The sequence below is a fragment of the Acinetobacter rathckeae genome (genome assembly GCF_015627125.1).
In the GTDB taxonomy this organism is placed as follows: Bacteria; Pseudomonadota; Gammaproteobacteria; order Pseudomonadales; family Moraxellaceae; genus Acinetobacter; species Acinetobacter rathckeae.
On sequence record NZ_VTDO01000004.1, the window covers coordinates 1 to 57,671 of the forward strand.

Consider the following 57,671-nt stretch of genomic DNA (forward strand, 5'->3'; position numbering starts at 1 on the left):
TTAGGTGCAGATGGTAGTCTGAAAGCAGGGAATACCAGCTTAAATAACGATGGTATAAAAACCACAGATGCCAATGGTAATGTAGCGACCTTAACAGGTTCAGGTACAAATATTAAGGGTACAGATGGTGCTACTGCAAACTACGGTTTAGGTGGTACAAGCCTAAAAGATGCAGCAGGGAATACCACAGTAACCACAGCTGCAGGTAACTTGTTAACAGATGCCAAAGGCAATACCAGCAACCTCACTGCGGCAGGGACAGAAGTTACAGCAACAGATGGCAATGGTAAGGTAACCGCTCAAGCAGTGTATGGAGCAGATGGCTTCAAGATTGTGGGTGGCCCAAGCGTAACCAAAGATGGTATTAATGCGGCCAACACTGTGATTAGCAATGTTGCAGATGGTACTGCGGCAACAGATGCGGCGACCAAAGGTCAGCTTGATGCGGTTAGCAGTAGTTTAACCAATGCAGGGCTTAACTTTGCTGCCAACAGTGGTAACACGATCGCTAAGAAACTGGGTGAAACCTTAACCATTAAAGGCACAGGTGAAAAAGCGGATAGCGAATACAGTACTGCGAATGTAAAAACTACTACAGACAGTGATGGCAACCTACTGGTGGGGCTAGATAAAAACTCAAGCTTTGATAGCTTAACAGTAGGTAATACTTCGATTAGTAATACAGGGTTAACGATTTTGAATGGCCCGAGTATTACAACATCTGGTATTAATGCTGCTGGTACAAAAGTGAGTAATGTTGCAGATGCAACTGAAGACAAAGATGCTATAAATTTAAGTCAGTTGACTGCAGCAATCAAAAATAATATTACTGGTGTGACAGATGCATCTGGTCAAGCCGTCAATATTAGCAATCAAGTGGTCAACACAAATCTGAATAATAGCAATACAGATTCACTATTTTTGACTTATGACAATAGTGGCCAAGAAACCACAGATCGATTGACTATTTCACAAACTGTGCAGAAGATGAATACTGAAGGGGTGAAATACGCACATACTAATGGTGAACATACTAAAGGATCCATTGGTACTACAGATGATTCAAGTGCAGGTGGAACAGCCTCTACAGCAGTTGGTGTGAATGCAATTGTGGCAGATGGTGCAAATAGCAGTATTGCACTTGGTCATAATACTTTGGCAAATAGTGCAGCGACGAATTCGGTTGCAATTGGTCAAGGTTCAACGGTTTCAGGTGCATCATCTGTTGCGATTGGTGATAGTTCTACTGCTTCGGGTACACAGTCGATCAGTATTGGTACAGGAAACACTGTATCTGGTAATAACTCAGGTGCTTTTGGTGACCCAAGTACAGTGACTGGCAATGAAAGCTACGTATTAGGTAACAATAATACGGTATCAACAGATAACACTTTTGTTGTGGGTAATAATGTGACGCAAACTACAGCAGGATCTGTGGTGTTGGGTACAGGTTCGGGTACATCGAATGCAGGTCAAGTTCAAGGTTATGATGTTCTCACAAAACAAGCATCATCTGAAACAAGCCCAACTTGGCAGTCTACAACGGGCTCTGTTGCGGTTGGTGATGGTTCTACAGTAACACGCCAAATTACAGGTTTAGCTGCAGGTTATGAAGACACCGATGCAGTGAATGTGGCACAGCTTAAATCTGTAAATACGAAGGTTGATGCAGGTACAGCTTCAGTTGCCAATATTCTAGGTGGTGGTGCTGTTGTAAATGGCAATGGTTCAATTACCAACCCAACTTACACAGTTGCTGGCGGTAGTCAAAATACCATTGCAGATGCCTTAAATGCACTTGATAATGCGGTACAAAATGCAGATGGTTCAGCTGTGAAAGCGAAGACTACAGTATCTGCTGGACAAAATGTTACAGTTGCATCATCAACAAACACAGATGGTAGTACCAACTATGAAGTAGCTACAGCCAAAGATTTGGTTGCAGACAGTCTAACTACAGGTAATACCACGGTGAGCAATAGCGGTGTGCAGGTCGGTTCAAATGTGTCATTAAGCTCAAATGGTTTAACCATTGTGAATGGCCCAAGTGTAACCACCAGCGGTATTGATGCTGCAGGTACGAAAGTGACCAATGTTGCAGCGGGTACAGTAGATACAGATGCTGTGAATAAAGGCCAACTCGACTCTGCAATTAGTAATGTTTCAAGTGGCGTGAATAACTTAGCAAACAATGCAGTGCAATATGATAAAAATGCCGATGGTACAGTCAATAAAGACAAAATCACTTTAGGTAGTGGTAGTAACGGTACAACCATTACCAATGTGGCTAATGGTACAGTTGCTGCAGGTTCTAAAGATGCAGTGAATGGTGGTCAGCTTGCTGGTGTATCAAACAGTGTTGCGAATGTGATTGGTGGTAATGCAACAGTGAATGCTGATGGTACAGTCAGCACAAGTAACATTGGTGGTACAGGTCAAAGCACCATTAGTGATGCGATCGCGAGCGTCAATACTGCAGCAACTCAAGCAAAATCTACCGTTAGTTCAGGCAATAACGTTGTAGTGACCAGCAGTAAAAACACAGATGGCAGTACTAACTATCAAGTAGCAACAGCAGACAACCTGAATGTAAGCAGTGTGAAAACAGGTCAGCTAAGTGTAGGTAGTGTCTCTGTAGATAGCACAGGCATTAATGCAGGTAGTCAAAAAGTGACTAATGTTGCATCAGGCACAGTGGCTGCAAGTTCTAAAGATGCTGTGAATGCAGGTCAGCTTTATACTGCAAACAGTAACCTTGCAACCTATCTCGGTGGTGGATCGACGGTAGATAGTAGTACTGGTCAAGTTACAGCACCTAGCTATAGTGTAGCAGGTAGTGCCTACAACAACTTAGGTGATGCACTGACTGCTGTAGACAACCGTGTAGGTAATGTCGAAAACAACTTAAATCAAGCCTTTGCATATACAAATAATCGTATAAACAAGCTTGAGGATAAATTGTCTGCAGGTATTGCCGCAACTGCTGCATTAGAAAATGCACCATATGTTCCAGGTAAATGGACCTATGCTGCAGGTGCATCGTATTACAATAATCAAGGTGCTGTCGGTGCAACCCTTAGACGTACAGCAGATAATGGTCGTTGGTCAATGACAGGTGGTGTGGCCGGTGGTAACACAGGTTCACCATTATTCCGTGTTGGTATTAGTGGTGTGATTGATTAATTTCAAAACCAATATGTTCGAGGAAGGTGTAAGTTGCATCTTCCTCTTAATTCAACATTTTGAGAGTAATATAAATGAAAATGACATCAAAAAAACAATGTGGTTTGACGCTCTTACTTGGCTGTATACTTACAACGGCTCATGTCTATGCAGAAACTTCAGAGGTTAGTTTTCCAGACATAAGCAAAAGCTATTTAAAGCAAGTACAACGCTATACTTATGCAACAGTTGCTAACTTAGATACAGGTTTGACCAAAGACCAATACCGTCATATTTTGGGTAATCCACAATTTAATGAAGGTATATTCTTTGTAAAAACATGGAACTATGTTTTAGATATACATAAGCCAAATAGTAATGACTATAAGCGTTGTCAGCTTCGTATTGACTTTGATAAGCATAATATCGGTGAACGCTTGTCATGGAAAGGTGAAGAATGTCAGGGGTTAATGGATTGGGGCGTAAATAATACGGTTGTACCTGTTCCTGTACCCGTGATTGTTCCTGAAGTAAAAGCACCTCAACAGGCTTATGTGTTGTTTGCATATGACAAATCAGATGCGAAAGCCATAGAGCAAACATCTTTACCCTTACAAGAGATTGCAACGGCCATTACAAAATCATCTGCAAAAGATGTAACAATTACAGGTTACACCGACCCAATCGGTAGCTATAGTTATAACCAAAAACTTTCTAAAGAGCGTGCCTATACTGTGGCACAACAGCTTGTGAGTTTAGGTGTAAGTCAAAATGTGATTAATGTTGCAGCCGAAAGTAAAACGTCTCGTTTTGAACAGTGTAAAGGTGAGCAAAGACAACACTTAAATATAAGTTGTAATGCACCTAACCGCCGCGTGGTGATTGACTGGAAATAAGTTAATTGTATTAAAAAGCACCCAAATATAGGGTGCTTTTTTTTCATATAAAAAAGATTCATAGTACTAACAATAAATATTCATATAAGTTTTGTGCAGTATTGGGGCAGTATGCTCTTTTTTAGCTTTTAGAAAATACAACTGTTCTATAGAATGGAACACAAGACATTAAATTGAATAAATGAGAATATCGGCGCTTTATCCGAGACCACCGCAGCTCATTAACTCTTAGATTTTGAGAATACGCCTTTAAGTTTAACCCACTTAAAGTTGGCTTTAATGATGAAAGCTCACCCGACCTATCTTTTTAGGTATTGCTTCTTCCAATATGCGTGATTTTCAATATCGACCATGACACGCCAATGCACGCAGTACCCTCATTTTGCTGAATTGTAGTTCAGTACAGGTATTGTAAATGCATTGAGCATGACCAGATATTTATTCTGATTCAGACTCACTTCATAGTATGATGGTGCATTATTTGACTATATTTCATACTTACAGAAGTATTATTTAGCCAGAGATTGTGACCATCTCAAGCATACATTTGGAAAAAACACATGCCAGATTATCGTTCAAAAACATCAACACATGGAAGAAATATGGCTGGAGCACGTGGCTTATGGCGTGCAACAGGTATGAAAGACGACGACTTTGGTAAACCAATTATTGCCGTTGTTAACTCATTTACTCAGTTTGTACCGGGCCATGTGCACCTCAAAGACCTAGGTCAACTGGTTGCTAGACAAATTGAAGCATCTGGCGGTGTTGCAAAAGAATTTAACACCATTGCAGTAGATGATGGTATTGCGATGGGGCATGATGGCATGCTGTACTCATTGCCATCACGTGATTTGATTGCAGACTCAGTAGAATATATGGTGAGTGCCCATTGTGCCGATGCCATGGTATGTATTTCTAACTGTGACAAAATCACCCCAGGTATGCTCATGGCTTCTATGCGTCTGAACATTCCTGTAGTTTTTGTATCTGGCGGCCCAATGGAAGCGGGTAAAGTCAAATTCCGTGGAAATGAAAAAGCGATTGATCTTGTCGATGCCATGATTGTGGCAGCAGATGAAAGTTATACAGACGAAGAAGTCAAAGAATTTGAACGTTCTGCATGTCCAACCTGTGGTTCATGTTCAGGTATGTTTACAGCCAACTCAATGAACTGTTTAACAGAAGCGCTTGGTTTATCTTTACCGGGCAATGGTTCAATTGTGGCAACCCACGCCAACCGTGAAAAACTCTTTTTACGTGCAGGTGAGTTGATTGTTGAATTAGCAAAACGCCACTATGAGCAAGATGATTATAGCATCTTACCGCGCTCAATTGCGACTAAAGCTGCTTTTGAAAATGCCATGACACTTGATGTGTCTATGGGTGGTTCAACCAATACAGTATTACACTTATTGGCAGCGGCAAGTGAAGCAGGCGTAGATTTTACTATGGCTGATATTGACCGTATCTCTCGTCATGTACCTGTCTTGTGTAAAGTTGCTCCTGCAAAACAAGACGTTCACATGGAAGACGTACACCGTGCAGGTGGCATCATGGCCATTTTAGGTGAGCTTGCACGTGCTAATTTATTAAACACCGATGTGAGTACGGTACACGAAAAAACTTTAGCCGATGCCATTAACAAGTGGGATATTATTTCTACTGAAAATGCAGACATCTACGAGTTCTATCGTTCATCACCAGGTGGTATACCTACGCAAACTGCTTTTTCACAAAACCGCTATTATTCAACACTCGATGGCAACCGTGAAACAGGTGTGATTCGTAACGCAGCCAATGCATTTTCACAAGATGGTGGCCTTGCTGTACTGTTCGGTAATATTGCTCTCGATGGCTGTATTGTAAAAACAGCAGGGGTTGATGATTCAATCTTGAAATTTACAGGGCAAGCGCGTGTATTTGAAAGCCAAGATGCTGCTGTTGATGCCATTTTAAACTTGCGTATTAAAGCCGGCGATATTGTGGTGATTCGCTACGAAGGCCCACGTGGTGGACCAGGCATGCAAGAAATGTTGTACCCAACCAGTTACTTAAAATCGAAAGGTTTAGGTAAAGAATGTGCGCTTATTACAGATGGCCGTTTCTCGGGTGGTTCATCAGGCTTATCGATTGGTCACATTTCACCAGAAGCGGCAGAAGGCGGTGCGATTGGCTTAGTCGAAGATGGCGATATCATTGATATTGATATTCCAAACCGTACGATGAATGTACGTGTTGATGATGAAACATTGGCAGCACGCCGTGTGGTTCAAGAGCAACACGGTTGGCAGCCTAAAGAAGAGCGTCCTCGTAAAGTATCGAAAGCACTTAAAATTTATGCACAACATACCACCAGTGCAGCAAAAGGTGCGGTACGTACTTTGTAAAATTGAAGATATTGCCATGACGTTGCACAGCCTGCGTCATGGCAACTTAAATCTTGTTACCATGATAACCAATAAAAACAATCTTAATAAAAAATGATAATTTAGCGTGAAATCCCGCAAAGCCCCGCTTATTTTTTGTTAAACTGATGCATCATCAGTTGTTAACCATTTTTGTGTATAACAACGCAACACAGATTTCTCAATAGAGGCTTAAGTAATGTCTTTTTTCCGCCGATGGTTTGACCCTGTTCGATCAAGGCTCTTTTATCAACAGCCCAAACGCCAAGATGTGCTATCGATAGAACAAGGACTGAGCATACACTTACGCCTAGATGACGTGTATAGTTACCTGATTGTGCAGCAACTCACGCAGCTCAATGAAATTTTAAGTGATCAAATTAAGCCGTTAAAGATTATTATTTCGAGCCAAGTGGGCGAGCCACCTAATGGCATGAGCCAAGAAAAATGGCAAAAATATGCTTTAAATGATGCAAAAATTTTGGCCAAGCAGCATGGCTTTGGTTATGATGACCAACCTGAATTACCCAATGCAGATGCATTAAAACAAGCACAGACCATTTTAAAAAATACTCCATTACGTGATGAGCATTTTTTATATTTACTTGAAGATGTCTTCCACATGTTGTGGCAACAACAATATGGCAAGTTACGTACCTTGTACGTTATGGCAAGCAGACAGCACCAAGAACAGCAATTCCCAGAGCGTATTTTTAATGATGAACCACTGTTGTTTAGCTACTTTGAATTTGGTGATCGCCAATACAATGCTGTAGATAACTTATTGCGTTTAACCCGCCGTTTAAAACAACAAAAATTACTCACAGATAACCCAATCTTTTTGATTAATCACATTGAGTGGCGAGAACATTTGATGGGCGATGCAGAAGACCTTGCCAATATACAGGCCATGCACCCTAAATTAGATTTATATTTGGCCTTAGAAGATCCAATCAGTTGGTTATTATTGGCTTATATTAAAGAAGATTTAGCAGACTACTATAATATTCAACTTAATGTGCATCCACTGAGTTATCACGGGCGTGATCAATTTGATTGGGCTTTAGCCACCCGTTTGTCTAAACGTGCTGAAGTAGAGTTTACGCCGTTTTGTCGTCCGACAGAAAAGTCGGTGTTGGACATGGCCAAGCTGTATTATAGCGTTCCAGAAGAGCAGCGTGTAGATGCCATGTATCGCATATTAAAATCTGTTTGGGCAAGAGGAAAAGACCTATCTTACAGCCCGCACTTTATGCGTATAAAAGAAAAACTCGCCATAGACCAACTGACAGATTTAGATATTGCACAACAGTTAAAAGACAATGATGCTATTTGTGCTTCAAAAGATCAGCCCGATTTTCCAGTATTGGTGTTGTCTCTAGATGGTCGAACCTATACTTTTAATAGCTTGTATCGTGTATGGATGATTGAAAGTATTTTTAATAATATTTTAGAGCAAAAATATCGAGCCAAACCAACAAAATATTAAGATGAAAGGGGGGAGTGTCTTATTTGAACTCACCCTGACTGAGGTTAGAGACACGATTACCACGATGGTCTTCTAATTGTGTGTTTGCACCACTTTGAATTAAATCATTTAAAATCTCTTTGCGCTGAAATAAAGCAGCATACATACTGGCTGTTTGACCTGCATTATTTTGTTGATTCGGTGAACAGCCCGCATGCATTAAGCGTTTTGCAATTTTAAACTCACCTTTAAAAATTGCCCCCATCAATGCGGTATTACCACTAATGTCTTGCTGACATGGGTTTGCACCAGCTTCAAGTAAACGCTCTACCATGGCTTTATGACCATGATAGGCCGATAAAATCAGTGCAGTATGGCCTTTGGCATCGGCAGTATTTAAATTAAAGCCTGCGTGGATAAACTCATTGAGCATTGCCATGTTGCCATCACGTGCGGCATCAAAATAGTATTGTTGTAAAGTTTCTTGGGTATTTGCAGCAATCTTTGGCGTAGATGCGATGGTCTCTTGAGAGAAGGTGAGGGTAAGGCCCAATAATAGTCCAGAAATATATTTCATATATGACTCACAAGAATAAGAAAAAATGATATGCCCAGAGGTGGGCATATCACGAAATCAAGCAAGTTAAAGCCTTAATCTTCTAGCTGTGCTGCCATCGCTTTCACACGGTTAACATCTGCTTTAGCAACTTTTGCAACACCAGTACCATACTCAGGGTCTGCTTTATACAAGAATGATGCGATTTTATACTTCGCTTGTTCATCTGCACCTGCTAAAGCACCACCAAAGTTTTGAATAAGGTCTTTACGGTCTGCTACTGAGAATGAGCGGTATAACTCACCTGCTTGTTTAAAGTTTTGCTCTTTTTGAATTTTCGCTTGTTGTGTTGTACCCGATAATGGCAACTGACTGTAACGTGCGTAAGCCGCTTGTGGGCGAGGCTGACGTGCGCTTGGCTCGTAGTTGACATCTGATGTGGTTTGGTTGATGTTCATCGCACCATCTTGGTTACCATTGTTGGTTTTAACCACAGGGCGGTTGATGGGTAGGCTCAGGCCATTTGCGCCAATACGGTACATTTGTGTGTCTGCATAAGAGAACAAACGACCTTGTAGTAAACGGTCTTCCGAAGGCTCAATCCCCGGCACAATATTAGACGGTGCCATTGCCACTTGTTCGGTTTCTTGGAAGAAGTTTTCTACATTTTTATTGAGTACCATTTGACCAATTTTATGTTCGGGAATATTTGGCCAAATTTTGGTGGCATCTAATGGGTTAAAGTCAAACTTAGCCAAGTCTTCGGGGTTCAACACTTGAATGTATAAATCCCATTTCGGGTATTCACCACGGTTAATGCTGTTCACTAAGTCTGTGGTCATGTGGCTAAAGTCTTGCCCTTGAACCACAGGTACTTCTTTAGGTGTGAGGTTTTTTGTGCCTTGTAGACTTTTCCAATGGAATTTCACATAGTGGACTTGGCCTTGTGCATTGACAAATTTATAGGCATGTACGCCGTTACCATCCATAAAACGGTAACTTACAGGTGTACCGTTGTTTGAAAGTAATTCCGTTAACGTGCGTGTTGCTTCTGGAATGTGTTGGAAAAAGTCAAAAGTACGTGACATATCACCAAGGTTAGTTTTCGGGCTTGGTTTAAATGCATGAACCATGTCTGGGAATTTAATCGCATCACGAATAAAGAACGTTGGGAAATTATTACCCACTAAGTCCCAGTTGCCTTCTTGTGTATAAAACTTAGTGGCAAAACCACGAGGGTCACGTAACGTTTCTGGAGAATGATTACCATGTACTACAGATGAAAAACGAACAAATACAGGTGTTTGCGTGCCTGGTTTAAATACTTGGGCCATGGTTAAGTTGGAAATATCTGCTGATGGGGTAAATACACCATGTGCACCTGTACCACGGGCATGTACGACACGCTCAGGAATACGCTCACGGTCAAAGCGTTGTAGTTTCTGAATAAGTTGAACATCTTGTAGCAACGTTGGCCCATTTGCACCCGCCGTTTGTGAGTTTTGGTTATCACCGACAGGTGCACCATTATCACGGGTAAGTACATTTGCTGCCATAATCTGTGATGAAAATAGGCTAGGGGCAATAAGTATTGCACAGGCAATCGCATTCTTTAAATACATGTTTTTCCTGACATATCTGCTGGGTTGTTTCGTGATTCTAGTGATTTTTTTATAATTTTAAAATTAGATTATATTTGTTTTATTGATTGTTATAAACGATTGATAAAATATGGTTTTTTTTAAATGTGCTAAGCCCAGTTGTTTTAAAAGATTTTTATTTTACAAGAATAAAGAGAAGGTCTCTATTTGGGTATTGAGTCCATTTTTTAATATTTTTTTTAATGATGGTCGCGGTTTGATTTAAGGAAAGCCAAATGGCTTTACCTTAAATTGATCTCGATACTGCTATGTACAATTGGGGTGTACCTTGTAATGAGTGACTTGATTTGTTGTGGTGTGAGTGTCGCTTGGTGCGTGTCTAGTGCAATAATACATGCATATTTTTTTGCACCGACTTGCCACAGATGTAAGTCTGTCACTTGTAAATAATCATATTTTTCTAGCTCTTGTAAAATTTGTGTGGTTAAGGGGTTATCCATTTCTGCATCTAGTAGTATTTTAGATGTTTGTTGCATGAGTCCCCATGACCATTTAGCGACAACAACTGCACCAACAATTCCAAGTATTGCATCTAGAAAATCCCATCCTAAATACTTACCAGAAAAAAGCGCAATAATTGCAAAAACAGAGGTCGCCGCATCAGCAATGACGTGCAAAAAGGCTGCTTTTTGGTTTAAATCTTCGTGACCGTGACCGTGACCGTGACCGTGACCGTGACCGTGACCGTGACCGTCGTGGTGTTGTTCTTTCAATAACCAAGCACAAATCAGATTCACAATTAAGCCAATACAGGCCACCATAATGGCGTCGTTGTATTCGATAGCGACAGGATTAAACAAACGTTCTATAGAGCTAAATGCCATAATGATGGCAACAATCATTAAAATAATTGCACTGCTATACGCTGCTAAAATTTCAATTTTCCAAGAACCAAAACAGAACCGTGAGTCTTTGGCGTAATGTTTTGCGGCATGGTAAGCAAAATAGGCGAGTCCGAGTGCCACCATATGAGAACTCATATGCCATCCATCGGCTAAGAGAGCCATTGAATTAAATAAAATACCCGTCATAATTTCAATGACCATCATGATTGCCGTAAATAACGTTGCAATCAGTATTTTTCTTTGGGCCAGTGGATTACCGTGATCAAAGACATGCTCATGCTGAGATTGCACAAGTGTTGTTGATGAAGCCTTTTTCATTGTTGAAAACACTAATATACTATACCCCATATAGTATATATTTTTCTGGAGGGTGTCTACTTTATGAGTCACTTACATAATGATCGGAAAATTATTAACCGTATTAATCGATTGCAAGGTCAAGTCAATGCAGTGCATAAAACTGTGCATGACAAAGACAAAGAGTGTTTAGAAGTATTACAACAAGTTGCTGCTGTGAAAGGGGCAGTGAATGGTTTAATGAATGAATTGATAGAAGCACATTTAAGAAATCATGTACTTCAGGCAGATACCTATGATGCGACTGAAGTTGAAGAATTCTTTAAACTACTCAAAAAATATCGGGAATAAAAATATTCCCGATATGTGAAAAAGTGACTTTACACAGTGTTAACCTGTATTACGCAAGCCTGCGGCAATACCTGTAATACTGACCATGAGGGCATGGTCTACAGGACTATGTTCAGCCTGATGATGGTTTAGGTAGTCTCTACGACGACGCATGAGTTCCGCTTGTAACAGGTGCAATGGCATGAGGTAGGTTTTACGTACACGCATGGCTTGATCTAACACTTCGTTTTGACTCAAGAGTTCAGACTCACCAATTAAGCGTAATAACGTGTCGATTGCATCTTGTAAGCGTTGGCGAAGCTCTTGGCCGAGTATATGCAGATTTGGGTTATCTGTTAAACGCATTTCATAGTACTGTGCAACTTCTGCATCAGATTTAGATAAGACCATTTCGAGCATATCAATGAGGGTCTTAAAGTACGGCCATTGCTCTAGCATTTCATCTAGCTGTGCTTTTTTATTTTCATCAAGCACTTCATCTAATGCTGCACCTGTACCTAACCAAGCAGGAAGCATTAAACGGATTTGTGTCCATGCAAATACCCAAGGAATAGCACGTAAGGATTCAATACCACCGCTGACTTTACGTTTTGCAGGGCGTGAACCTAGCGGAAGCATTTGCAGTTCAAGCTCAGGAGTAACTGTACGTAAATACTCTACAAAATATGGATTTTCTCGCACCGTTTGGCGATACAACTTGACTGATGTTTCAGTCATTTGATCCATTAAATCACGCCACTGTTGTTTAGGCACAGGTGGTGGAAGTAGGGTCGCTTCGAGTGTTGCAGCGGTATAAATTTCTAAGTTTTGTAGTGCAATGTCTTCTACACCAAACTTAAAGCGAATCATTTCACCTTGTTCAGTGACTCGAATTGCACCAGAAATAGAACCTGGTGGTTGCGAGTACAGTGCTTGTTGCGTTGGTGCACCACCACGGCTGATTGAACCGCCACGGCCATGGAACAGCGTTAAGCGAACATCGTGGGATTTCGCGACATCGGTCAGCTCTTCTTGTGCACGGTATTGTGCCCAATTGGCAGACATAAAGCCTGCATCTTTAGCCGAGTCTGAGTAGCCAATCATGACCTCATGTTTGCCTTGAATATGCTGTTTGTACCATTGCATATTAAACAGTGCGTCCATGGTTTCAGCCGCACCATCTAAATCTTTGAGTGTTTCAAATAACGGTACAACACGTAATGGGTCTTCAATGCCTGCTTCTTTTTGTAAAAGTAATACCGCCAACACATCACTTGGATACTCGGCCATTGAAATAATATAAGCACCTAAGGAGTCTTTTGGTTGCTCTGCCAGTGTGCGCATGGTGGCAAACACTTCTTTCACATCTGGGTGATTAATGAGATCTTCTTCAGATGCTTGAATGACTTTAGGCAATAATGGACGCTTACTTTGTAGCTCATTGAGCAAAAAGTTTTGTCGTGCTTGTTCTGTCCATGTATCGAAATGACCTAGACCTAAATACTCAGTAATGGCAGAAATGGCCTGACGATGGCGACCTGATTCTTGGCGAATATCCAGTCTGAGTAGTTCAATACCAAAACAATGCACACGATGAATAAAGTCGAGCAAATTACCGTTGGCAATTTCAGCCAAGTTACAGTCATGGAGTGAGCGGTAACACAGCATGAGCGGGTCGAGTAAATCATTTTTATGGTGAATTAAACGTGCGTCATCATCTGCGGTTTTTTTGCCTTGCATTTTGTCTGCAAGCCATTGTCTAGTGACCAATAAACGCTCACGTGTGGCACGCAAATATTCACGGTAGGGTTCGGCATGGTCATTGCCTAATGCACTGCGTAACTCAGGCGTACACTCTTGAATAGACAATTCCCAGCGTAAGCTTTCTAAATCACGTAAGTAGAGGTCAGTGGCTTGCCAACGAGAAAACCAAAGCACTTGCTGTGTGACTTTGTGGGTCACATTCGGGTTGCCATCACGGTCACCACCCATCCAAGAGGCGAAGCGAATTGGCGTGGCATCGATAGGTAAGCGTTGCCCACATTTGTCTTCAACAAGGTCACCGAGCTCACGAATAAAACGTGGCACAGCTTTCCACAGCGTTTGTTCAATGACCGCAAAGCCCCATTTTGCTTCATCTAACGGGGTTGGTTTTTGTTGGCGAATTTCATCGGTATGCCATGCTGAACAAATCAGATGCTTAAGATTTTCAATGGTTTTTGTGCGCTGACTTGGCGTTAATTTTTTTTGGTCGAGCGTTTCTAGGCAACGGTTAATGTTGTCGTATTTTTGAATCAGTGTACGGCGACTGACTTCAGTAGGATGTGCAGTAAGCACTAACTCAATGTTGAGGTCACATACTTGCTGAAACAGTTGTTCTTGGCTGATGTTGTTCTGCTTTAACTTGTCAAACAACGGCTGTAGCGGATTGGCCTGATTGGTTTTAATTTCGGCCTCACGGCGACTGCGAACCACATGATATTGTTCTGCAATATTGGCAAACTTTAGAAAATGGGTAAATGCACGGGTAATTGGCAGAAACGCATCATCATCTAAATTTAAAAACAGGGCTTCAAGTTGTTTTTCAGCTTCGACTTGCCCATCGCTTGCATCTTTGGCAAGGGCACGAATTTGCTCCACTTGATTAAATAAATCCTCTCCGACATGCTTTTTGATGGTTTCCCCAAGTAAGTTACCCAGAAGGCGTACATCTTCACGAAGTGGAGTATCAACATTTGTTGCCATAACACATTCCTTTATTGGAGTTTGATTTTTTATTGACTAGAACGTCTGCCTCAATCCTTGAATTAACCATAGCAAATTTGGCAATAAAAACCTTTAGCTATTGGTCTAGCATGGACGATCTATAAGGTGGTTTTCCCTTTCAATTTAGCATAGCTGAAAATACAAGGAATGGGCGAAATAATTATTTACAGTTTGTAGGTCTTGATATGCGTTTTTATGACATTTTTTGTGATTTTTAGATGATAAAATGCTGAAACTGTCCTATAGTAAACGGTAATCGATTGTGTTTAAAAAAGAAAGAAGCTCATCAGTCGATTCAACAAAAATCAAGAGTGAATAAGGTTTAAAAGACATGGGGCAAAAAAGTATTCAACAGCAACGCCGTTTAATGACGTTGGCTTACGTGTGTATGTTTTTTGCTTTATTTACCGTGGTGACAGGTGTGTTAGCCTATGTATTGGCTTCTAAAGTCGCCAACAGCGATGGCACGGAAGTGTGGATTCAAACTCAAGCCCTCTGGGTGATGCGCAATACCACTTTATTTTTTGTGATTACTCTATTTGGTGGTTTATGGTTTAGCCCACTGTATTTTTACACGTGGGATGCTTACCAATGGGTGACTGGTGTGACCATTGTGGGTGTGATTTTTTGTTTTATTGCATGGATGCTTTTACTGAACGCATTTTGCAAAGGCTTTTTTAAATACTTAAAGCACAAAGCTGTTTTTTAGAAATTTATCTTTTTATCTATTTTTACCCTTTAAAAATATCGAGATGCCCCAAAGATACCAATTAAGTTTTGTATCTATTTTGAATTCCGTAAGGAGCGTCGCCGATTATGGCTAAGCGTGATTATTATGAAGTTTTAGCTGTTGCTAAAACCGCAAGTGATGATGAAATTAAAAAAGCCTACCGCAAGTTGGCGATGAAGTATCATCCAGACCGTAACCCAGATAACCCAGAAGCTGAAGAAAAATTCAAAGAGGCAACAGAAGCCTACGACATTCTTTCTAATGCTGAAAAACGTAGCATGTATGACCGCATGGGACACAATGCATTTGAAGGCGGTGGCGCAGGTGGTGGCTTTGGCGGCGGTGGTTTTGGTGGCGGTTTTAGCGCAGAAGATATCTTTAGCCAATTTGGCGATATTTTCGGTGGTGGTCGCCGTCAGCAACAACGTCAGCGTACAGGTTCAGACTTACGTTATGTACTTGAGCTGTCTTTGGAAGAAGCCGTTAAAGGCGTGAAAAAAACCATTACTTTTACAGCACCTGCGCCGTGTAGCTCATGTGATGGTAAAGGTTCTGAAAATCCAAAAGATGTTGAAACTTGTCCTACCTGTCATGGTGCGGGTCAAGTGCGTATACAACAAGGATTTTTTGCTGTACAACAAACCTGTAGTACTTGCCATGGTTTAGGCAAAATTATTAAAAACCCATGTAAAACCTGTCATGGTGCAGGGGTTAAAGACCGTCAACAAACTTTAGAAGTGACCATTCCTGCAGGTGTTGATAATGGCGATCGTGTTCGCTTAACAGGCAAAGGCGAAGCCATTCGTGATGGTCAAGCAGGTGACTTATACGTTGAAGTAGCTGTGCGAGAGCATGAAGTATTCCAACGTGATGGTGCAGACTTGTATATGGATGTGCCTGTAAATATTGTTGATGCGACTTTAGGTAAAGAGATTGAAATTCCAACCCTAGATGGTCGTTTGAGCCTTAAAATTCCTGAAGGTACACAAAGTGGAAAAGTATTCCGCTTACGTGGTAAAGGGGTTCGTCCTGTTCGTGCAAGTATGGTCGGTGACTTACTTTGCCGTGTTGTGGTGGAAACACCTGTTAACCTGACAAGTCGTCAACGTGAACTCTTTAAAGCGTTACAAGAGACAATGGAAGGCGGTAGTTCAGAAAAACAAGATGGCGAAAAGAAAAAATCGTTTATTGATCGCTTATTTGATTAATGTGATTACATAAAAAAAACCTGCCTAAATGGCAGGTTTTTTTATTATCAGAACATACACGGCTTGAGTTTTGTTATAGTAAAGCGCATTAAAAATAGATCATTTAGGAAAAGATGATGTCTGATTTACCTCGTATTGGTGTTTTAGGTGCAGGCGGTCGTATGGGCCGTATTTTAATTCAAGCTGTACAGCAAGCAGGTTGTGTCTTGGCTGCAGCGGTTGAGCGTCCTGAAAGCTCTTTGATTGGTGCAGATGCAGGTGAGCTTGCAGGTATCGGTTCACTTGGTGTGAAAGTATCTGGCGACTTGGCAGCAGTTTTACCACAGCTTGATGTGGTGATTGACTTTACAGCTCCTGCAGCCACTGAACAGCATTTAAAATTATGCCGTGAAGCAGGTGTCGCCATGGTCATTGGTACGACGGGCTTTTCCGATCAGCAAAAGCAATTACTTCGTGAAACCGCACAGCATATTCCTGTGGTTTATGCAGCCAATTATTCTGTTGGGGTGAATGTGTCTATTAAACTTTTAGAGCTTGCGGCTAAAGTGTTTGCAGATACCGTAGATATTGAAGTGATTGAAGCACATCACCGTCATAAAGTAGATGCACCGTCAGGCACAGCACTGATGATGGGTGAGGCGATTGCTGACACTTTAGGCCGTGATTTAAAGCAAGTGGCTGTATATGGTCGAGAAGGTTATACAGGCCCACGTGACCGTCAAACTATAGGCTTTGAAACCATTCGTGGTGGCGATATTGTGGGTGAGCACACAGTGATGTTTATTGGTGAAGGCGAGCGTGTAGAAGTGACTCATAAAGCCACCAATCGTATGAACTTTGCTTCAGGTGCGGTACGTGCAGCGGCATGGGTTGTTGGTCGTGATGCCAAGCAGTATGACATGAAAGATGTACTCGATTTAAATAAAGCTTTGTTTTAATACATTGTAAAGCCACATGCTTTGCTCCTTATTGGGGCAAGGCATGTTATTTTTTATACAATTTTTATTTCTAAATGTATTCGTCAATCCGTTGTCACAGTTGGTGGTTAAGCTAACGCTCAATATCAAACCAATTTGAACAACTGCTATGATTTTAAGAAATAATGTAGAAATTATTGCTGAGCAAGTGGTGTTGCGTGTGTTCACAGAACATGATGCAGAAGAGGCCTTTGATGCCATTACTCCTAATTTAGCCAAATTTATGAGTTGGGAACCACCTAAAGACCTGTATGATTTTGAAAAAGTATGGCGAGCATGGGCTGATCATTTAAAAAAAGGCTCTGAAATTGTTTTTGCTGTACGTGACCGTAAAGATAATGAGTTTTTAGGGCTTGTTGGGTTACACCGAATTTTGATTGACCCTAGAATAGGCGTGTGGATTAAAGAAAAACGTCATAGCCAAGGGTATGGTACTGCTGCTGTACAAGCACTGATGGAGTGGGCATCTTTAGAGTTAGAGGTTGATCAGTTTACTTATCTTGTGGCTGATGAAAACCTAGCAAGCCAGAAAATTGCTATTGCGCTTGGTGGTATTAAAAATGGCTATACATTATGCTCAAAGTATAATGCACAGATTTATAAAATTATGTTTCCTGCAAAACGTGTTTGTGCTTAATATCTTTTGATGAAAAGTATTTTTATTATTGTTACCTACTCCATATTTTTTGCAAAACCTAAAAGCCTTTGAAGTAAAGCGTCCGGTGCTTTTGCGTTTATTTGATAGTAATATAATATATCTTATGGTCAGATTTTTAAGAGATAAATGCAAAAAATTATATGGATGGCGATCACTGTAGGTGTTTTGGCATCATGTAGTACAGTTCAACATAATGGCTCACAAACCCCTGAAAGCGTCGCAATTCAAAAAATAGAAAATGAATTGAAATACCCAAATAAAAAAAATGACTCGTATACGCAACCTTGTGGTATCTATAATAAAGCCAATAAAGATGGTACTGTTGAAAAAAGAGCACAGCTTTCACCTTTTGGTGGACGATGCTAGTCATCGGTTCATTTAGGGCGTTATTTTTCTTTAAAAAAATAACCTAAAATGAAGTCTAACAGGGTTAGACGATGTATATTTCATCAATAAAATAACGCCTTAATTTTCCTAAATTTTATTTGAATTTAAACTCAACGTTTTAAATATGTTCGATTGCTATAGTGCATTCCTATGGTATCTATTTTTAGCCACTTCATTTTGTCTTTTTAGATGAATGGCTGTGTTTGCAATAAGTTAGTTGGTCATACTCAAACCATCAAAAATATAACAGTGAAATGTATAAAAATAGGGTTAAACTCGCCAGTGGTCGTGAAATAGGTTCGTATTTTTACAATATTAAAAAGTAATAACACTTTAAGATGATTTCTTCGATCAGTATTTGGATATTACAATGAAGGCTGTTTTCCTATTTCTAACAGTAGATCATATTGAAAACGCAGATAATTTTAAAAGCATCATCACGCCATCAATGACACTGACCACAGTGGGTGTAAGTACATATGAAGATGCTGTTCGACAGGTCAAAAAAATGCTTGCAGAAGGTTATACCACGATCGAGCTATGTGGTGGCTTTGGCTATAAAGGTGTTGAAATGATTCAAAAGATTATCCCTAAAGGTGTATATTTGGGGGTGGTTAGGTTTGATATACATCCACAATTACAGATGCAAAGTGGAGATGCATTCTTCTAAACTTGATATGAAGGATATTTCTTTGAACACACCTTATTTTTTTAATCCATCTATTGCACTGAGTAAATATATTAGTAAGTACTGGTATTGCAAAAATATTCAGTTTCTTCCTATTCTCCCACCTGGTTCAGGTTGCGAGCTGTTTATTTTTAATCAAAAAATCATGGTGGTGGATAGCGAAGCTCCACATCAATCATACTATGCTGATAGTGTTTTGGTTCGGCCACGCCATGCACCCGTCCATTTTATGTGTGATGAGCCTGTCAGTTTTATTTCAATACGTTTTCGTTTAGGGAGTATTAATTATTTTACACGCGACGTGGAAAGTGACTATCAGACTTTAATTAGTCCTTATGATGTATGGGGACAGAATTTTTATTCTATGCGTGAAAATGTTTTAAATACCAATAAGATGTCTGAAAAAATAAATCTTATTGAGCATTTCCTACAGCAAGTGATACAAGTACAGCGTGCACCAAAAATTGATCTAGCAAAGTTTTTTTTAGATGAAATGTACTATAACTCCAGTCAACGATCACTGTCTGATATTGTGAAAAATATTGGCTATAGTGAAAGACATCTACAAAAGACGGTTAAGCTCGTAACAGGTTTGACACTCATACAAGCGAAAAAACTGATTCGATTTGAACACACAGTTAAAAAAATACTTTTTCAAGACTCACCTCATTTAAGTAAACGGTATTTAGATGAGTATTATGACCAATCACATTTTATTAAAGACTTTAGTGGCTTTACAGGTATGTCTCCAACTTGTTTTGTGACAGAGCATCAAGAAAGTGCCATGTTTTATAAAAAAATGGCTTTAAGCCATGAGCCATAAATAACACGTCATTTATTGTTATGAACGTATATTTTTAACAGTTCGTATTTTTACAATACAGTCGAGGACGGCATTTACTATATTTCAGTTCTACCTTATTCTCATTTGAGATGTGAAATGAAAAAACTTTCCTTGATCAAAATTTTACCCTTCATTATTGCGAGCAGTGGGGTATATGCCACTCCTGCCCATGAAAATACTGAGTCGGCAAAAGTAGATATTTTGGCGAGAACACAATATGCGTGGGATGGCTCAGAATATAAAAAGTATCCTAATGGTCAACCTGAGCTCTCTGTACTTAAATTTAATTTAAAACCTAATTCTGTACTTCCATGGCATGAGCATCCTTATCCAAATGCGGGTTATGTATTAAGTGGCACACTTACGATTCAAGATAAATCGGGACATAGCCGAACATATAAACAAGGTGAAGGGTTTACTGAATCGGTGAATCATGTACATAGAGGGATTACAGGTGCTGATGGTGCAGTATTAATTGTAGTGTATTCAGGGGTTAAAGGAGTACCTCCTTCTATCTCTGAACCTGGTGAAAAGCCTGAGTTTTAATCTTTATTCAACTGGAGAGGTTTTATGAGTTCTGTAAATATTTTAGCAACAATTAGATTCCCGATTGAGCAAGAAACAGAAGCAAAAGAAAAGCTCATTGCAATGCTAGAACCTTCTAGGGCAGAAGTTGGCAATGTTACGTATTCTTTGTTTCAAGATCAGACTGAACAGGCTTGCTTTATTTTTCAAGAAGTTTGGCACAGTGCAGAGGCTTTTACTGCCCATCAAAAAACAGCACATTTTATAGAGCTACTGGGTTATTTAAAGGACAATGCTCAGTCTGTTGATATTCAGCAACTATCTCGTCTAGACCTCTAAATTTTATAGGTTTGTTGATGAATAAAATTTATCAGTTCTCATCGATTGGTGCTTTAATGTCTGGCTATTTTAAGCCAGATCAAAATGTTTATGAGGTCTGTACTTGCTCGAGTATTGGTCTGGGGTGTTCTGAGTTGTTAAATGCCGAGGTCACGATTGTAAATGGCATTGTCTATACCGCAACAGCGGGAAGGCCAACTCAACACCAAACGCCACCTTTTTATACGCCATTCTATCAAGTCACAGATTTCTCTAACTTTAAAGAGCATCAGCTATGTACTGTAACTCAAGATACACTTGAGGAAGCGCTAAATCATTTAATGGTATTGAAGAATCACTTTGTGGCGATTCGTATTTATGCTGTATTTAAAAGTATTACCATGAGATGCCCTCAAGCTTCTGAAACACCAAGAAGTATTCAAGACGTTTCAGATCATCAAAAGGTTTCAACCTATCATGATTTAAAAGGTTGTTTAGTGGGTTTTTGGACACCTGAAGTCTTTGGTCGAATGTCGGTACCTGGTTTTCATCTTCATTTTCTAAGCCATGATCATTCAATCAGTGGTCATGTATTGGCTTATGAAACAACGTCAGCGACTTTACAGTTTGAAGAAAAACCGACTATAGAGCTGACTAACCCACAAACGAATGCATTTAATGATCTAGTCATAGACTTAGAGTCATTAGATGCCATGATTGAGCATGTTGAAAAGTAAATGTTTTAGGTACGTACTAGATCTTTTTCCATTGCATAAGCACAAGGCTGTTGGTTTTCGTAAATTGTTTCTGTGCAGACAAAACCAGATTTCTCATAAAAACTGGCAGCCGTCAGCGTAGACTCAACCCGTAACATACTGACCTGTAAAGTATTTAAATGTTTGATGGTTGTCTTGAGTAGTGCTGAACCAATACCATGCCCTTGATGCTTAGGTGATACGTAATTTAAAAAAATGTAGCCTGATGCTGAAAATAGAATAAAACCTTGCACACGATTGTCTACTTTATAGCTGTAGCCAATATGTTGTTGTAGCCATATTTCAAGTTGGTCTGGGGTTTTATTACTGAGCCATGCTTCAATGGTTTTAGGGTCATTTTGATGGTCTGCCACACAAGACAAGATGCTTTGTTCTATGACAGCTAAAATGTCTTTGTGGTCTGTAAAGTTGGCAAGTTCAATCATAGTATTTATATTTGTAGTCTGGGGTTTGATTGAATGTAGCAAAGAGAGATTTTATTTGTCTCGAGCATGTTGTGCCAACCAACAATGTTGATCATGACTACTGACCATGCCAGAGGCTTGCATAAATGCATAACAAATGGTTGGGCCCACAAATTTAAAGCCCTGCTTTTTGAGTGCTTTTGAGAGTTGCTGACTTTGTATAGAGGAGGTCATGGGTTCGTTGTGATATTGCGTTTGATGATCTACAAAAGACCACAGCCATGCTGAAATATTGGCTTCGGTGCATTTGAGATTTTGCCATGCCATGGCATTGTCTCGAATGGCTTTAAGTTTCCCCAAGTGGCGAATCAGCCCAGCGTCGGTACATTTTTGTAGAACCTCTTGGTCGCTGAGGGTTGCAATATGAGCAATAGGGTACTGGAAAAAATGTGCTCTATAGCAGGCGCGTTTTTTTAATACCGTGAGCCAAGATAATCCCGCTTGTTGTCCTTCTAAGCATAATTGCTCAAAGAGGGCATGCTCGTCATGTATCGGCTTTCCCCATTCAACATCATGGTAATGCATATACAATGAGTCTGCTGTACACCATGCGCAGCGGGTTTTATCTGTCATTGTTTTAAGCCAATGGTTCAAAGGCTTGCCATGCATCCTTCTTGGTGTCCCAAAAAAACAGCTTGGCTTGTTTTAACTCGTCTATAGACAAAGAAATATCTTTGCCTACCTTGTCGTTGTAGCCTGTGCTGATCACTAGACCATCTTCAGATACTTCCATGACCCAACCTTGATGGGTGATGTGCTCAAGCTGGATTTTTTGCTGGTTTCCTGCTTCTGCAAAAGCAATCAGGTGTTGTAAAAATTGATCTGACATTAGCGTCTACCATATAAATAAGAATAAGGGTTTACAGCACCACGACCTTGTCCATCGAGGTAAATGCTGTAGTGTAAATGACTGACTGTATTTTTTGCATTGCCTGTGTTGCCCACAGTACCAATACGTTGACCTGCTTTAACCTGTTGTCCAACGTGTAAGCCTCGTGCCAATGTGTCTAAGTGGGCATAATAGTGCCATGCACCTGCGGGGCCAATAATCCAAACCACAATACCGCCCAGTGTACTTGGTTTTAAACTTGCAATCACGCCGTTGGTGGTACTACTCACAGATGTTCCACGTGGAGCAATAATGTCGATACCATCGTGTGTACGGCCACCGCTACGTGCTGCACCCCAAGTATCACGCAGTTGTTTTTTAGTTACACCCTGTACAGGAATAGGGAGAGTTTGAGCCAGAGGCTGTGTTTTCAGCTGCGTGACCACAGAAGTGGGTAGGGCAACCGCTTTTTGATGACTGCTACAGGCAACGACTGTGAAGCTTGTGGTCGTTAGATACAAAGTGGTCAGCAGGTAGCGTGGGAAATTGATGCACTTCATCCAAGGCGTTCCATGTGTTGGTCGATGAGTTTTTGCATGGCTGTTGGTATGCCCCTATTGGTGGCCTCCGTGGGGGGTAACCATTCTCCATGTAGATGGCTCAAGCTTTGAGGCTGTGTGATATCTATAATATAAGCCTCTAGGTGCCATGTGAAGTGTGTAAATTGGTGTTTAATTTTTAAATGTGGACTGAGGTTAGCTTTAAGTCCTATTGCTTCTAGCTGAGCGATAAGATCATCTTGAGTGTCAAAAATAGGTAAGCACCACAAACCACCCCAAAGGCCAGTATTGTCACGTTGTTGCCAAAACCATTTTTCATGGTGTTGTAAGCACAGCACAAAACCTGTTTTTTCAGGCACAGCTTTTTTGGGTTTTTTAAATGGAATATAGGCTTGAGTGCCTTGTACATAGGCTTGGCAATGCGGTTGCATCGGGCAATATAAACACAGTGGTTTTTTAGGCGTGCAGATGGTTGCCCCTAAGTCCATAATGGCTTGGGTGTAGTCGTGGTTACGCTCGGTTGGACAGAGCTCGGTTGCTATACGCCACATGTTTTTATCATGCACAGATTTGGTTAAATCATCGGTAATGGCAAAAAATCGCGCAAGCACGCGTTTTACATTACCATCTAAAATTACGCCGTATTTACGTAATCCTAAAGACATGAGTGCCCCTCCGGTAGAAGGGCCAATGCCAGGTAGCTTAATCCAACCCTCTAGAGTATGTGGCAACTGTCCACCGTGTTGGAACACTTGTGTGGCCGCTTTGTGTAAATTTCTTGCACGTGCGTAGTAGCCAAGTCCTGCCCAATAGGGAGCAACATCGTCCCAACTGGCTTGCCCAAGCTCATTTACATTGGGAAAACGTTCAATAAAGCGGTCAAAATATTTAAGTACGGTTTTAACTTGAGTCTGCTGTAGCATAATTTCCGAGACCCATACTTTGTATGGATCATCTGCCACTTGCCACGGCAGATCATGGCGACCATATTGGTCAAACCATGTCAGTAGAGCATCTGAGAATTGAAACGATGGCATAAGGGCTGTCATTGAAAATCTATGCAGATTATAAAGCAATTTGCCATCGTGTTACATCATCAGCAGATTATCTAGGGCCTCCATGTGGGGCATATAGTGCACCCATTAAAATAGAGGTAATTACACCTGTGGCGACAGAAGTCAGTACATAATTACCGTCTATGTAGTGCCAACGATGCCCTCTAGGTGGTGGTGGTAAGCCTCGCTCGTGCCAGTCTTGTACTATGTACCCATGTTGTTGATATTGTGGAGTCAGTGGCTGACCACGCTGCCAGTTTTGAGGTGGCATTTGATGGTTTTGATACATTGGTGGTTCAGGTGGGCCATTGTACTCACCAAATGGCTCGGCATGACTGGCAAAACTTACGCTTGCCAAAATGAGTACGCTACTTATAAATGCAGTTTTTTTCATACCATGACACTCTGTCAACTATATATAGTCATTGAAATACACTGCTATATAAAAAGCATGAATGCTTTGTAAGGCTTAATTTATCTTTTGATGCAAATCTGTAGCATGGTCGGTTTAATTTTATTTTAAATTGCGAGGTTTATATATTACGGTGAATTATAGAGCCGTGGTGAATACCTAGATGATGATTAAGCAGATAGGCCTTGTTTTTACATGCTTTGTATTGGGGTTACCCCAAGTGAGTCAGGCAAATGATTGTGTTGCCATGTCATATATTCAACATAGTACGCTTGCTTCGAGCGTGAGCCGTTATATGCAACGGCAGCCACATGCATTGCCTTATTTGCATACGGAAGGCACTTTACCCAACGCACCACATTATCATGATTATGTAGAAAGCCGTTTTGATCTAACCCTTATGCATAATGCTGCTTTGGCATGGACGTTAGGCATACAAGCAGATGCGACTTTGGCGATGGCAAAAACCTATATTCTGACATGGGTGGATACTTATCAGCCCTCTTATAATCCAATTGATGAAAGTAGTTTTGCTTTACTGATCGACAGCTATGGCATGTTGCGTCAGCAGTTTTCAGCCAGTGAGCAACAGCATATAGATACGTATTTAGACCGTTGGGCACAAGGTTATCTTGAACGTATGGCTCAAGCCCCTGTAAAAGGCACATGGATAAATAACTGGAACAGTTACCGTGTTGAGCTTGTGACCATGATTGCTTTTGTATTGCAAAATCCACAACGAATACAGCAAGCAAAAAATGCCTATCAACAACAAATTGAACATAATATTGATGCCAAAGGCATAACGATGGATTATAAAGACAGAGATGCCATTCATTATGTCACTTACGATTTACAACCATTACTTGTGAGTGCTTATATCGCACAGCGTTATGGACAAAACTGGTATGACTGGCAAGCAACAAATGGTGCATCACTTAAAAAAGCCATCATTTGGGCTGACCCATATACATCTGGGAAAACCCCACATCAAGAGTTTGCTCAAACACAGGTCAAGTTTGATCGACAACGTGCAGCATATGGTTTACCGAATTATAGTGGTGCGTATAACCCTAAAGAGTCGACAAATTATTACTGGCAATTGGGTTTAATCCAACCACAAGCAATAACACAGGCACAGCAGTTGAGCATGTCTGCACCGTTTAATTTAGTTTATGGCTGTTGGTGATGTTTTATAATATAGCAGATTGTTGATATTTTGCTTTATATCATTGGCAAGTATTGGGTCAAAACCATCGACTAAACATCGGCTAATCAGTCCTTCAATCAGCGTGTAAATCAGCTCATGTAAATGTGGTTTTTCTGCCATGGTACAGTGCTTTTCAATGAGTTGTTTAATCCATTGTTTGTGAGCAATGGCAATCTCTCGAATGTCTTGCTCATTGCTTGATTCTGCAACTGCTCTGACAAATAAACAGCCTTTGAAGTCATGTTGTTGAAACCATGCAATATGCCATTCAAAAATTTTATCAATCGCATGTACTCCTTTAGCAGTACCAATATATTCAAATAAGCTGTGTTTGAATCTCTGATCTCGTGCTTGTAGTACAGACATAACCAACTGATTTTTATTTTTAAAATAGGTATACATGGTGGTTTTTGAGCAACCAGATTCATCACGAATAGCATCAACGCCTACGCCTATAAAATTATTTTTATTAAATAGCTTCTCTGCAGTTTCTAAAATTTTTAAAGCAGATTTTGACACGTGTATGACTCCTTAAATAAAATAGTACAGATCTGTACTATTTTTGGGTTTGTCTGTTATTATAGGCTGAAAATAATAGGTCAAAGGACAAAATAATGCATGCCATACTCAGTATAAAAGAAAAATTCATCGCATCTATTCAAATTGGAGATATCCTTACAGGGCTCATTGGTGGAACATGTAGTATTTTTACTTTGCTTTTGTTGAGCAAAAACTTTGGTCATATTTATATCATGGCACCTTTTGGAGCAACTTGTGTGTTGTTGTATGCCGCCTCACAATCACCGCTTGCACAGCCGAAAAATATTATATTTGGTCATCTCATTTCTGCGGTGGTTGGTTTATTGTTTTTAACTTTTTTACCAATATCAACGTTGAGTATTGCTGTCTCGGTCGGGTGTGCCATTGCTTTTATGCAATTGTTTAAATGTGTACATCCACCTGCAGGTGCTAACCCATTAGTGATCTTACTCACTGCTCATACAACGCATTATGATTGGACGTTTCTTATTTTTCCTGTGTTGTCAGGTGCGGTGATCTTGGTGATGATTTCGATGGTGATACATCAGATGAAACGTTGTATAGAACAAAAGTAGCCATCTATGCGAAAGGGTGATTTTAGAAAAATTTTCCTTTCGCAATTTTTGATTTTAGTAAAAAACCGAATAAAAATATTGAGTATGAGGTATGCCACGGAATACTTTATGAAAACACAAATTAATTAGTTGATAATGATTATTGTTAATATTTGTTTAAGATATTGTGTGTACTTTGTAATCAATTTTATTACATGTGACATAAGTTATTATTTTTTATGAAAAAGACAATTTTATTTATTTCCATATTATCTTCACTTTCTGGGGCGAGTTTTGCGGCACAGGTTGAGTCATTGCCGACCATTCAAACAAAGGCCGATCAACTTACGTTAAAGCAACAGGTCACTCAAGCCTCTACAGCGACTAAAGGCACATTACAGCTTAAAGATGTGCCTCAAACGGTAAACGTGATTCCACAAGAAATTTTAAAAGAGCAGGCGGTGACTTCTGTTCAAGGTGCATTGCAAAACGTGCCAGGTGTTGGTTTTAGTACAGGCGATGGTCAGCGAGATCAAGTCTCTATTCGTGGCTTTAACTCGGTTTATGACAGTTATGTCGATGGTTTTCGTGATGACGCAATGTATTACAGAGACTTGTCAAATACCGAGCGTATAGAAGTGGTCAAAGGCCCTGCTTCAGTACTGTATGGTCGTGGTTCGGCAGGTGGTTTGATTAACCGTGTAACTAAAAAACCAACCAGTCAGCCTTTACGTGAAGTGGCTTTAATGGGCAGTACGATTGGTCAAAGACGTTCACAGATTGATATTAATCAACCCATTACTGAAACAGTTAAAGCAAGATTGACAGGTGCCGTTGAGAATTCAGGTGGTTATCGTGATCATGCCTTCTTAGAGCGTCAAGCTGTTGCACCCTCTGTATTGTGGGATATTTCAGATAAAACAAAACTGTTAGTACAAGCAGATTATTTACATGATAATCGTTTGGCTGATCAGGGTTTTCCACTAGATTCAAGCACAGGAAGACCATTGGCATTAAATCCTAAAGTGTATTTAGGGCCAGCTAATGTGAAAGAAGCGGCAAATACAGATACTGAAGTTAAAAGTGCAACCATTACTTTAGATCACCAATTTAACGGTGTTTGGAAATACCATGGTGTTGTACATGCATATACGTATTCTTTAGATCGTCAATTGCCTGATTCAAAATATAATCCTAAAACGAGTGCTCTTTCGATCATACAAAATCGCCGTTTTCGTAATGAAAAAGGGGTAGCTACACAACAAGAGATTTCTGGAAAGTTTAGTACGGCAAGTATTGAACATAATGTCTTGGTCGGTGTAGAACTCAGTCATCAAAATAAAAATGATAAAGTTTTTTCAAGCTCTGTTTCATCTAACCTAGATATTAATAATATTGTCTTACCTGTGTGGACGCCTGTATCAACGGTAACACCTGCAACAATCAGTCAAAATAATAGTACGAATAAGGCGTTGTATATTCAAGATTTGATTGGATTAAATGATCAGCTTAAAATGTTGATTGGCGGACGTTATGATATTTTAGATCAGAAGCGTTCGACATTTATTCCGAAAACAAACAAAATGACGCCTTATAATCGTACTGATTATAAAGTTTCACCACGTATTGGCCTTGTTTATGAGCCAGTTGATAACTTATCTTTATATGCTTCTTATAATCAATCTTTTCAGCCATTATCAGATGCGCTCGCTGTATACAGTAACTTATCTAGCTTAAAACCAACTCAAACCAAGAGTTATGAGATAGGTACAAAATGGGACATCACACCAGATTATAATGTGTCATTGTCTATATTTAACACAACACAAAACAATATATTACAAGCTGATCCATCTAACTCTCAAGTCGCTGTTGTTGCAGGTGAACAACGTACAAAAGGTTTTGAGATATCAACTGTTGGGCAAATTACCAATAAATTATCGGTGTTGGCGGGTTATGCATATCTTGATTCTAAAATTACGAAGTCTGTATTATCAACAGTATCTGCTGGTAATACAGCAGCATTATCTCCAACAAGTTCAGCGAACGTATGGGTTAAATATACGTTCAATGATAACTGGTATGCTGCAATTGGTGGCCGAGCGCAAACGAGTCAATATGCATCTTCTGCAAATAAGTTGAAACTAGCTGGCTATACGGTTGTTAATGCTTCTGCTGGTTATAGTACTGATCGCTATGATGTAGGCCTAAATGTGAACAATATTTTTGACCGTCATTACTATGCTTCAGCACATGGTTTATCTGATCAGGGGGCATTAATTGGTAACCCAGTAAATGCACAGTTGACGCTACGCTACCGTTTTTAAGGCGTGATTGATGTTAAAAAACAGGTTAAAGAGTGACTTTAACCTGTTTTTTTATTTTTGATGCTGGCATTTATGTTTACTGTGAGGCAAACCGCTTTTTAAGTAACTGAGCCAATGCCTCAAGGCTTTGTTGTTCAGCTGTTGCACTGTAGGCTAAATCGACTCCAGTTTTTAAGTGACGCTCATCTGATTTAGGGTTGGCAAAACCATGTTTTGCACCTTCTAAACGTAAAATTTGATAAGAAACATCAGCATCTTTGAGTTCTTTTTCAATCGCATCGACATCTTCTAGTGGAATCATACTGTCATCGACACCATGACAAACCAAGACATCGCCTTTAATCAGGCCTGTTTTGGCAGGGTTATTTGTTTTTAGCGTACCGTGAAAAGATGCAATCACGTCAAGTGGTGCCCCAATTCGTGCCAGCTCTAATGCAATTTTTCCACCAAAACAAAAACCAATCGCAGCCAGTTTTTTAGGGTCAACTTCGGGCTGAGCGGCCAAGGTCGCTAAAGCTGCTTGAGCACGATCAACTAACGTGTTGGGCTTTTCAAACACTTCATTCATGTAGGCACTGGCTTCAGTCGCCAATTCAGTCGATGCTTTGTTACCGTACATATCTATGGCAAAACTTGCATAGCCTTGCTGTGCAAATTGTTTGGCACGTTCAACCATATATGCATCTCGTCCCCACCATTCAGGGCCAAGAATGATGCCTGCGACAGGTTGATTTGTTTCTGGTGCAGCAAAAAAGCCAATCAGTGTTTTACCATCATGGGCAGTATATTCAATTTCACGAGTCACAATGTTATGCATGTTGATTACCTGTTGTATCAATGAAAATACTAGCGGTGTAATAAGAAATCTAAATTCATGATATCTGAAAATCATGTCATGCACTGTGAGCAAATTTTTGCTGATGTAAAAAATTGTAAGGGCTGAATTTCTCTTTGATCTACAGAAGAGTGCTCAATTTATAAGATAAGCCATGCTACACTAGCCATGTTGTGTTGATATTGGTTTAGGCATGTCTTTACGCCCTCAGTTTTGGCAAAAATACCCCTTAGATGCATTAAATGCCCAAGAGTGGGAAGCATTGTGTGATGGTTGTGGTTTATGTTGTTTGATTAAACTTGAAGACGATGACACGCAAGAAGTGACGTACACCAAGGTGGCATGTCATCTACTCGACTGCTCAACAGGGCATTGCTCGGACTATACTCATCGAAAAAACTTTGTTCCAGATTGTATTCAACTGAACATACAGACCATTGAGCAAATTGCCTATTGGTTACCATCAAGTTGTGCTTATAGACGTAGGCATGAGGGTAAGAAATTACCCCCATGGCACTACTTAAATACAGGCTCTAGAGAAAGTGTGATTACGGCCAAAAAGTCTGTGGCAGGGCGTTGTATTTCAGAATATGATATCCCTGAACAAGACATTGACCAATATATTGTACGTTGGGTGCGTTAAAGTTTACTTTTAATGCACAGGTGTGAAACGACCTTTTTGGCGTTCAGCACGGGCTTGCTTAATAATTTGTAAACCACCAGAAAAGCCAAGTACTGCCATAATTGATGCGACCAATAAGTCAGGGAACGCACTTTGTGTACCAAATACGCCTAAAGCTGCAAGTAACACGGCCACATTACCAATCGCGTCGTTACGGCTACATAGCCACACTGAGCGCATGTTTGAGTCGCCATCTCTAAAGGTATACAGTACCAAAGCACTGATAATATTGGCTACTAAAGCCAATACACCAATCAAGCCCATGGTCATGGCTTCGGGTGGTTGACCATTGCTATATGACCAAATGACTTTTGCAACGACAAAAATGGCAAATAACAGCATCATACTGCCTTTAAGCAGTGCGGCATTGGCACGCCAATATAGGCTCATACCCAAAGCAATCAAAGAAATAATATAGTTAAACGAATCACCCGCAAAGTCGAGTGAATCTGCCCAGAGCGAGGCTGAGCCAGATTGCATACCACCAATCACTTCAATAAGAAATAATGAAAGATTGAGCACCAATGCAATCCATAAAGCATTACGAAATTTTTTTGAATGCGTTTTTGTTGGTGCGTCGTGATGACAATGACAACCAGCCATTTGAAAATCTCCTCTAACAGATTTAAACTGATTAAAAAGCTTGGTGTAGCTCTAAGGTCAAGGAGTTTTTATGCAATTTACCATTGGCGAGTTGGCCAAGAAAGCCAAACTCAGTGCAGATACAATCCGCTTTTATGAAAAAAAACAGTTGATTCGCCCCCCACGCCGGGCCGACAATAACTACAGATATTATGACCAAGATAGTCTGACCCGACTGATTTTTATTCGGCATTGTCGTGAGCTTGGTATGTCACTCAAAGAAATTCAGGCATTGCATGAGCAATTACAGCAACCTGAGCAAAATTGTGGTCATGTTAATGATGTGATTAGTGAACACTTACAGCATGTTACTGAAAAAATTCAGCAATTAGAGCAGTTTAAAGTACAACTTGAGCAGTTGAAAAACTCTTGCCAAGCCAATGCTTCAGTAAAAGATTGTGAGATTATACAAGCCCTACAACGCCCTGATGATTACCAAGAGAGCATCTCTGTCAGCCGTTTAGATTTACATTCATAGATACCACGAGTTGGTTTGACTCACAGTAAAAGATAGAAGTCCTTATGAGCGATAGCAGTAATATTCCACTTCCTGAGCGTTTACGCCCACGTGACCTGTCTGAAATTTTAGGGCAGGCACATTTATTAAATGCCGATGCACCATTTCGCCAAATGATTGATCAGGGGCATTTGCCTTCTATTATTTTTTGGGGGCCACCGGGTGTGGGTAAAACCACCTTGGCATCATTACTTGCGCAAGCAGTCGACCGTCCATTTTTGAGTTTATCTGCTTTAAATACAGGGGTGAAAGAGCTTCGTGAAGTGATTGCTGAAAGTGGTGATTTAATTACCCCTGTGGTGTTTATTGATGAAATTCATCGTTTTAATAAGTCACAGCAAGACGCACTGCTCGGGGCAGTGGAAAAAGGCAAAATTACTTTGGTGGGTGCAACCACCGAAAACCCATCGTTTGAAGTCAATAGTGCATTGCTGTCACGTTGTCAGGTTTATACGCTTAATGCCTTAGACAGCGATGCCATCAAAGCGTTATTAGACCAAGCACTGAGCCGTGACCGTATTTTGCAACAGCGTCATCTTTATATTGATGAGTACGAAGCACTGATTCAGTTTTCAGGGGGAGATGCCAGAAAGGCACTCAATTTACTCGATTTAGTGGCCAATACCTTTGACCCAGAGCAAGAAGAAAACCATATTAATAATGGCTTGGTGGTCAAAGTTGCACAGCAAAGCAGTGCCCGTTATGACAAGTCAGGGGAACAACACTACGACTTAGCATCGGCTTTAATTAAATCGATTCGTGGTAGTGACCCAGATGCAGCGTTATATTGGCTTGCTCGTATGCTAAAAGGCGGTGAAGACCCTGTATTTATTTCCCGCCGTTTGCTTATTTTAGCCTCGGAAGATATTGGTAATTCAAACCCAAATGCGTTGTTGCTGGCAGGTGAAAGCATGCGTGCAGTACAAGCGATTGGTATGCCTGAAGCTCGAATTATTTTAGGACAGTGTGTGGTGTATTTGGCGACCAGTGCCAAGAGTAACAGTACTTATTTAGCCATTAATAAAGCCATGGCCTTGGCTGAAAAAACAGCAAATTTGGCTGTGCCACTGCATTTGCGTAATGCACCGACGGACTTTATGAAAACTCAAGGTTATGGGGCAGACTATTTATATCCACATGACTACCCAGAGCATTTTGTGAAACAAAACTATTTACCTGAGGAGTTAGTCGGCACAAAACTATACGAGTCTGCCCGTAATAAGCGTGAAGTAGAAGGTGAAAAACTACAACAACGCCGTTGGCAAGACACTCAGTCGTGAAATTGTTGCTGTTGCCATTGTAAGAATAATGCAGGCCATTGCTTGGTTTCAGTATTGTTGCCTAAGCCCCAACCATGCCCACCGCGATCAAATACAATCAGTTGATTGCTGATATGGTGTTGCTGTAGTGCTTGGTGTAGCAGTTCACTATTGGCTATAGGTGAAATGGTGTCGTCACGGGCATGGGCAATAAACATGGGGGGCGTATTTGCGGTGACATTCATGTTTACACTATATTGGCTGAGTAATGCCTTGTTACTGTTGCCATTAAAAAGTACTTTATAGGCATGGGTATGATTGAGCGGCGCTTGCATGCTGACAACAGGGTAGAGCAATACGGCAAAATCAGGTCGGGCAGACACAGTGTCGGTTGAGTCGACTGAGTTATAAAATGGTTTAGCCCACTGCGTCGCCAACATCCCTGCCACATGCCCACCTGCGGAAAAGCCCATAACGCCAATGTGCCGATATTGTCCTGTGGTTTTGATTAAGCGTATGGCACGTTGTGCATCGGCAAAAGGAAGGTCTCGTGTACTGGCCTGACCAATGCTTGGCAAACGGTACACCAATTCAAATAGGGTAAAACCATGTTGTTGTAGCCATAATGCAGTGGGTGTGCCTTCTTTATTCACAACTTCATGGGCATACCCACCACCGCTCATGACTAAAATGGCGGTATGGTTTGACTGTGTGGGGGTATAGACAGCCATAAATGGCGTAGGTGCAGTTTTTATATTTTTTTTGAGTTGATGTTTTGGGCTTTTAGGTGCGGTGTCATTTGGCCACAGCGAGATAATATCAATAGGCTGAGCTTGTAGTGCAGTACTGATGATAAAAATTAGCACAAAAACTGAGTATTGTTTAATTGACATGGTACATGGAAACCAATGAAGCCAGTTTCTTGAGTGTATAACAAAAAACCGAGCCATTTGGCTCGGTTTTTTGTAAAGCAGACGAGGTTTAGATGCTGTCTAGGTTAATGCCTAAACGTGTTGCAACTTCTTCGTATGCTTCAACCACATCGCCTAAACCTTGGCGGAAGCGGTCTTTGTCTAATTTTTTCTTGGTTTCTTTATCCCATAGACGGCAACCATCTGGTGAGAATTCATCACCTAAAACAATGCGGTCATGGAATACACCAAACTCAAGTTTAAAGTCGACCAGTAACATACCGCCTTTTTCAAATAAGTCGGTAAGCACTTGGTTTACTTTGTAAGTGAGCACTTTCATTTGCTCTAGTTGTTCGGCTGTTGCCCAACCCAGCGCAATAGATTGTGACTCATTGACCATTGGGTCACCTAAGGCATCATCTTTAAAGAATAACTCAAATGTTGGTGGTGTAAGTACTTTGCCTTCTTCTACACCTAAGCGACGGCACAGTGAACCTGCAGCATAGTTACGAATGACGCACTCTACAGGAATCATGTCTAGGCGTTTGACCAACACTTCACTTGGGTTAATGAGTTTTTCAAAATGGGTTTCAATGCCTGCTTCTGCAAGCTTTTCCATAATGAACGCATTAAACAGGTTATTTACCTTGCCCTTACGGTCTAATTGCGCAATTTTCTCGCCGTTAAATGCCGAAGCATCGTCACGGAATACTAAGATTAAAAGGTCTGGATTATCTGTGGTGTAGACAGATTTTGCTTTACCGGTATAGAGCAGGGTGTTTTTTAACATGGGGCTAACCTGTTTTTAAAAATAAGTCCTAGCGTACTAGGCTGGCCAATTCTGAGCGATTTGACCTAAAAGTTCTTCCGCTTGAGTTTGATCGGCAAAACTGTTGTCAGGGTTGAACACAACCAATGTATTTTCTTTGCCAACGGCAGAGAGTTTTAACACATAGGTCTTTTGGTTCACCTGAATGGTCGCTTCGTAGCGTGTCGGGTTTTGCCCTGTAACGCTATAGTTTAGACTGCTGAGCGTTGCCAATGTGTACTGCCAAATGGTATCAGATTTACCACTAACTTTCAGCAGTGGATTGCGTTTTGTATCAAATAAAACCACAGGGCGAGGGTATTGGTTTTGTGCATTTTTAGCCTGTGTACGGTTTTGTACTTGCTCAAATGGACGAGGCATGGCAAAGCGATTGCCTTTTTGGTTTTCAAAGTCAGGTGCTTTTTCGAGTGCCATAGGGCTAATGATAGGAGCAGGGTACAGCGGTGTCGCTGCACGTGCATCTATATCTTGTGGGTATTTTAACGGTTCAATATTCTCAGCTTTTTTATAGTCTAATGAGCCATTGTTGACTGCAAGTTTGGTACTTAGGGTGCTACACCCTGTCATGGCCAACGCAGAAAGTAACGCTACGCTTATGCCTACACGTAATTGCATCATAAAAAGTACCCTTAAATAAGTTTTGCAGATTTGAGTGCGTCACGGACATCTGCATGATATTGTTCTGCCAATGCGGTGAGTGGTAAACGAATACCACTACAGATCATACCCATTTCGCACAGTGCCCATTTGACAGGAATTGGGTTTGATTCGCAAAATAAAATATTGTTTAGATTTGCAATTTTTTCTGCAAGGTTTCTTGTGTTTTGGGCATCACCTGCCAAAGCATACTCACAGATTTGACTGACTGTTTTAGGTGCAATATTTGCTGTTACGGAAATATTACCTTTACCACCAACAAGCATGAGTTCTGCTGCCGTGTCATCATCGCCTGAGTAGACTGCTATTTTCCCTTGTAGGCGTTCAATGAGGTCTTGACCACGAGCGACATCACCTGTGGCATCTTTAATACCAATAATATTGTCAACTTCTGCTAAACGTAACACGGTATCATTACTTAAATCTGCAACAGTACGCCCAGGAACATTGTATAAAATGACTGGAATGTTGGCAGATGCGGCAATGGCTTTAAAGTGTTGATATAGGCCTTCTTGTGTCGGTTTATTATAGTAAGGTACGACAGACAAGACAGCATCTGCACCCATTATATGGGCTTCTTTAGTGAGTTTGACGGCTTCATGGGTAGAATTTGCCCCTGTGCCTGCAATAATGGGTATGCGTTTGTTGGCAATGCGAATCACTTCTTGAATGACTTTGGCATGTTCTTGCATGGTCAGTGTTGATGACTCACCTGATGTACCTACAGCGACAATGGCATGTGTACCTTCTTGAATATGCCACTCAACAAGCTTCTCTAGGCCCTTCCAATCTACGTTACCATCTTCAAGCATAGGGGTGACGAGTGCGACGATTGAGCCTTGAATGTTCTGAGCTAGCTGAGTCATTTTGAAAAAATATCCTGTTGGGCCATTCATATTTTATTTTAATCAATAAAGCAGATGGTTCATATTTAGAATTTAAAACCATGGATTCGTTGTGAATCATGGTATGTTGGTCTATCTATATTATGGTAGCGTAAATTGTCGCCAATGGCATAACTTAAGAGACGTCCAATCCACTTTATAGACATTTTTTGCTATTTTTTCAACCATATTTACTGTGATTATTCGATACAGTGCTTTTAATGTTGAGCTTTTTTTTAAAACACTGTGTAGATGGGTTCAAAAAGAGTATTTTGAAGAAGTTGACATTTTGTTGGAGTCTTATAATGTTGGATAAACAGGCGGCCTTAATTGTCGTTGATGTGCAAAATGGTTTTACGCCAGGTGGGCAGTTGGCTGTAAATAATGCAGACCAAATTATTCCGCTGATTAATCAATTGGCAACCCAATTTCACAATGTGGTCTTAACTCAAGATTGGCATACGGCAGATCATATTTCTTTTGCTGACCAGCACCCCAATAAACAGCCCTTTGATTTAATAACTTTAGATTATGGCCCGCAAGTACTTTGGCCTAGACACTGTGTGCAAGGTACGCAAGATGCCGAGTTTCATCCACTATTAAATATCCCAACGGCACAGCTGATTGTGCGAAAAGGCTTTCATGCACATATAGACAGCTATTCGGCTTTTTTAGAAGCAGATCATGTGACGACTACTGGTTTGGCAGGATATTTACAAGCACGTGGCATAGATACTGTGTATGTGGTGGGCATTGCAACAGATTTTTGTGTGGCATGGACAGCAATTGACGCGACAAAGCTGGGCTTTAAAACCTATGTGATTGAAGATGCAACTGCAGCCATTGATTTAAATGGTTCTTTGGCACAAGCATGGCAACAGATGCAGGCGAACGGTGTTATTAAAATACACTCAGGTGATTTGTCATAAAAAAAACAGCAGTTACTGGAGTTGAGCAACGTGCTGTTAGGTGGTGGTCTGAGTAAAACGACGGCTTTTTACTTGGACCGATTACAGTGATTCACTGTATTTTCTTAGTATTTTACGCTTACGCCATTTATACCAATTGGCATATTCTTGTTTTGTGTTAGACCTTCATATATTCATTGTTTTGAACGATTATAATTATCTACTAATCTTAAAAAATAGATAGACCACGGCACAGAATTGGTAGATAATGTTAACTTATCATGTGTTTAGTTGATTTTATTAAATACTAAAAATTATTAGAGCATAGGTGTTTCAATACTTTTTATCTTTTAAAAGGTGAGCTGTGCTATTTAAGTGCGTACGACTGAATTATATAAAAAGTCAATGGTTTTTCTACTCGGTATATTTTATAACATCCATCTCATGTAAAAAACCGAATGAAAGCATTGAGCGGCTGAGAATATTTTAAAATACCTTTTTAATTTCTAAGCATGTATAACGTACTGTTCGCTTGGTAAGACATAATAAGTGGTTATTATTTTTAAATAAAAAGTTGAGTATGAAATGAACTGGTTTGAGTTATTTACTTATATGTTGACTGTGATTGTAATGATTGCAACACCTGGACCTGTGATGTTGTTGGTGGCCAGTGCAGGCTTAAAAGGGGGGTATAAAAAAGCACTGCAAACCATTTTTGGTACAAACTTGGCTTCTTTGTGTTTAATTGCCATTTCTGTATTAGTGCTGAAAGGGCTACTGAGCATTAATGAGCAAGTTTTTATTGTAATTAAAATTTTGGGTTGTTTGTATATTTTACATTTGGCTGTGCAGTTGTTTCGTGATGCCTTGGCACATCAAAATGATGTGATTACTGCATCTGCATCACAGCAAGGCGGCTTTAAAAAAGGCTTTTTGGTGGGGATTTCTAACCCGAAAGATATTATTTTCTTTTCTGCATTTTTTCCTCAGTTCATACACGTGACTACAGATTTAAACTTGAGTTTGTTGGTTCTTACTTTGGCGTGGATTGCCTTAGATTTTATGACGCTGTCTGTGGTGTATGCAGGGTTTAATCGGTTATCTAAAAGTCGTCACTACGGTAAAATGTTGATGTTGTGTGCGGTCATTTTAATGTTGGTGGCACTGTATGGTATTGGTCTTTCGATTATGCATTTGATATAACAGGCATTGGGGAGTAATGGTTTATTACTGTAAACAACTGCAAAGGTGTTAGATCATATTCCACATTAAAAATGGAGCGTTTAACTCCATTTTTTTCGTATTATCAGTATGTTATTTATTTTAGTGCATTTTAATATTGTTAGACTATGAGCATGGGATTAGTACATCATAATATCAAAAGGCTACAAAAGTCAGTAAGGCAATAGTAACCTGATATCTATCAGAGGAATTTTGTATGACTAAATTAGATGGTGCGGGACATAACACATGCTATCAAATCAATTTTCCATCATAGGGTCGGCTCTATTCAAATTTTAGATCATGTGCAGTATGTTATTTATGCTGATGAGTTTTATTGTGTTCAAACTTGTTAAAGACATATGATCTCTTCTAATTCTTCAATGATATTTAATAAAATATGCGGAACTATAAAATTGATATCTTACGTGGTATTTCCATACTTTTGGTCTTAATTCATCATTTTAATATTCCTTATAAGATACACGATACATTTCTTGGTGTTCTGGTTTTTGGAGAAAACTTGAGTACGTTAGTCGCTAGAAATGGTAATTATGGTGTAACCATGTTTTTTGTTATTTCTGGCTTTTTAATTACCCAAAATATTTTAAAAAGAGAGGGCACTTTAGAAAAAATCAATCTTAAAAATTTCTATATTCGTCGTATAGCTAGAATTATTCCAAGCTTAATCTTACTCATTTCATTGGTTACTTTTCTCAAATCTTTAGGGCTATCGCCCTTTATGAATCATGATCCAAATAACATTAAAGTATCGTACTGGTTCACTGTTTTTTCTGCATGTACGTTCTGGATGAATATTTTAATCATTGAAAATGGTTGGGTTAATTATGTTTTAGGCGTTTTATGGTCACTCTCAGTGGAAGAGGTTTTTTATATTGTATTTCCTATACTCTGTTTAATTCTAGGTCGTGGAAAGCTTTTAGTTCTACCTCTGATAGCAATTGCCGTTTATGCACCCTATTTTCGTTCATTGCATTTTGGTGCGGATAATGAAATATATCTCTACCATTACTTTGCTAGTTTTGATGGCCTAGCTATAGGATGTTTAACAGCTTTATTTGCAAAGGGTTTTAATAAAATACGACCCTTTAAAAATATAATCATGAGTGTAGTGTCGATCTCAATGATCATTATATATGTTTATGCACCAATTAAAGAGGTAAGTACATGGGGGGTAAGTGCTTTTGCAATACTTACAGCTATTTTACTCGTTTGTTTTTTGCAAGAAAGTAAAGTTGATACACAATCTATTTTTTCTAGAATAATGATATGGATTGGGGTGCGTAGTTATGAAATTTATTTATTTCATTTGATCATATTAGGTTTGTTTAAGGTATTTTTTATCCCCAAAGAAACCTTACCTATTGAGAAGATCATTCTACTTCTATTATATTTTGTTTTGGTATTTCTACTCAGTTGGTTTATTGAAAAGTATTACTCTTCACCGCTTAATGTTAAAATTAGAAACCAATTTATAGCCAAAAACTAATTCCTCCTAAACATGGTATGAGCCCTGACACTTTATAATAGAAGTCCGCAATGCCTCATATGAAGGAGGCCAAGCCAAATGAAGACTTACCTTAGTGAATTTGAATCGCAGATATAGATACTTTTTGCCAACATGATCATGCACAACAGCGTTTATGATCAGTGTTATAGATGTTTATGCTAGGAAAAAATATGCTTTGTCCTAAATGCCATGCTTCAAATGTTGAAGAAAGAGATCATGAGCAACAGTTAAAAACGGTCGGCGGTGTAATGCTTGGTTCGGCAGGTGTTGCTGCAGGTGCAGTTGGTGGTGCGGCGGCAGGTGCGTCTACTGGTGCTGCCATTGGTACATTGGCAGGACCATTAGGGATTATTACAGGGGCAACCATTGGTACTTTTGTGGGTGCAATTAGTGCAGGAGTAACAGGGGGATTTTTAGGTCGCCGTGTGGGGCATAAAGCAGGAACAGTGGTCGATAAAAATGTATTTTTTGATTATAAGTGCTTACAGTGTGGGCATCGTTTTAATGCGACTTGAGATTTAAAAAAAGCGAGCCAAGTGGCTCGCCTTTTTTATAGGTTTTAAGCAGAAATATCTACACAGAGGTATTTCATTTCTAGGTATTCCTCAATCCCCTCTTGTGAGCCTTCACGACCTAAACCAGATTGTTTAACACCGCCAAACGGAGCAACTTCATTCGAAATAGCACCTGTATTTACCCCAACCATGCCGTATTCGAGTTGCTCTGCAACACGCCATTGTCTGGCTGTACTTTGGGTAAATAGGTAAGCGGCTAAACCAAACTCGGTGTCGTTGGCAAGCGTAATCACCTCATCTTCTTGTTCAAAACAAAACAGTGGTGCAAGTGGGCCAAAAGTTTCTTCTTTTGCCACTTTCATGTCTTGGGTGACACCTGCAAGCACTGTAGGTTGAAAGAAGCGGTTACCTTGGTCAGTTGATGCACCGCCCGTTAAAATACGTGCGCCTTTTTCGGTTGCATCACTGATGTGTGACAGCACTTTGTCTACTGCAGATTGTGCAATGAGAGGTCCTTGGGTGGTGCCTTGCTCACGGCCATCACCGACTTTAAGTGCTTTAACTGCTTCAACCAATTTTTCGCTCAGTTGTTCATAAATGCCTGCTTGTACATAAATACGGTTGGCACAGACACAGGTTTGTCCGCTGTTTCTAAATTTACTTGCCATAATGCCTTGTACTGCTTGGTCAAGGTTGGCATCGTCAAAAATAATCACAGGGGCGTTACCACCTAACTCTAAAGAGAGCTTTTTGATGGTTGGTGCACATTGCTGCATTAAGATACGACCCACTTGGGTTGACCCTGTAAAGCTCAGTTTACGTACCGTGTCACTTGCACAGAGGGTTTGCCCAACTTCAGCTGCTTCGCCATTGATATTAATCAGTAAGTCTTGTGGTAAGCCAGCTTGTAGTGCCAATACTTCTAAAGCGTAGGCTGTGAGTGGTGTCAATTCAGCAGGTTTTACAATCATAGAACAGCCTGCTGCTAGGGCAGGTGCTGCTTTACGGGTAATCATAGCTGCTGGAAAGTTCCATGGCGTAATGGCTGCAGTCACGCCAATGGGTTGTTTAAGCACTAAAAGACGCTGTTGATTTTGTGTTGGGGCAATGATATTGCCTTCCACGCGGCGGGCTTGTTCGGCAAACCAACGTATAAACGATGCTGCATAGCCAATCTCACCTTGTGCTTCCGCCAGTGGCTTACCTTGTTCTGCAGTTAAAATTTCGGCTAAAGCAGCTTTATTTTCAATGAGCGTGTTATACCATGCCCATAAAATGTCGGCACGTTCGAGTGCTGTTTTTTGCTTCCATGCAGACTGTGCAATTTGCGAGCGAGCAATTGCCTGTTCGACTTCCGCTTGGTCATGTTTTTTGACCCAAGCTAAAGGTGTTTCCGTTGAAGCATCTGTCACTTCAATGGCTGGATAATCTGGTGCAGTAAAGCAAATGTCTGTGTGTTGGAGCAAAGGTTGTAAGTGTGCTGAAATCATGCAGATTGCTCCGAATGGTTGTTCAGGTTTTCAGGCAAATCAATTGAGCGAAAGCCTTGTTTTAAAATTTGCAGGGCTTGTTCAAACTGTGTTGTTGGAATGGTTAATGGATATAAAAAGCGAATCACATTACCATGTTTACCACAGGTCAGTAGCAATAAACCGTGTTGCATTGCGTAGTCTTGTACGGCTTTTGCAAGTGTGGCAGTTTCAACCTCGACTGCAATCATAGAACCAAGTGCACGAATGTCTTTAATCAGGCTTGGCTGTGCTTGAGCAATTTCTTTTAATGTGGTCACGAGTGTTTGACCCAATGTGTTGGCACGTTCACACAGTTTTTCTTCTTCAATGGCATCAATCACAGCATGTGCTGCCGCTACAGCAATTGGGTTACCTGCATATGTACCACCCAGACCACCAGGGTTTGGTGCGTCCATCACTTCAGCACGACCCACCACGCCAGAAATTGGGAAACCACCGCCTAAGCTTTTTGCCATCGTAATCAGGTCAGCTTTGGTGTTGTAATGGTGCATGGCAAACAGTTGTCCTGTACGAGCAAAGCCAGATTGTACTTCGTCCGCAATCAGTAAAATGCCATGTGTGTCGCACAGTACACGTAAGCGTGTTAAAAACTCGCTGGGTACAATATGGAAACCACCTTCGCCTTGTACTGGTTCGAGTACAATAGCCGCCACATCATGTGCGGCAATGTCTTCGCTAAAAATATCTTCAATACTCGAAATCGCAGCATCTACACTCATGCCTTGTTGTGGCACAGGGTAGCGTGCATGAAATACGCCTGCAGGCATGACACCAAAGTCACGTTTATAAGGTGCTGTTTTACCTGTCATGGCCATGGTCATAAATGAGCGACCGTGAAAACCATTACCAAAAGTAATAATACCGTGGCGACCTGTATATGAACGTGCAATTTTCACTGCATTTTCGACTGCTTCTGCACCTGTGGTAAAAAATGTTGTTTTTGCAGGTCCTTCAATGGGTGCACGTGCATTAATTTTTTCTGCCAATGCCACATAGCTTTCGTATGGGGTTACTTGGTATGCCGTATGGGTAAATTGTTCTAACTGGGCTTTAACAGCTTCAATGACTTTAGGGTGGCGATGGCCTGTGTTGAGTACTGCAATACCACCTGCAAAGTCGGTATAGGCATTGCCTTGTTGATCCCAAATGGTTGCATTTTCAGCTTTTTCTGCGTACCACTGGCACATCACGCCTACGCCTCGAGGGGTTGCTTGTTGTTTGCGTTGGTTTAAATCGTTGTATTGGCTACTCATATTTTTACCCTGTAATATTGTGGGAGTATTGGCGTTATTGTAGAGATATAATGCATGTGTGATCAGATGCTTTACAATACCCATGATGAAGTAAATGTGTCGTATTCGGGCTTGTTTTACGAGAGCCACTTTTGATGTCTAGGAGAGAGCCAATTGCGTAGTTTATTGGGCGATTATGTATTGCAAAGATTACAGCAAGAACAGGTCGGTACATTACAGCAACGTTTATTTCGTTGTTTGCGTTATGCCATGTTAGAAGGCATATTGGCCCCTAAAACACGTTTGCCTGCATCTCGAGATTTAGCACAAGAAATTAAAATGTCACGCAATACCGTACTTGGTACGTATGACCAATTACAAGCTGAAGGCTATGTAGAGGCACGTACAGGGCGTGGCACATGGGTGGCAGAGCATTTACCCGATGATTATTTGTCTTTACCAAAAACAACATCTGCCCCGCAAGCTCAAGTGGTACAGCCATACTTTCAACTTTCACAGCGGGGCAGTCAGTTGGTGGGCTATGCGGCTGCGTCACCACATCAGTGGGGTGCTTTTGTGCCTGGTGCACCCGATGTCACCGAATTTCCACACCATATTTTTAGTCGTATTCAAGCCAAATTAAGTAAGTCACCGCAAGTGGAGCAATTGATTTATAGCAGTGCAGGGGGCTGTGCATCACTGCGTCAGGCATTGGCAGAGCATTTGCGGGTCGCACGTTCAGTACAGTGCGATGCAGAACAAATTATTATTACCGAAGGCATTCATCAGGCCATAGATTTAGTCACACGTACATTAAGCGATGTCGGTGATCGGGTATGGATTGAAGACCCTGCATATTGGGGCGTTCGCAATAATTTAAGAGTGAATGGGGCTGATATTTATCCTTTGCCTGTAGATGCCGAAGGTATTGTACCTGAGTTAAACCCTACAAAAAGTCCAAAGCTGATTTTTGTGACACCATCGCATCAGTACCCATTAGGGGTGCATTTGAGCTTGGCACGGCGTAAGCAATTATTACAGATTGCACAGCAACATGACAGTTGGGTTGTAGAAGATGACTATGACAGTGAGTTTCGTTTTTCGGGTTTACCGTATCCGTCATTGCAAGGTTTAGAAAAAGACAGTCGTGTCATCTACATGGGTACATTTAGTAAAACCATTTATCCTGCACTGCGGATTGGTTATGTGGTTGTGCCGAAAGCTTTATGTACACCATTGCGTACTGCTGCTGCAGAGCTTTACCGTGGTGGGCACTTGCTGGTTCAAAGAGCATTGGCTGAGTTTATTAAAGAGGGGCATTATGAGGCACATATACGCCGTATGCGGTTACTGTATGCCAAACGGCGTAATTATTTAATTGAATTGATTCGTCGCTATTTGGGCGATGCTTTTTTACATGAGTTTGACGATGCCTCAGGTTTGCATTTGGTTTTAAAATTGCCAGTGCATATCGATGATGTGGCATTGGCGCAAAAGGCACTGGCTCAGGGCGTTAAAGTCAGACCGTTATCGCAATATTATATGTATAGCCATGCCCGTGCCCAGCGTGGATTACTCTTGGGTTTTGCATGCGTTGATGAGTCTGACATGATGTCTGCATTTGCTGTATTATTGGCGTGTTTACGTGAGATTGGTGGTGTAGTTGTACCACTTAAGTTGAATTAGTCGAGATTTGTATTGAATGTGTGTTAATCTGTAGAAGTGTTCAAGAAAACAGCAAAAGTAATAAAATTTAAAAAAACTAAAATATTTGAGTAGAGACTATGAAAAATTATGGCATATGGGCTGTATTGGTAGTCGTTGTTGTTATGCAGGGGTGTCAGTCGCATCAGACAAGTGGGCAAACACCTGCTTTTGGTCTGTTGCAAAGTAAAAGTTTTGCCATGACCCCAGAGCAATTTCGTGTTGCCATCAATCAGAAAATGACCCTTGCAGGGTTAACGACATTACCACCTTTGGAATTAAATAATCAGTTTTTTACAGTCGGGCATATTGCTGAACAGCAGATTACACTTGAGGGTAAAGTGAATGCAGATGGGCAGTTAACTTTATTGCGTTACCGAAGTTATTTGGTCGATGAAAAAAGCCTGCGTGTGGCGATGACACTCATTAAAAACACGGCACAAGTTTTACCGCCAATGGTTAGTGAACAAGACAAAGACAATTGGATTGAACAGGTCATGGAAGATGCCGTGGCCAGTCCAGACAACTTTGCTGAAAAAGAAGTCCAACGCCATATTATTTACTCGGCAACAAGTCAACCAAATGGCATGTTTGAAGTGTCATATCGGATTTTAAATTAGTCTTGTTGTAACAGCTTTTGGGTTTGCTGTTGTACGCTCTCGGTCAGCTGTTTCATTTGCTCAGACTGTTGTTGCCAATGATGCCAATACAGTGCGACATCTGTACTGAGTGTGTCAGACAATATGACTAAATTACTGGTTTGAATTTGTAAGTCGGGGAGCATGCCATAGCCAAACCCCATTTCAATGGCATGTAAAAATGACTCTGAAGAGGGGATCAGATGGTATGGGTAGAGTGCCTTTGCAAGCCCGAAATGTTGCAATAAAATTTTGACATGCATTTCATCTTTACGGTTAAAAATGACAGCAGGCGCATGCCGTAGCGCTTGTCGTGAAATACCTTTTGGAAACCACTGCTGTATAAATGTAGGGCTTGCCACCATGTGGTAGCGAATTTTACCTAGGTACAGTGCATGACAGCCTTGTTGCGCGGTTGGAATACTAGAGATACAAGCATTGACTTGCCCAGAGCTGAGCAAATGATGGGTGTGGTCTTGGTCGTCTAAATGGATTTTTAAAATAATTTTTTCTTTCAGTATGGTTTGTTGCAAGGCAGGTAAAAACCATGTGGCGAGGCTGTCTGCATTGATTGCAATATGGGCTTGATAAAAAGCACTGTCTTGATGTTTTCCTGTAAATTGATGAAATAAATCTTGCTCAAGTAACGTGACTTTATTGAGATATTGCAGTAGGTCTTGCCCTACTTGTGTGGGACGGCACGGGCGTTCTCGAATCAGTAAAACATGTCCAATCGATTGCTCTAGAGCTTTGACACGTAATGTGACGGCTGAAGCGGTGACATTCAATTGTAAGGCAGCATGCTCAAAACTCCCTGTTTCGACCACAGCTAAAAATGCTTGGCATTGTTTGTGATCTAGCATGAATTAACCTAAGAAAAATTTAGTTTAATTTATTATTTCTTAGTTTTAATTAATTGACCAGTAAATTATGAATAATACTCGCTATAAATGATTGAAATGTTTGGGGTGAGTGATGTTGTGGGCAAGTTTTGCACAAGGTCTTGGCGTGGGTGCTGGGTTGATTATTGCCATTGGTGCGCAAAATGCGCATGTACTGCGTATGGCCATAAAAAAACAGCATGTCTGGCTCACTGTATTTGGTTGTATTTTATGTGATGCCATTGCAATTATGGTGGGTGTGGCGGGGCTAGGTCAGTCTTTGCAACAGTCGAGCATGCTGATGTTAATTGCTCGTTGGGGGGGCATTATTTTTTTACTGTGGTACGCCGTGCAAGCTTTAAAGCGAAGTCTATTTTCACAGCATGCATTACAGGTAGAGCAAATGAATGGACAGCAAATGCACCTCATGGTGGCTGTTCGCTTGGTCTTGGCAGTATCGCTCCTTAACCCACATTTTTATTTAGATACCATTGTTTTGCTTGGTTCAATTGGCAGCCAGCAACCGACTTCTATGTTGCAATATGCATTTGCAACGGGGGCAATTTGTGCCTCTATGGCATGGTTTATCTTGCTTGGTGGCACAGCGAAATGGCTTGCACCGTGGTTGAATCATGCCACCGCATGGCGTTGTATAGATGCTTTAATTGCAGTGATGATGTTTACCGTGGCTTATTTATTATTTCAAAGCCGATAATTGGCTTGGGGGAAATCTATTTTCTTTAGATAAAATGATTGTCGAATAAATAGCAATGTGAACGAAAATAAACAGATAGCGACATAAAAGTTATGTTATAGATACATTCAATGGACAACATGGTTGTGTCGTTGTCATATATCTCATTGTACAGTGTTGGGCTTATTTAAACCCTTAAGCTGACACTGTACTTTTTCTGATTCAATTGGCCATGTTAAGGCATGAATCTTGGTGATTTATTTTTGAAGAGATCTGCATGCTGTTTTATTCTTTAGTCTTTCTGAAGTTCTTTGTTGGTTTTGTGATTGTGATTATTCACTTAAATATTTCAGGGAAAACACAGTTATCTCAAATGACACCAGTCGACTTTATTGGTAACTTTGTACTTGGTGGCATTATTGGGGGGGTGATTTATAGCCGTGCTATTCCAATGTATGAATATATTTTAGTATTGCTGATCGGGGTTTTTCTGATTTCATCACTCAATTATATTTCTAAGCATGTATATTTACTACGAAATTTTACCATTGGTGAACCCATTCCAATTATTAAAAAACGCCAGTTTTTAATGGAAAATATTTTAGCCAAACAAAATAAAATCGACATTATTAATATTGTGTCACAGCTTCACTCTCAGGGTATTTATTCTTTTGAAGAAGTGTATTACGCACAAATTGAACCGAATGGTGAGTTAACGGTGATTTGTGACCCATCTAAAATGCCATCGGTGATTTTAATTAAAGAAGGCTCACTCCGTAGTAACGAGCTAAAACACATTAAGCGTGATGAAGCATGGTTAGAGCAAAAGTTGATTGATTTAGACATTAATTTAGAAGATGTATTTATTGCTGAATTTTGGAAAAACAAATTACGTTTTGTGCTACGAAGTGGTGAGTTAATTGAACAAGAAAATGCATTTGATAAATTGTAAAACCCCTCATTTTATTGAACTTTAACCCCAATACGTTAGTTACAATATTTCGCTCGGTGTCTGCTATTTTCTTGTTTGAAAAAGCGATACTGGATGCTATATTTGCGACCTGAATATAATAGTAAAAAAGTGTTGTATGTTCTCATTCTTGTCCATTGAATTTGCCTTATGTTTTATCGTGTTTTTTTGTATCTATTGGGCATGTCGCTTTAGTCCAAAACTGCAAAATATACTCTTGGTGATCGCAAGTTATGCAGTGATTTATTTGATGGCCAATGAAGTGGCATTACTGAGTATTTTCTTATTCAGTGTTATGGTTTTTGTGTTGTCTAAAATGATGCAAAGATTTGAAAAATATAAAAAAATGCTAATGATGGGCGGTATTTTTTTTACCGTGATGCAACTGTTTTTATTTAAATTTTATGATTTTTTTAGACCGCATGTTGCGTATAGCTTAGAGCAACTACAGCTTGATAGCTCAGGGCTTGCTGCTAATATTTTATTGCCATTAGGTTTGTCTTACTATTCATTTCAAGCCATTAGTTATTTGGTCAGTTGTTATCAAGCAAATGAGCAGACTGAACCACTTAAATTTGATGCGTTATTACTGCATTTTTCGTTTTTTTGTACCATTACCGCAGGGCCGATAGCCCGTGTTGAATCTGCAAAGGGTTTAACAGATATTAACCAACAACCTTGTGGTATGCGTGAGCAAATTTGTAGCACACAAAAGCGTCATATTTTATGGCCAAGCTTAGCCTTTTTATTATTGGCACTTGCATTAATCAAAAAGTGGTGGCTTGCCACTTGGTTGGCAGACAGTTGGGTGAATCCTGTCTTTTCCAACCCGATGCAATACCACAGCTTAGAAATCTTGGCAGCCATTTATGGTTATACCGTACAGCTATTTTTAGATTTTTCAGGCTATAGCGAAATGATGATTGCTTTTGCATTACTGCTTGGCTTTCGTTTACCTGTTAATTTTAGAGCACCATTACTTGCACATAACATTCGTGAGTTCTGGAACCGTTGGCATATTAGTTTATCTACATGGATACGTGACTATATTTATATTCCGCTTGGTGGGAATCGTGGCGGGTTTATGAAAACCCAAGTCAATTTACTGAGTGCCATGGTTTTGTCGGGTATTTGGCATGGTTCGGGATGGAATTTCTTACTGTGGGGGCTGTTTCATGGTTTGGCGTTGGTATTACTCAATACAGCCGATTTACTCTATACAAAAATATTTAAAGTCACAGTAAAAGAAGCACAAGATGCACTGTATCGCTCGAGTTGGTTGGGTAAAGCCCTCGGTATAGTGGTGACCATTCATTTTGTGTGTTTTTGCTTTGTATTTTTTAGAGCCAAGACTTTTGATGAAGCAATCAACGTATTTCAATCGTTATTTCATAATACCCATAATGTGCCGTGGTCAAGTAACCCACTGTATTTCATTAGCTTATTATTACTCAGCTGGATATTGTATCCGTTTGCGAGAAAGCTCGTCTCTCCTACAACATTACAGGATTGGCAGTTACCCAAGTATCGGTTATTTATACCATTGTTATTGGTTTTTGTTTTAATTTTAGTCTGTGCACCGTCTGGTATTCCAGGATTTATCTATGCAAATTTCTAAGCCAACCCATCCTGAAATGACGCAGCCGAGTACCGTGTGTCGTTCTACAGATCAAATACATTATATGAATGTATGTTCAGTGGTTCTTTTTTTAGTGACCTGTGCAGGTACAGGGCTTTGGTTATTACAAAACTCGGTCAATGCATATTATGAACAAACCTATCATACTGAAAGTCCGTTACATGTTTTAGACAAATATACGCTATGGAAACAAGGTGGGCAGTGGGGCGATGTTTTGTATCGTGAGCGAGATTCACTGGTACAACATATTGCACAGCAAAACCAAGCAGTGACAGATGGCTTTAACCAAGACTATGCCTATAGTCCTGAATATAAAGCTATACTTGCCCAAAAAACACGTTTAGAAACCGAACAAAGACAACAGCTTTTAGTCGCTCAAGCACAGCAAAAAGCACAAGATGATTTAACCCAAAAATTTACACTCAAAGCGAATGATCAGGTGTTTTTTGCGGGTGACTCTATGATGCAGGGCGTTGCACCTTATGTGCAAAAAGCACTACTTGAACAGTTTCAAATTAAGACCGTGAATTTAAGTAAACAAAGTACGGGACTAGCGTATCCCAAACTCTTTGATTGGCCAAAAACCATTAAAGATACCATTATGGCGAATCCACAAATCAAAATATTGGTGGTTTTTTTGGGGCCAAATGATCCGTGGGATATGCCAAATCCAAATGGTGGTCATTACTTGAAATATGAGTCACCTGAGTGGGAAGCGGTTTATCGTTCACGCATTGCAGAGATTATTCAAACGGCAAATCAGCATCATGTCAATGTGATGTGGATTACGCCACCGAATATGAGAAAACCGACATTAAACAAACAGATGATTTATTTAAGTCATGTGGTTGCAGATGAGGTACAAAAACATAAAGCTTTATCTCTCGACTCGCGTGAAATACTGGGCAGTATGAATAATATTTACAGTGACTATTTTCAAGACAATGGCCAAGCTGTGAAAGTACGCAGTGCAGACGGTATTCACTTTTCTCCAGATGGGAAAAAACGTATTGCACATACCATTTTGCATTATTTAAAAGTCAGCTAATTGAGTGATATACATGAAAGCATTTTTACCCCTCGTATGGGCTTTAGCAGTGACTTCAGCGGTATATGCCGATACTTTAAGTAACTTTTCTGAGCCCAATATGGCCAAGTTACAACATGCTTTACAGGCTAAAACGGCCAATATTATCCAATTAGGTGACTCACATACTGCAGCTGATTTAATGACAGGGTCTCTACGTGACCGTTTACAACAGCAATTAGGCAATGGCGGTATGGGATGGGGTATGCCCATGTATTTTACAGGGCAACGCTTATCTTTATATGGTTATGACAACATGGGGTGGCAAGCGGTATCGAGCCGTACCGAACACAATGCTAACTACAGTTTAGGTGGCTTATTGGCTGTACCAAAAACGATGGGTGCAACACTGACCATAAAAGCCAAACAACCTGAGTCTGAACAACATATCATGGTGAGTATTCGGCAAGGGGCAAGTGATGCACCGCTTGCTATAACAGATGCCATGGGTAAACAGATGGCAATAGAAGCCCCAATTAAAAATAATACATGGCAGTTTGCACAGTTTAATGCCACCTTGCCGTTTACTGTGACCGCACACAGTGCCACAGATACTGCCATTGCTGGGTGGTGGGCTAAAAATGCCAATGGGCAAGGTGTGGTGGTTTCGGCTTTAGGGATTAATGGCTCTGAGTTGTCACAGTGGGATCGTTGGAATACCACAGCATGGCAACAAGAGCTAAAACACATTGCACCAGACTTAGTGATTTTTGCGTATGGTACCAATGAGGCTTACAACGACCATTTAGATGTTGCCCAAACCAAGCAAGTGCTGATTGAGCGTATTCAACAGATCCGCCAAGCCAGTCCGTCTACTGCCATTTTGATTGTGTCTGCACCTGAAAGCTTGAAAAGTACCGCAGGGGAGTGTGGCATTCGCCCAATCAATTTAACGGCTGTGCAAGAGATGCAAAAGCAGGTGGCACAAACAGAACATACCTTGTTTTGGAGTTGGCAACAGGCCATGGGTGGGCAATGCAGTATGAAAAAATGGATTGCACAAGGACTAGGCCGTGGTGATGGGGTGCATTTTACTGCATCAGGCTATCAGCAGTTGGGGCAGGCATTAGCAACAGATATTTTAAATTTTGCCTCTATATCTCGCATCAATACCACAACCACTACAGCCGTAAAAGCTGTGCCCAATGTAGCAGGAAAAATGAGTATTGCTTGGTCGAGTGATGAGTAAAAGAAGTAGGGGCTGTAGAGATCTGTTTGTCACAATTAAAGTTTAAAGTTGAGTTATTCTTTCATTGGACGCCAATAATGATCAAAAAAGCGTGTCTGTACGGCCTTGTTTGTTTCTTTTCTGCTGTTGCATTGGCAGATCCTTTCGTGGTTGCACACCGTGGTGGTACAGCAGATGCCCCTGAAAATACAGTGAGTGCAATACAAAAAGCTTTGACCAACCATGCCAATATTGTTTGGGTGACGGTGCAAATGAGCAAAGACGGTATGGTGGTGCTGTATCGCCCGAGTAATTTATCCAGTTTAAGCAATGGCGATGGGCTTGTTTCAGCATATGATTATGCCGAGCTAGAAAAACTTAATGTGGCACGTGACTTTAACCAAAAACACCACAGTCATTTTGATGAAAAAATGCCTACTTTACAGCAGGTTTTAGAGCGTTTTCCTCATACACCATTTGTGATTGATATTAAATCACCTGACGCAGACCCACAGTACATGGCAAAACAATTAACAGATCTTGTTATGGCACAGCATGCTGAAAAACGAGTGGTGTTTTACTCGACCAATACCGCCTTTTTAACGGCATTACCTAAACACTTAAATCGGTTTGAAAGCCGAGATGACACACGTACGCTACTCACCCATATTTTACTTTCAGGTGGTCAATGTCCAATTGATAAAAAACTCAATCAACGTAAATGGTATGGTTTTGAGCTAAGACGAAAAGTTGAAGTGGTTGAAAAATTTACTTTAGGTGAAGGTCGAACAGCCACCGAGTTGGTTTGGAATAAAGCGGCAATGGATTGTTTCCGTACAGGTGGGTCATCTGTGGTTTTATTTGCCATTAATAGCCCCGCAGATTATCAAGTGGCGAAGAAGTTACATGCAGATGCTGTGATGGTTGACTCACTCGTTGATTTAAATCAGACCTTTAAGCACGAGGAAAATATGCGTTGAGCCAATCGCTAAACGCATATATCCATTTCAATTAATCGGTTTTATGTAACTGCTCACCCACCGCATGAAATAGTCGGTCTAAATCATCGACTTTACTGTTAAACATTGGCCCAAATTGTAGTGTATCGCCACCAAAACGGACATAAAAGCCTGCTTTCCACAGGGCAATGCCTGCTTCAAATGGGCGTATGGTTGGGTCGCCATCTCGTGCGTGTAATTGAATAGCACCCACTAAACCACAGTTGCGAATATCTGCCACGTGCGGGCAGTTTTTGAGTCCATGAATCAGTTGTTCAAATTGTGGGGCTAAGGCTTTAGATTGTTCAATGAGTTGTTCTTGTTTAAGTAACTCAAGTGTTGCTAAGCCTGCGGCACAAGCTACAGGGTGTGCTGAATAAGTGTAGCCATGTGCAAATTCAATGGCATGTTCTGGTAAATCTTGCTGCATAAAGGTTTGATAAATTTCAGAGCTGGCCACCACACCACCCAATGGAATATTGCCATTGGTAATTTGTTTGGCAAAATTTAAAATGTCTGGGGTCACGCCAAAATATTCAGCCCCTGTCCATGTGCCTAAGCGACCAAAGCCTGTAATCACTTCATCAAAAATAAGTAAGATGTCGTGTTGGTCACAAATTTCACGCAAGCGTTGTAAGTAGCCTTTGGGTGGAATAATGGCCCCTGCTGAACCAGACAGTGGCTCTACAATCACGGCAGCAATGTTTGAGGCATCGTGTAATTCAATCAGTTTTAACATTTCGTTGGCAAGTGCTACACCGCCATCTTCTGCCATACCTTTGGTAAAGGCATGGCCTGCTTGTAGGGTATGTGATAAATAGACCTTTTGCGAAATAAGAATTAGTCCTCATAAAGAGAGTATGAGATATGAACATTTAAAAAGATATTCTGATACAGAATTCAAAAGATTAGTTGGTGTGCCTAGAGAACTATTTTCAGAAATGGTTTCGGTCATTCATGATGCTGAATTACAAAAACGTAGGCCTGGTCGTCGTCATAGCTTAAGCTTAGAAGATCAATTGTTATTAACACTCAACTACTTAAGACTATATACGACACAGCTTTCACTCTCTGCGTCTTATGGGATTGCAGAAAGTAATGTGAACAGAACGATCCATAAAATAGAAAATATTTTGGTCAAATCCAGAAGATTTGCATTACCCAAAAAAGCAATGGTGACTGAAGATGAGGATTTTAATTGGGTGATTCTTGATTGTACAGAAACAGAAATAGAACGTCCCAAAAAAAGCAGTGGCGATACTATAGCGGAAAAAAGAAAAAACATACCCTGAAAACGCAGGTCATCTACCATCCTAAAAGTCAGCAGATTATTGGTATAGACATTGGTTTTGGTCGAGAGCATGACATTCATTTAGCCAAAAGAACAACGCATAGATTGCATGGGATTCGTTATATTATGAGGGATTTAGGTTATTATGGTCTTAAAGAAAAAGGATTTAACCTATTGATTCCTTATAAAAAACAGAAGAAATTAGATTTAACAGGTGTTAAAAAAAGTTTTAATAAACAACTGAGCAACTACCGCATAAAGATAGAGCATATTAACCGACTGATCAAAATATTTAAAATCACATCATCATGTTATAGAAATAGACGTAAGAGATTTGGCTTAAGAATGAATCTTATTGCAGGGCTGGTGAATTGGATGAACAGAGCCCTTTAGTTTATTTCGCAAGAGGTCTAATGGTCGACATCTAAAAATTGTCCAAAGATTTTGCGGTTACCACCAATACCACCCAAGCTTGTCCCTGCCAAATTTACGCCGTGATAGCCTTTCATACGTCCAATAAATTTGGTTTTAGAGGCCTTGCCTTGAATACGCCAATAGGCTTTGGCCAGTTTTACTGCGGTGTCTGCACACTCAGAACCTGAGCCTGTAAATAAAACATGGTTGAGTCCTTCAGGCATCAGTTCAACAATTTTATCTGCCAATTCAAAAGACAGTGTATGGGCGTATTGAAATGCAGGTGAATAATCGAGGGTAGAGAGTTGTTTTGTGACTGCCTGACCAATGACACTGCGGGTATGGCCTGCACCACATGTCCATAAACCTGACAGTGAGTCATAAATTTGTCGGCCTTGATCATCAGTCAAATGGTGGTGATGGGAAGAAACCACAATACGAGGGTCTTTGTGAAAACTACGGTTGGCACTAAACGCGAGCCAATGGGCATTTGAGTATGTTTTTGTGGTCATGCTGTCCTCAATGATAGAGCTATTTTTAGTGGTTTATTTATTGTGATCTAATGATTGTACGCAGCTTTTTAGAGCTGCGTCTTTTATCTTTTTGTTTGAAATTATGCGTTTGATTTTCGGTTTAAGATCAGGTTCAGTACAATGGCTGCAAAGGTTGCAGTACCAATCCCACCTAAGTCTAGGCTACCAATATGTAAAGCGTAGTTACCTGCACCCATAATGATAGTGATCGCAGCCACAAACATATTACCATTTTGGCTGAAATCAACTTTGTTATTGATCCAAATACGAATACCTGAAATGGTAATTAAACCAAACACCACAATAGATGCACCGCCCAAAATAGCACTTGGTATGGTGCTGATTAACGCACCAAATTTAGGCGATAAGCCTAAGGCCATTGCAAATACACCTGCAACGACAAAAACAATGGTCGAGTAAATTTTGGTGGCCGCCATGACGCCAATATTTTCAGCATAGGTGGTCATGCCTGTACCACCAATCATGCCTGATAAACTTGTACATACACCATCGGCTAAAAAGGCACGTCCCATATAGGGTGAAATGTTTTGACCTGTCATAGCACTGACTGCTTTAAAGTGACCTAAGTTTTCTGCCACCAAAATAATCACTACAGGAATGATCAGCAGTGCAGCATTCATGGTAAATACAGGGCTGTGAAAGGTAGGTAAACCAAACCAAGCGGCTTGTTGAATAGGGGCAAAGTCAATTGGTTTGCCAAAGCCAAGCAGATTAGAGAGCACAAAATAAATGACGTAAGACAAGATTAAACCAACAAGCAATAATAAACGGCGCAGTAAACCTGTGGTAAATACAGCCACTGAACCAATACACAGCACGGTAATAAACGCCAACCAACTGTCAAATGCATTGCCAGATACACCCTTGATGGTTACGGGTGCAAGGTTCAAACCAATAATCATAACAATACCCCCTGTGACGACAGGAGGAAGTAGGTTTTCAATCCATTGTGTACCAGTTTTCATGACCAAGAGGCCGATTACGGCATAAACTAAGCCACACAGTACAATGCCCCCAAGAGCAATCTCTATATTGGGGTTTGCTCCCATGCCGTTATAGCCTGTTGCGGCAGCGACTGCACCAATAAAAGCAAAGCTTGAGCCTAAATAACTCGGCACACGCCCACCTGTAATGAGGAAAAATAAAATCGTGCCAATACCTGTCATGAGCATGGTTAAACTAGGGTTAAAGCCCATGAGTAACGGGGCTAAAATGGTTGCACCAAACATCGCAAACGCATGTTGTGCTCCCAAGACGATTGATTGCCCAACAGGTAGATATTCATTCATTGCCACAGGTGTTTTTTCTAAATCACCTTGAAATGGTTTCCATGTGTTAAACCAACGTTCACGCATTATTATCTCCCCTGAAATACGAGGTGTGGGTGATGAGTTTAAGAATGACGGTTTAAGCTGTGATAGGCACGGTCAAAGTAAATAAGGCCATGGCCTGTACCAAGTTTAGTTTCTAGCACTTCACAAAATAAAACGTCATGGGTACCCACACTTGAAATGTCTGTAATTTTACAGTCAAAAGCCACAACTGCGTCATCTAATACTGGAGATGATGTGCATAAATAATGCCAAGTTGCTTTTTCGAAACGTTCTACCATGGGGGTTTTACCACCAAATGTATTTGAAAGTGTGGTGTGATGCTGTCCTAAAGTGTTTACACATAAGACTTGATTGGCTTTAAATGTTTCATAGACAGATGCATTACGATTTAAACATACTAGTAAAGTCGGTGGGTTGTCGGTCACGCTACAGACCGCAGAGGCTGTAAAACCTGCTTTTCCTGCAGGGCCATCGGTCGTAATTACATTGACAGCTGCAGCCAATTGACTCATTGCATTGCGAAAGTTCTGTTGTGCTTCAGAGAGTATTGGTTTATTCATAAGAGATGAGCAAGTATTTTCAGAAGTGGATGTGGAGTGGTGATGTGCTATATTAACTGATCCTGCTTTGTCTGACATGGTTTGAACCTCATAGCTAAAACAAGTGATGATCTGTATGGGGCATACAGTAGCA

At 40.5% G+C, this 57,671-nt stretch carries 55 protein-coding genes and 3 pseudogenes; 34 read left to right on the forward strand and 24 right to left on the reverse strand.

Going from position 1 to position 57,671, the window contains the following annotated elements:
* From I2F31_RS07545 to I2F31_RS07560, 4 genes and pseudogenes are all read left to right on the forward strand, one after another.
* Positions 1–3,183: pseudogene (locus tag I2F31_RS07545) on the forward strand (trimeric autotransporter adhesin AtaA); the annotation flags it as partial.
* Positions 3,184–3,257: 74 nt separating this feature from the next.
* The gene (tpgA, locus tag I2F31_RS07550; protein WP_195768825.1) at positions 3,258–4,058 is read left to right on the forward strand and encodes a trimeric autotransporter adhesin/peptidogylcan-associated protein TpgA; all 801 of its coding nucleotides are present in this window, start codon (positions 3,258–3,260) and stop codon (positions 4,056–4,058) included.
* Between the two features lie 560 nt (positions 4,059–4,618).
* Complete coding sequence (ilvD, locus tag I2F31_RS07555) at positions 4,619–6,448, forward strand: dihydroxy-acid dehydratase (protein ID WP_195773668.1); 1,830 nt, start codon at positions 4,619–4,621, stop codon at positions 6,446–6,448.
* A gap of 217 nt (positions 6,449–6,665) precedes the next feature.
* Positions 6,666–7,955: a hypothetical protein gene (locus I2F31_RS07560; RefSeq protein ID WP_195768823.1), complete on the forward strand. Its 1,290-nt coding sequence runs from the start codon at positions 6,666–6,668 to the stop codon at positions 7,953–7,955.
* Positions 7,956–7,974: 19 nt separating this feature from the next.
* On the opposite strand, the gene I2F31_RS07565 is transcribed toward I2F31_RS07560, so the two are convergent.
* From I2F31_RS07565 to dmeF, 3 genes are all read right to left on the reverse strand, one after another.
* Positions 7,975–8,511 (reverse strand): ankyrin repeat domain-containing protein, encoded by a 537-nt coding sequence (locus tag I2F31_RS07565; RefSeq protein ID WP_195768822.1) that lies wholly within the window; start codon positions 8,509–8,511, stop codon positions 7,975–7,977.
* Positions 8,512–8,585: 74 nt separating this feature from the next.
* A complete protein-coding gene (locus tag I2F31_RS07570) occupies positions 8,586–10,046 on the reverse strand; it encodes a catalase (RefSeq protein ID WP_228285100.1) in 1,461 nt (486 codons plus the stop codon).
* A gap of 326 nt (positions 10,047–10,372) precedes the next feature.
* Positions 10,373–11,314, reverse strand: a complete 942-nt coding sequence (dmeF, locus tag I2F31_RS07575) for a CDF family Co(II)/Ni(II) efflux transporter DmeF (protein WP_195773671.1) — start codon at positions 11,312–11,314, stop codon at positions 10,373–10,375.
* Between the two features lie 63 nt (positions 11,315–11,377).
* On the opposite strand from dmeF, the gene I2F31_RS07580 reads away from it, so the two are divergent.
* The gene (locus I2F31_RS07580) at positions 11,378–11,644 is read left to right on the forward strand and encodes a metal/formaldehyde-sensitive transcriptional repressor (RefSeq protein WP_195773673.1); all 267 of its coding nucleotides are present in this window, start codon (positions 11,378–11,380) and stop codon (positions 11,642–11,644) included.
* 39 nt (positions 11,645–11,683) lie between these two features.
* Here I2F31_RS07580 and ppc read toward each other — a convergent pair whose 3' ends face one another.
* Entirely contained in the window at positions 11,684–14,368 is a 2,685-nt protein-coding gene (gene ppc, locus I2F31_RS07585) for a phosphoenolpyruvate carboxylase (RefSeq protein WP_195768818.1), read from the reverse strand.
* Between the two features lie 352 nt (positions 14,369–14,720).
* Between ppc and I2F31_RS07590 the strand changes: the two genes are divergently transcribed.
* The 10 genes from I2F31_RS07590 to I2F31_RS07635 all read left to right on the forward strand — a co-directional run bounded on the left by I2F31_RS07590 (position 14,721) and on the right by I2F31_RS07635 (position 21,461).
* On the forward strand, positions 14,721–15,098 hold the full coding sequence (locus I2F31_RS07590; protein WP_195768817.1) for a hypothetical protein: 378 nt from the start codon (positions 14,721–14,723) through the stop codon (positions 15,096–15,098).
* A 107-nt stretch (positions 15,099–15,205) separates the two neighbouring features.
* Complete coding sequence (dnaJ, locus tag I2F31_RS07595) at positions 15,206–16,327, forward strand: molecular chaperone DnaJ (protein ID WP_195773675.1); 1,122 nt, start codon at positions 15,206–15,208, stop codon at positions 16,325–16,327.
* A 116-nt stretch (positions 16,328–16,443) separates the two neighbouring features.
* Complete coding sequence (gene dapB, locus I2F31_RS07600; RefSeq protein WP_195768815.1) at positions 16,444–17,265, forward strand: 4-hydroxy-tetrahydrodipicolinate reductase; 822 nt, start codon at positions 16,444–16,446, stop codon at positions 17,263–17,265.
* Between the two features lie 148 nt (positions 17,266–17,413).
* Positions 17,414–17,941: a GNAT family N-acetyltransferase gene (locus I2F31_RS07605; RefSeq protein WP_195768814.1), complete on the forward strand. Its 528-nt coding sequence runs from the start codon at positions 17,414–17,416 to the stop codon at positions 17,939–17,941.
* A 147-nt stretch (positions 17,942–18,088) separates the two neighbouring features.
* Complete coding sequence (locus I2F31_RS07610; RefSeq protein WP_195773677.1) at positions 18,089–18,328, forward strand: hypothetical protein; 240 nt, start codon at positions 18,089–18,091, stop codon at positions 18,326–18,328.
* 391 nt (positions 18,329–18,719) lie between these two features.
* Complete coding sequence (locus tag I2F31_RS07615) at positions 18,720–19,019, forward strand: DUF6506 family protein (protein ID WP_195773678.1); 300 nt, start codon at positions 18,720–18,722, stop codon at positions 19,017–19,019.
* A gap of 22 nt (positions 19,020–19,041) precedes the next feature.
* Entirely contained in the window at positions 19,042–19,860 is an 819-nt protein-coding gene (locus I2F31_RS07620) for a helix-turn-helix domain-containing protein (protein WP_195773680.1), read from the forward strand.
* Positions 19,861–19,977: 117 nt separating this feature from the next.
* Positions 19,978–20,427 carry a cupin domain-containing protein gene (locus I2F31_RS07625; RefSeq protein ID WP_195773681.1) on the forward strand — a complete coding sequence of 150 codons (450 nt, stop codon included), beginning with the start codon at positions 19,978–19,980 and terminating at the stop codon, positions 20,425–20,427.
* Positions 20,428–20,451: 24 nt separating this feature from the next.
* Positions 20,452–20,745, forward strand: coding sequence for a putative quinol monooxygenase (locus tag I2F31_RS07630; RefSeq protein WP_195768809.1), 294 nt, complete (start codon positions 20,452–20,454; stop codon positions 20,743–20,745).
* A 17-nt stretch (positions 20,746–20,762) separates the two neighbouring features.
* Positions 20,763–21,461, forward strand: a complete 699-nt coding sequence (locus I2F31_RS07635; protein WP_195768808.1) for an acetolactate decarboxylase — start codon at positions 20,763–20,765, stop codon at positions 21,459–21,461.
* Positions 21,462–21,466: 5 nt separating this feature from the next.
* On the opposite strand, the gene I2F31_RS07640 is transcribed toward I2F31_RS07635, so the two are convergent.
* The 6 genes from I2F31_RS07640 to I2F31_RS07665 form a co-directional block, all read right to left on the reverse strand.
* Positions 21,467–21,925: a GNAT family N-acetyltransferase gene (locus I2F31_RS07640; RefSeq protein ID WP_195768807.1), complete on the reverse strand. Its 459-nt coding sequence runs from the start codon at positions 21,923–21,925 to the stop codon at positions 21,467–21,469.
* Positions 21,926–21,976: 51 nt separating this feature from the next.
* Positions 21,977–22,537 (reverse strand): DNA-3-methyladenine glycosylase I, encoded by a 561-nt coding sequence (locus I2F31_RS07645; RefSeq protein WP_195768806.1) that lies wholly within the window; start codon positions 22,535–22,537, stop codon positions 21,977–21,979.
* A gap of 4 nt (positions 22,538–22,541) precedes the next feature.
* A complete protein-coding gene (locus I2F31_RS07650; protein WP_195768805.1) occupies positions 22,542–22,793 on the reverse strand; it encodes a hypothetical protein in 252 nt (83 codons plus the stop codon).
* Complete coding sequence (locus I2F31_RS07655; RefSeq protein ID WP_195773683.1) at positions 22,793–23,353, reverse strand: M23 family metallopeptidase; 561 nt, start codon at positions 23,351–23,353, stop codon at positions 22,793–22,795. The genes I2F31_RS07650 and I2F31_RS07655 overlap by 1 nt, the downstream gene beginning before the upstream one ends.
* Entirely contained in the window at positions 23,350–24,390 is a 1,041-nt protein-coding gene (gene mutY, locus I2F31_RS07660; protein WP_195773685.1) for an A/G-specific adenine glycosylase, read from the reverse strand. The genes I2F31_RS07655 and mutY overlap by 4 nt, the downstream gene beginning before the upstream one ends.
* 67 nt (positions 24,391–24,457) lie before the next feature.
* Positions 24,458–24,802, reverse strand: a complete 345-nt coding sequence (locus I2F31_RS07665; RefSeq protein WP_195773687.1) for an RcnB family protein — start codon at positions 24,800–24,802, stop codon at positions 24,458–24,460.
* Between the two features lie 238 nt (positions 24,803–25,040).
* On the opposite strand from I2F31_RS07665, the gene I2F31_RS07670 reads away from it, so the two are divergent.
* Positions 25,041–26,009, forward strand: coding sequence for an alginate lyase family protein (locus tag I2F31_RS07670; protein WP_195773689.1), 969 nt, complete (start codon positions 25,041–25,043; stop codon positions 26,007–26,009).
* Here I2F31_RS07670 and I2F31_RS07675 read toward each other — a convergent pair.
* Complete coding sequence (locus I2F31_RS07675) at positions 25,989–26,549, reverse strand: TetR/AcrR family transcriptional regulator (RefSeq protein WP_195773691.1); 561 nt, start codon at positions 26,547–26,549, stop codon at positions 25,989–25,991. The genes I2F31_RS07670 and I2F31_RS07675 overlap by 21 nt on opposite strands.
* 95 nt (positions 26,550–26,644) lie before the next feature.
* Between I2F31_RS07675 and I2F31_RS07680 the strand changes: the two genes are divergently transcribed.
* A complete protein-coding gene (locus I2F31_RS07680) occupies positions 26,645–27,145 on the forward strand; it encodes an HPP family protein (protein WP_195768799.1) in 501 nt (166 codons plus the stop codon).
* 218 nt (positions 27,146–27,363) lie between these two features.
* On the forward strand, positions 27,364–29,451 hold the full coding sequence (locus I2F31_RS07685; RefSeq protein WP_195773692.1) for a TonB-dependent receptor: 2,088 nt from the start codon (positions 27,364–27,366) through the stop codon (positions 29,449–29,451).
* Positions 29,452–29,527: 76 nt separating this feature from the next.
* On the opposite strand, the gene I2F31_RS07690 is transcribed toward I2F31_RS07685, so the two are convergent.
* The gene (locus I2F31_RS07690; protein ID WP_195768797.1) at positions 29,528–30,268 is read right to left on the reverse strand and encodes a dienelactone hydrolase family protein; all 741 of its coding nucleotides are present in this window, start codon (positions 30,266–30,268) and stop codon (positions 29,528–29,530) included.
* A gap of 199 nt (positions 30,269–30,467) precedes the next feature.
* On the opposite strand from I2F31_RS07690, the gene I2F31_RS07695 reads away from it, so the two are divergent.
* Complete coding sequence (locus I2F31_RS07695; protein WP_407647874.1) at positions 30,468–30,929, forward strand: YcgN family cysteine cluster protein; 462 nt, start codon at positions 30,468–30,470, stop codon at positions 30,927–30,929.
* A gap of 9 nt (positions 30,930–30,938) precedes the next feature.
* Here the strand turns inward: I2F31_RS07695 and I2F31_RS07700 are convergent, their stop codons facing one another.
* Positions 30,939–31,571, reverse strand: a complete 633-nt coding sequence (locus I2F31_RS07700; protein WP_195768795.1) for a cation transporter — start codon at positions 31,569–31,571, stop codon at positions 30,939–30,941.
* Between the two features lie 70 nt (positions 31,572–31,641).
* Between I2F31_RS07700 and I2F31_RS07705 the strand changes: the two genes are divergently transcribed.
* Both I2F31_RS07705 and I2F31_RS07710 read left to right on the forward strand, forming a co-directional pair.
* Complete coding sequence (locus I2F31_RS07705) at positions 31,642–32,088, forward strand: Cd(II)/Pb(II)-responsive transcriptional regulator (protein ID WP_195768794.1); 447 nt, start codon at positions 31,642–31,644, stop codon at positions 32,086–32,088.
* Between the two features lie 44 nt (positions 32,089–32,132).
* The gene (locus I2F31_RS07710; RefSeq protein ID WP_195768793.1) at positions 32,133–33,407 is read left to right on the forward strand and encodes a replication-associated recombination protein A; all 1,275 of its coding nucleotides are present in this window, start codon (positions 32,133–32,135) and stop codon (positions 33,405–33,407) included.
* On the opposite strand, the gene I2F31_RS07715 is transcribed toward I2F31_RS07710, so the two are convergent.
* From I2F31_RS07715 to dapA, 4 genes are all read right to left on the reverse strand, one after another.
* A complete protein-coding gene (locus tag I2F31_RS07715; RefSeq protein ID WP_195768792.1) occupies positions 33,398–34,279 on the reverse strand; it encodes an alpha/beta hydrolase in 882 nt (293 codons plus the stop codon). The two genes, I2F31_RS07710 and I2F31_RS07715, sit on opposite strands and share 10 nt — an antisense overlap.
* Before the next feature lie 88 nt (positions 34,280–34,367).
* Positions 34,368–35,087: a phosphoribosylaminoimidazolesuccinocarboxamide synthase gene (gene purC, locus I2F31_RS07720; RefSeq protein WP_195768791.1), complete on the reverse strand. Its 720-nt coding sequence runs from the start codon at positions 35,085–35,087 to the stop codon at positions 34,368–34,370.
* Positions 35,088–35,123: 36 nt separating this feature from the next.
* Positions 35,124–35,741: a lipoprotein-34 precursor (NlpB) gene (locus tag I2F31_RS07725; protein ID WP_195768845.1), complete on the reverse strand. Its 618-nt coding sequence runs from the start codon at positions 35,739–35,741 to the stop codon at positions 35,124–35,126.
* 14 nt (positions 35,742–35,755) lie between these two features.
* Positions 35,756–36,649, reverse strand: a complete 894-nt coding sequence (gene dapA / locus I2F31_RS07730) for a 4-hydroxy-tetrahydrodipicolinate synthase (protein WP_195768790.1) — start codon at positions 36,647–36,649, stop codon at positions 35,756–35,758.
* A 323-nt stretch (positions 36,650–36,972) separates the two neighbouring features.
* Between dapA and pncA the strand changes: the two genes are divergently transcribed.
* The 4 genes from pncA (at position 36,973) to I2F31_RS07750 (ending at position 40,842) form a co-directional block, all read left to right on the forward strand.
* On the forward strand, positions 36,973–37,596 hold the full coding sequence (gene pncA / locus I2F31_RS07735) for a bifunctional nicotinamidase/pyrazinamidase (RefSeq protein ID WP_228285918.1): 624 nt from the start codon (positions 36,973–36,975) through the stop codon (positions 37,594–37,596).
* A gap of 564 nt (positions 37,597–38,160) precedes the next feature.
* Complete coding sequence (locus I2F31_RS07740) at positions 38,161–38,778, forward strand: LysE family translocator (protein ID WP_195768789.1); 618 nt, start codon at positions 38,161–38,163, stop codon at positions 38,776–38,778.
* 418 nt (positions 38,779–39,196) lie between these two features.
* Positions 39,197–40,306, forward strand: a complete 1,110-nt coding sequence (locus I2F31_RS07745) for an acyltransferase family protein (protein ID WP_195768788.1) — start codon at positions 39,197–39,199, stop codon at positions 40,304–40,306.
* A 191-nt stretch (positions 40,307–40,497) separates the two neighbouring features.
* The gene (locus I2F31_RS07750) at positions 40,498–40,842 is read left to right on the forward strand and encodes a hypothetical protein (RefSeq protein ID WP_228285089.1); all 345 of its coding nucleotides are present in this window, start codon (positions 40,498–40,500) and stop codon (positions 40,840–40,842) included.
* Between the two features lie 44 nt (positions 40,843–40,886).
* Here I2F31_RS07750 and I2F31_RS07755 read toward each other — a convergent pair whose 3' ends face one another.
* Positions 40,887–42,332 (reverse strand): NAD-dependent succinate-semialdehyde dehydrogenase, encoded by a 1,446-nt coding sequence (locus I2F31_RS07755; protein ID WP_195768786.1) that lies wholly within the window; start codon positions 42,330–42,332, stop codon positions 40,887–40,889.
* Positions 42,329–43,627: a 4-aminobutyrate--2-oxoglutarate transaminase gene (gabT, locus tag I2F31_RS07760; protein WP_195768785.1), complete on the reverse strand. Its 1,299-nt coding sequence runs from the start codon at positions 43,625–43,627 to the stop codon at positions 42,329–42,331. Before gabT ends, I2F31_RS07755 begins: the two co-directional genes overlap by 4 nt.
* 153 nt (positions 43,628–43,780) lie before the next feature.
* Between gabT and pdxR the strand changes: the two genes are divergently transcribed.
* Both pdxR and I2F31_RS07770 read left to right on the forward strand, forming a co-directional pair.
* A complete protein-coding gene (gene pdxR / locus I2F31_RS07765; protein ID WP_195773694.1) occupies positions 43,781–45,292 on the forward strand; it encodes a MocR-like pyridoxine biosynthesis transcription factor PdxR in 1,512 nt (503 codons plus the stop codon).
* Positions 45,293–45,390: 98 nt separating this feature from the next.
* Positions 45,391–45,930 carry a hypothetical protein gene (locus I2F31_RS07770; protein WP_195768783.1) on the forward strand — a complete coding sequence of 180 codons (540 nt, stop codon included), beginning with the start codon at positions 45,391–45,393 and terminating at the stop codon, positions 45,928–45,930.
* Here the strand turns inward: I2F31_RS07770 and I2F31_RS07775 are convergent.
* Positions 45,927–46,811 (reverse strand): LysR family transcriptional regulator ArgP, encoded by an 885-nt coding sequence (locus I2F31_RS07775; RefSeq protein WP_195768782.1) that lies wholly within the window; start codon positions 46,809–46,811, stop codon positions 45,927–45,929. The genes I2F31_RS07770 and I2F31_RS07775 overlap by 4 nt on opposite strands.
* A gap of 112 nt (positions 46,812–46,923) precedes the next feature.
* Here I2F31_RS07775 and I2F31_RS07780 point away from each other — a divergent pair, with 112 nt between their 5' ends.
* From I2F31_RS07780 to I2F31_RS07805, 6 genes are all read left to right on the forward strand, one after another.
* Complete coding sequence (locus I2F31_RS07780) at positions 46,924–47,544, forward strand: LysE/ArgO family amino acid transporter (protein ID WP_195768781.1); 621 nt, start codon at positions 46,924–46,926, stop codon at positions 47,542–47,544.
* Between the two features lie 256 nt (positions 47,545–47,800).
* On the forward strand, positions 47,801–48,475 hold the full coding sequence (locus tag I2F31_RS07785; RefSeq protein WP_195768780.1) for a DUF421 domain-containing protein: 675 nt from the start codon (positions 47,801–47,803) through the stop codon (positions 48,473–48,475).
* A gap of 178 nt (positions 48,476–48,653) precedes the next feature.
* Positions 48,654–50,111, forward strand: coding sequence for an MBOAT family O-acyltransferase (locus I2F31_RS07790; protein ID WP_323127569.1), 1,458 nt, complete (start codon positions 48,654–48,656; stop codon positions 50,109–50,111).
* Entirely contained in the window at positions 50,098–51,180 is a 1,083-nt protein-coding gene (locus I2F31_RS07795; protein WP_195773696.1) for an SGNH/GDSL hydrolase family protein, read from the forward strand. The genes I2F31_RS07790 and I2F31_RS07795 overlap by 14 nt, the downstream gene beginning before the upstream one ends.
* 13 nt (positions 51,181–51,193) lie before the next feature.
* Complete coding sequence (locus I2F31_RS07800; protein ID WP_195773698.1) at positions 51,194–52,408, forward strand: SGNH/GDSL hydrolase family protein; 1,215 nt, start codon at positions 51,194–51,196, stop codon at positions 52,406–52,408.
* Positions 52,409–52,485: 77 nt separating this feature from the next.
* Positions 52,486–53,367, forward strand: coding sequence for a glycerophosphodiester phosphodiesterase family protein (locus I2F31_RS07805; RefSeq protein ID WP_195773700.1), 882 nt, complete (start codon positions 52,486–52,488; stop codon positions 53,365–53,367).
* 31 nt (positions 53,368–53,398) lie between these two features.
* Here the strand turns inward: I2F31_RS07805 and I2F31_RS07810 are convergent.
* Positions 53,399–54,205: pseudogene (locus I2F31_RS07810) on the reverse strand (aminotransferase class III-fold pyridoxal phosphate-dependent enzyme); the annotation flags it as partial.
* Positions 54,206–54,245: 40 nt separating this feature from the next.
* On the opposite strand from I2F31_RS07810, the gene I2F31_RS07815 reads away from it, so the two are divergent.
* Positions 54,246–55,069, forward strand: a protein-coding gene (locus I2F31_RS07815; RefSeq protein WP_195773702.1) for an IS5 family transposase whose coding sequence is annotated in 2 segments (ribosomal slippage) — positions 54,246–54,633 and positions 54,633–55,069 — 825 coding nt in all. Because the reading frame shifts where the segments join, the coding sequence is not laid out codon by codon here.
* 20 nt (positions 55,070–55,089) lie between these two features.
* Here the strand turns inward: I2F31_RS07815 and I2F31_RS07820 are convergent.
* The 3 genes and pseudogenes from I2F31_RS07820 to I2F31_RS07830 form a co-directional block, all read right to left on the reverse strand.
* Positions 55,090–55,602: pseudogene (locus I2F31_RS07820) on the reverse strand (aminotransferase class III-fold pyridoxal phosphate-dependent enzyme); the annotation flags it as partial.
* A 101-nt stretch (positions 55,603–55,703) separates the two neighbouring features.
* Positions 55,704–56,999 carry a solute carrier family 23 protein gene (locus tag I2F31_RS07825; protein ID WP_195773705.1) on the reverse strand — a complete coding sequence of 432 codons (1,296 nt, stop codon included), beginning with the start codon at positions 56,997–56,999 and terminating at the stop codon, positions 55,704–55,706.
* 38 nt (positions 57,000–57,037) lie between these two features.
* Positions 57,038–57,538, reverse strand: a complete 501-nt coding sequence (locus tag I2F31_RS07830) for a flavin reductase (RefSeq protein ID WP_195768843.1) — start codon at positions 57,536–57,538, stop codon at positions 57,038–57,040.
* Positions 57,539–57,671: the final 133 nt, after the last annotated feature.

What these genes read in the sequence shown, in the direction of transcription:
- I2F31_RS07710 (WP_195768793.1), top strand. Translation starts at nt 32,133, where the DNA reads ATGAGCGATAGCAGTAATATTCCACTTCCTGAGCGTTTACGCCCACGT.
- I2F31_RS07680 (WP_195768799.1), top strand. Translation starts at nt 26,645, where the DNA reads ATGCATGCCATACTCAGTATAAAAGAAAAATTCATCGCATCTATTCAA.
- I2F31_RS07805 (WP_195773700.1), top strand. Translation starts at nt 52,486, where the DNA reads ATGATCAAAAAAGCGTGTCTGTACGGCCTTGTTTGTTTCTTTTCTGCT.
- mutY (WP_195773685.1), bottom strand. Translation starts at nt 24,390, where the DNA reads ATGCCATCGTTTCAATTCTCAGATGCTCTACTGACATGGTTTGACCAA.
- gabT (WP_195768785.1), bottom strand. Translation starts at nt 43,627, where the DNA reads ATGAGTAGCCAATACAACGATTTAAACCAACGCAAACAACAAGCAACC.
- ilvD (WP_195773668.1), top strand. Translation starts at nt 4,619, where the DNA reads ATGCCAGATTATCGTTCAAAAACATCAACACATGGAAGAAATATGGCT.
- I2F31_RS07770 (WP_195768783.1), top strand. Translation starts at nt 45,391, where the DNA reads ATGAAAAATTATGGCATATGGGCTGTATTGGTAGTCGTTGTTGTTATG.
- I2F31_RS07755 (WP_195768786.1), bottom strand. Translation starts at nt 42,332, where the DNA reads ATGATTTCAGCACACTTACAACCTTTGCTCCAACACACAGACATTTGC.
- dapB (WP_195768815.1), top strand. Translation starts at nt 16,444, where the DNA reads ATGTCTGATTTACCTCGTATTGGTGTTTTAGGTGCAGGCGGTCGTATG.
- I2F31_RS07825 (WP_195773705.1), bottom strand. Translation starts at nt 56,999, where the DNA reads ATGCGTGAACGTTGGTTTAACACATGGAAACCATTTCAAGGTGATTTA.
- purC (WP_195768791.1), bottom strand. Translation starts at nt 35,087, where the DNA reads ATGTTAAAAAACACCCTGCTCTATACCGGTAAAGCAAAATCTGTCTAC.
- ppc (WP_195768818.1), bottom strand. Translation starts at nt 14,368, where the DNA reads ATGGCAACAAATGTTGATACTCCACTTCGTGAAGATGTACGCCTTCTG.
- I2F31_RS07700 (WP_195768795.1), bottom strand. Translation starts at nt 31,571, where the DNA reads ATGGCTGGTTGTCATTGTCATCACGACGCACCAACAAAAACGCATTCA.
- I2F31_RS07725 (WP_195768845.1), bottom strand. Translation starts at nt 35,741, where the DNA reads ATGCAATTACGTGTAGGCATAAGCGTAGCGTTACTTTCTGCGTTGGCC.
- tpgA (WP_195768825.1), top strand. Translation starts at nt 3,258, where the DNA reads ATGAAAATGACATCAAAAAAACAATGTGGTTTGACGCTCTTACTTGGC.
- I2F31_RS07775 (WP_195768782.1), bottom strand. Translation starts at nt 46,811, where the DNA reads ATGCTAGATCACAAACAATGCCAAGCATTTTTAGCTGTGGTCGAAACA.
- dnaJ (WP_195773675.1), top strand. Translation starts at nt 15,206, where the DNA reads ATGGCTAAGCGTGATTATTATGAAGTTTTAGCTGTTGCTAAAACCGCA.
- I2F31_RS07590 (WP_195768817.1), top strand. Translation starts at nt 14,721, where the DNA reads ATGGGGCAAAAAAGTATTCAACAGCAACGCCGTTTAATGACGTTGGCT.
- I2F31_RS07830 (WP_195768843.1), bottom strand. Translation starts at nt 57,538, where the DNA reads ATGAATAAACCAATACTCTCTGAAGCACAACAGAACTTTCGCAATGCA.
- I2F31_RS07625 (WP_195773681.1), top strand. Translation starts at nt 19,978, where the DNA reads ATGAAAAAACTTTCCTTGATCAAAATTTTACCCTTCATTATTGCGAGC.
- I2F31_RS07740 (WP_195768789.1), top strand. Translation starts at nt 38,161, where the DNA reads ATGAACTGGTTTGAGTTATTTACTTATATGTTGACTGTGATTGTAATG.
- I2F31_RS07665 (WP_195773687.1), bottom strand. Translation starts at nt 24,802, where the DNA reads ATGAAAAAAACTGCATTTATAAGTAGCGTACTCATTTTGGCAAGCGTA.
- I2F31_RS07610 (WP_195773677.1), top strand. Translation starts at nt 18,089, where the DNA reads ATGCAAAAAATTATATGGATGGCGATCACTGTAGGTGTTTTGGCATCA.
- I2F31_RS07645 (WP_195768806.1), bottom strand. Translation starts at nt 22,537, where the DNA reads ATGACAGATAAAACCCGCTGCGCATGGTGTACAGCAGACTCATTGTAT.
- I2F31_RS07630 (WP_195768809.1), top strand. Translation starts at nt 20,452, where the DNA reads ATGAGTTCTGTAAATATTTTAGCAACAATTAGATTCCCGATTGAGCAA.
- I2F31_RS07560 (WP_195768823.1), top strand. Translation starts at nt 6,666, where the DNA reads ATGTCTTTTTTCCGCCGATGGTTTGACCCTGTTCGATCAAGGCTCTTT.
- I2F31_RS07785 (WP_195768780.1), top strand. Translation starts at nt 47,801, where the DNA reads ATGCTGTTTTATTCTTTAGTCTTTCTGAAGTTCTTTGTTGGTTTTGTG.
- I2F31_RS07685 (WP_195773692.1), top strand. Translation starts at nt 27,364, where the DNA reads ATGAAAAAGACAATTTTATTTATTTCCATATTATCTTCACTTTCTGGG.
- I2F31_RS07715 (WP_195768792.1), bottom strand. Translation starts at nt 34,279, where the DNA reads ATGTCAATTAAACAATACTCAGTTTTTGTGCTAATTTTTATCATCAGT.
- dapA (WP_195768790.1), bottom strand. Translation starts at nt 36,649, where the DNA reads ATGACTCAGCTAGCTCAGAACATTCAAGGCTCAATCGTCGCACTCGTC.
- I2F31_RS07635 (WP_195768808.1), top strand. Translation starts at nt 20,763, where the DNA reads ATGAATAAAATTTATCAGTTCTCATCGATTGGTGCTTTAATGTCTGGC.
- I2F31_RS07650 (WP_195768805.1), bottom strand. Translation starts at nt 22,793, where the DNA reads ATGTCAGATCAATTTTTACAACACCTGATTGCTTTTGCAGAAGCAGGA.
- I2F31_RS07705 (WP_195768794.1), top strand. Translation starts at nt 31,642, where the DNA reads ATGCAATTTACCATTGGCGAGTTGGCCAAGAAAGCCAAACTCAGTGCA.
- I2F31_RS07605 (WP_195768814.1), top strand. Translation starts at nt 17,414, where the DNA reads ATGATTTTAAGAAATAATGTAGAAATTATTGCTGAGCAAGTGGTGTTG.
- I2F31_RS07795 (WP_195773696.1), top strand. Translation starts at nt 50,098, where the DNA reads ATGCAAATTTCTAAGCCAACCCATCCTGAAATGACGCAGCCGAGTACC.
- I2F31_RS07690 (WP_195768797.1), bottom strand. Translation starts at nt 30,268, where the DNA reads ATGCATAACATTGTGACTCGTGAAATTGAATATACTGCCCATGATGGT.
- I2F31_RS07780 (WP_195768781.1), top strand. Translation starts at nt 46,924, where the DNA reads ATGTTGTGGGCAAGTTTTGCACAAGGTCTTGGCGTGGGTGCTGGGTTG.
- I2F31_RS07570 (WP_228285100.1), bottom strand. Translation starts at nt 10,046, where the DNA reads ATGGCAGCAAATGTACTTACCCGTGATAATGGTGCACCTGTCGGTGAT.
- I2F31_RS07750 (WP_228285089.1), top strand. Translation starts at nt 40,498, where the DNA reads ATGCTTTGTCCTAAATGCCATGCTTCAAATGTTGAAGAAAGAGATCAT.
- I2F31_RS07745 (WP_195768788.1), top strand. Translation starts at nt 39,197, where the DNA reads ATGCGGAACTATAAAATTGATATCTTACGTGGTATTTCCATACTTTTG.
- I2F31_RS07615 (WP_195773678.1), top strand. Translation starts at nt 18,720, where the DNA reads ATGAAGGCTGTTTTCCTATTTCTAACAGTAGATCATATTGAAAACGCA.
- I2F31_RS07580 (WP_195773673.1), top strand. Translation starts at nt 11,378, where the DNA reads ATGAGTCACTTACATAATGATCGGAAAATTATTAACCGTATTAATCGA.
- dmeF (WP_195773671.1), bottom strand. Translation starts at nt 11,314, where the DNA reads ATGAAAAAGGCTTCATCAACAACACTTGTGCAATCTCAGCATGAGCAT.
- I2F31_RS07565 (WP_195768822.1), bottom strand. Translation starts at nt 8,511, where the DNA reads ATGAAATATATTTCTGGACTATTATTGGGCCTTACCCTCACCTTCTCT.
- I2F31_RS07800 (WP_195773698.1), top strand. Translation starts at nt 51,194, where the DNA reads ATGAAAGCATTTTTACCCCTCGTATGGGCTTTAGCAGTGACTTCAGCG.
- I2F31_RS07640 (WP_195768807.1), bottom strand. Translation starts at nt 21,925, where the DNA reads ATGATTGAACTTGCCAACTTTACAGACCACAAAGACATTTTAGCTGTC.
- I2F31_RS07655 (WP_195773683.1), bottom strand. Translation starts at nt 23,353, where the DNA reads ATGAAGTGCATCAATTTCCCACGCTACCTGCTGACCACTTTGTATCTA.
- pncA (WP_228285918.1), top strand. Translation starts at nt 36,973, where the DNA reads ATGTTGGATAAACAGGCGGCCTTAATTGTCGTTGATGTGCAAAATGGT.